Origin of the sequence: Empedobacter sp. UBA7611 (genome assembly GCF_002484365.1) — a bacterium.
Lineage (GTDB): Bacteria > Bacteroidota > Bacteroidia > Flavobacteriales > Weeksellaceae > Empedobacter > Empedobacter falsenii_B.
In genome coordinates, this window is sequence record NZ_DLJR01000021.1 from 34,701 (window position 1) to 89,189 (window position 54,489).

58 protein-coding genes, 1 tRNA gene and 1 other RNA gene are annotated in these 54,489 nt (G+C 31.9%); 32 read left to right on the forward strand and 28 right to left on the reverse strand.

The genetic code is table 11. The annotated features are described in order from the left end of the window. Both gcvT and B3R94_RS02605 read right to left on the reverse strand, forming a co-directional pair. On the reverse strand, positions 1-656 hold a 656-nt coding region (gene gcvT / locus B3R94_RS02600; protein ID WP_414647252.1), incomplete at its 3' end, for a glycine cleavage system aminomethyltransferase GcvT. Between the two features lie 78 nt (positions 657-734). Further along, positions 735-1,097 (reverse strand): hypothetical protein, encoded by a 363-nt coding sequence (locus tag B3R94_RS02605; RefSeq protein ID WP_219033679.1) that lies wholly within the window; start codon positions 1,095-1,097, stop codon positions 735-737. A 43-nt stretch (positions 1,098-1,140) separates the two neighbouring features. On the opposite strand from B3R94_RS02605, the gene B3R94_RS02610 reads away from it, so the two are divergent. Further along, on the forward strand, positions 1,141-1,815 hold the full coding sequence (locus tag B3R94_RS02610; protein WP_257467987.1) for a YiiX/YebB-like N1pC/P60 family cysteine hydrolase: 675 nt from the start codon (positions 1,141-1,143) through the stop codon (positions 1,813-1,815). A 75-nt stretch (positions 1,816-1,890) separates the two neighbouring features. Beyond that, entirely contained in the window at positions 1,891-2,073 is a 183-nt protein-coding gene (locus tag B3R94_RS02615; protein WP_115001584.1) for a hypothetical protein, read from the forward strand. On the opposite strand, the gene B3R94_RS02620 is transcribed toward B3R94_RS02615, so the two are convergent. The 4 genes from B3R94_RS02620 to B3R94_RS02635 are packed head-to-tail and all read right to left on the reverse strand — an operon-like array spanning position 2,070 to position 4,198. Next, positions 2,070-2,522, reverse strand: coding sequence for a peroxiredoxin (locus tag B3R94_RS02620; protein ID WP_115001585.1), 453 nt, complete (start codon positions 2,520-2,522; stop codon positions 2,070-2,072). The genes B3R94_RS02615 and B3R94_RS02620 overlap by 4 nt on opposite strands. After that, positions 2,519-2,929: a 6-pyruvoyl trahydropterin synthase family protein gene (locus tag B3R94_RS02625; RefSeq protein WP_280051050.1), complete on the reverse strand. Its 411-nt coding sequence runs from the start codon at positions 2,927-2,929 to the stop codon at positions 2,519-2,521. Before B3R94_RS02625 ends, B3R94_RS02620 begins: the two co-directional genes overlap by 4 nt. A 12-nt stretch (positions 2,930-2,941) precedes the next feature. Continuing rightward, complete coding sequence (gene idi / locus B3R94_RS02630) at positions 2,942-3,457, reverse strand: isopentenyl-diphosphate Delta-isomerase (protein ID WP_280049858.1); 516 nt, start codon at positions 3,455-3,457, stop codon at positions 2,942-2,944. Between the two features lie 27 nt (positions 3,458-3,484). Further along, positions 3,485-4,198: a biotin--[acetyl-CoA-carboxylase] ligase gene (locus B3R94_RS02635; RefSeq protein WP_280049857.1), complete on the reverse strand. Its 714-nt coding sequence runs from the start codon at positions 4,196-4,198 to the stop codon at positions 3,485-3,487. Between the two features lie 93 nt (positions 4,199-4,291). Here B3R94_RS02635 and rsfS point away from each other — a divergent pair, with 93 nt between their 5' ends. The 6 genes from rsfS to B3R94_RS02665 all read left to right on the forward strand — a co-directional run bounded on the left by rsfS (position 4,292) and on the right by B3R94_RS02665 (position 9,277). Beyond that, the gene (gene rsfS / locus B3R94_RS02640) at positions 4,292-4,660 is read left to right on the forward strand and encodes a ribosome silencing factor (RefSeq protein WP_038331822.1); all 369 of its coding nucleotides are present in this window, start codon (positions 4,292-4,294) and stop codon (positions 4,658-4,660) included. Between the two features lie 22 nt (positions 4,661-4,682). After that, complete coding sequence (gene ftsH, locus B3R94_RS02645) at positions 4,683-6,695, forward strand: ATP-dependent zinc metalloprotease FtsH (protein ID WP_125350510.1); 2,013 nt, start codon at positions 4,683-4,685, stop codon at positions 6,693-6,695. A 131-nt stretch (positions 6,696-6,826) separates the two neighbouring features. Further along, positions 6,827-7,432 carry a hypothetical protein gene (locus B3R94_RS02650; protein WP_280049855.1) on the forward strand — a complete coding sequence of 202 codons (606 nt, stop codon included), beginning with the start codon at positions 6,827-6,829 and terminating at the stop codon, positions 7,430-7,432. Between the two features lie 2 nt (positions 7,433-7,434). Beyond that, on the forward strand, positions 7,435-8,283 hold the full coding sequence (locus B3R94_RS02655) for a phosphatidate cytidylyltransferase (RefSeq protein ID WP_125350512.1): 849 nt from the start codon (positions 7,435-7,437) through the stop codon (positions 8,281-8,283). Then, the gene (locus B3R94_RS02660; RefSeq protein ID WP_125350513.1) at positions 8,280-8,930 is read left to right on the forward strand and encodes a phosphatidylserine decarboxylase family protein; all 651 of its coding nucleotides are present in this window, start codon (positions 8,280-8,282) and stop codon (positions 8,928-8,930) included. Before B3R94_RS02655 ends, B3R94_RS02660 begins: the two co-directional genes overlap by 4 nt. Before the next feature lie 83 nt (positions 8,931-9,013). Then, positions 9,014-9,277, forward strand: coding sequence for a hypothetical protein (locus tag B3R94_RS02665; protein WP_115001599.1), 264 nt, complete (start codon positions 9,014-9,016; stop codon positions 9,275-9,277). Positions 9,278-9,296: 19 nt separating this feature from the next. Here the strand turns inward: B3R94_RS02665 and B3R94_RS02670 are convergent, their stop codons facing one another. Further along, the gene (locus B3R94_RS02670) at positions 9,297-10,367 is read right to left on the reverse strand and encodes a glycosyltransferase family 2 protein (protein ID WP_181816328.1); all 1,071 of its coding nucleotides are present in this window, start codon (positions 10,365-10,367) and stop codon (positions 9,297-9,299) included. A gap of 1 nt (position 10,368) precedes the next feature. Continuing rightward, on the reverse strand, positions 10,369-10,983 hold the full coding sequence (recR, locus tag B3R94_RS02675) for a recombination mediator RecR (RefSeq protein ID WP_291098470.1): 615 nt from the start codon (positions 10,981-10,983) through the stop codon (positions 10,369-10,371). Positions 10,984-11,090: 107 nt separating this feature from the next. Here recR and B3R94_RS02680 point away from each other — a divergent pair, with 107 nt between their 5' ends. From B3R94_RS02680 to B3R94_RS02690, 3 genes are read left to right on the forward strand one after another with little or no spacing between them, the layout of a single operon-like run. Then, positions 11,091-12,629 (forward strand): sodium:solute symporter, encoded by a 1,539-nt coding sequence (locus B3R94_RS02680; RefSeq protein WP_291098473.1) that lies wholly within the window; start codon positions 11,091-11,093, stop codon positions 12,627-12,629. 25 nt (positions 12,630-12,654) lie between these two features. Continuing rightward, positions 12,655-13,437: a pyrroline-5-carboxylate reductase gene (proC, locus tag B3R94_RS02685; RefSeq protein ID WP_280051056.1), complete on the forward strand. Its 783-nt coding sequence runs from the start codon at positions 12,655-12,657 to the stop codon at positions 13,435-13,437. Between the two features lie 2 nt (positions 13,438-13,439). Continuing rightward, positions 13,440-13,685, forward strand: coding sequence for a hypothetical protein (locus B3R94_RS02690; RefSeq protein ID WP_280049853.1), 246 nt, complete (start codon positions 13,440-13,442; stop codon positions 13,683-13,685). A gap of 31 nt (positions 13,686-13,716) precedes the next feature. On the opposite strand, the gene B3R94_RS02695 is transcribed toward B3R94_RS02690, so the two are convergent. Beyond that, the gene (locus B3R94_RS02695) at positions 13,717-14,043 is read right to left on the reverse strand and encodes a hypothetical protein (RefSeq protein ID WP_280049852.1); all 327 of its coding nucleotides are present in this window, start codon (positions 14,041-14,043) and stop codon (positions 13,717-13,719) included. Then, positions 14,033-14,245: a hypothetical protein gene (locus tag B3R94_RS02700; RefSeq protein ID WP_280049851.1), complete on the reverse strand. Its 213-nt coding sequence runs from the start codon at positions 14,243-14,245 to the stop codon at positions 14,033-14,035. The genes B3R94_RS02695 and B3R94_RS02700 overlap by 11 nt, the downstream gene beginning before the upstream one ends. Before the next feature lie 170 nt (positions 14,246-14,415). On the opposite strand from B3R94_RS02700, the gene B3R94_RS02705 reads away from it, so the two are divergent. The 5 genes from B3R94_RS02705 to B3R94_RS02725 all read left to right on the forward strand — a co-directional run bounded on the left by B3R94_RS02705 (position 14,416) and on the right by B3R94_RS02725 (position 19,389). Continuing rightward, positions 14,416-15,261 (forward strand): transketolase, encoded by an 846-nt coding sequence (locus B3R94_RS02705; RefSeq protein WP_125350518.1) that lies wholly within the window; start codon positions 14,416-14,418, stop codon positions 15,259-15,261. A 126-nt stretch (positions 15,262-15,387) separates the two neighbouring features. Continuing rightward, a complete protein-coding gene (locus B3R94_RS02710) occupies positions 15,388-16,761 on the forward strand; it encodes a hypothetical protein (RefSeq protein WP_291098476.1) in 1,374 nt (457 codons plus the stop codon). Between the two features lie 22 nt (positions 16,762-16,783). After that, positions 16,784-17,488 (forward strand): hypothetical protein, encoded by a 705-nt coding sequence (locus B3R94_RS02715; RefSeq protein ID WP_291098479.1) that lies wholly within the window; start codon positions 16,784-16,786, stop codon positions 17,486-17,488. Then, a complete protein-coding gene (locus tag B3R94_RS02720) occupies positions 17,488-18,429 on the forward strand; it encodes a transketolase family protein (protein WP_291098551.1) in 942 nt (313 codons plus the stop codon). The genes B3R94_RS02715 and B3R94_RS02720 overlap by 1 nt, the downstream gene beginning before the upstream one ends. A gap of 186 nt (positions 18,430-18,615) precedes the next feature. Then, entirely contained in the window at positions 18,616-19,389 is a 774-nt protein-coding gene (locus tag B3R94_RS02725) for a LuxR C-terminal-related transcriptional regulator (RefSeq protein WP_291098482.1), read from the forward strand. Here the strand turns inward: B3R94_RS02725 and rnpB are convergent. From rnpB to B3R94_RS02740, 3 genes are all read right to left on the reverse strand, one after another. After that, positions 19,389-19,698: RNase P RNA component class A (rnpB, locus tag B3R94_RS02730), an RNA gene on the reverse strand. The genes B3R94_RS02725 and rnpB overlap by 1 nt on opposite strands. 83 nt (positions 19,699-19,781) lie before the next feature. Then, positions 19,782-22,307, reverse strand: a complete 2,526-nt coding sequence (locus tag B3R94_RS02735) for an ATP-dependent Clp protease ATP-binding subunit (protein ID WP_280049848.1) — start codon at positions 22,305-22,307, stop codon at positions 19,782-19,784. A gap of 119 nt (positions 22,308-22,426) precedes the next feature. Next, positions 22,427-23,077, reverse strand: coding sequence for an NRDE family protein (locus B3R94_RS02740; RefSeq protein ID WP_152606108.1), 651 nt, complete (start codon positions 23,075-23,077; stop codon positions 22,427-22,429). A gap of 50 nt (positions 23,078-23,127) precedes the next feature. On the opposite strand from B3R94_RS02740, the gene B3R94_RS02745 reads away from it, so the two are divergent. The 4 genes from B3R94_RS02745 (at position 23,128) to B3R94_RS02760 (ending at position 26,036) form a co-directional block, all read left to right on the forward strand. Beyond that, the gene (locus B3R94_RS02745) at positions 23,128-23,625 is read left to right on the forward strand and encodes a hypothetical protein (RefSeq protein ID WP_291098487.1); all 498 of its coding nucleotides are present in this window, start codon (positions 23,128-23,130) and stop codon (positions 23,623-23,625) included. Then, positions 23,622-24,206 carry a hypothetical protein gene (locus B3R94_RS02750; protein ID WP_038333105.1) on the forward strand — a complete coding sequence of 195 codons (585 nt, stop codon included), beginning with the start codon at positions 23,622-23,624 and terminating at the stop codon, positions 24,204-24,206. The genes B3R94_RS02745 and B3R94_RS02750 overlap by 4 nt, the downstream gene beginning before the upstream one ends. Then, positions 24,203-25,183 (forward strand): hypothetical protein, encoded by a 981-nt coding sequence (locus tag B3R94_RS02755; RefSeq protein ID WP_125350526.1) that lies wholly within the window; start codon positions 24,203-24,205, stop codon positions 25,181-25,183. The genes B3R94_RS02750 and B3R94_RS02755 overlap by 4 nt, the downstream gene beginning before the upstream one ends. 73 nt (positions 25,184-25,256) lie before the next feature. Then, positions 25,257-26,036 carry a rhomboid family intramembrane serine protease gene (locus tag B3R94_RS02760; RefSeq protein ID WP_260392035.1) on the forward strand — a complete coding sequence of 260 codons (780 nt, stop codon included), beginning with the start codon at positions 25,257-25,259 and terminating at the stop codon, positions 26,034-26,036. Between the two features lie 32 nt (positions 26,037-26,068). On the opposite strand, the gene B3R94_RS02765 is transcribed toward B3R94_RS02760, so the two are convergent. Further along, a complete protein-coding gene (locus B3R94_RS02765) occupies positions 26,069-26,389 on the reverse strand; it encodes a YbaB/EbfC family nucleoid-associated protein (protein WP_038333099.1) in 321 nt (106 codons plus the stop codon). A gap of 23 nt (positions 26,390-26,412) precedes the next feature. Next, positions 26,413-27,399 carry a GTPase ObgE gene (gene obgE / locus B3R94_RS02770; protein WP_115001628.1) on the reverse strand — a complete coding sequence of 329 codons (987 nt, stop codon included), beginning with the start codon at positions 27,397-27,399 and terminating at the stop codon, positions 26,413-26,415. A gap of 396 nt (positions 27,400-27,795) precedes the next feature. Here obgE and B3R94_RS02775 point away from each other — a divergent pair, with 396 nt between their 5' ends. After that, the gene (locus B3R94_RS02775) at positions 27,796-28,389 is read left to right on the forward strand and encodes a hypothetical protein (protein WP_219033695.1); all 594 of its coding nucleotides are present in this window, start codon (positions 27,796-27,798) and stop codon (positions 28,387-28,389) included. A gap of 45 nt (positions 28,390-28,434) precedes the next feature. Then, complete coding sequence (locus tag B3R94_RS02780) at positions 28,435-29,469, forward strand: quinone-dependent dihydroorotate dehydrogenase (RefSeq protein WP_291098491.1); 1,035 nt, start codon at positions 28,435-28,437, stop codon at positions 29,467-29,469. 202 nt (positions 29,470-29,671) lie between these two features. On the opposite strand, the gene B3R94_RS02785 is transcribed toward B3R94_RS02780, so the two are convergent. From B3R94_RS02785 to kdsA, 4 genes are all read right to left on the reverse strand, one after another. Beyond that, on the reverse strand, positions 29,672-30,250 hold the full coding sequence (locus tag B3R94_RS02785) for an adenylate kinase (RefSeq protein WP_125350758.1): 579 nt from the start codon (positions 30,248-30,250) through the stop codon (positions 29,672-29,674). A gap of 6 nt (positions 30,251-30,256) precedes the next feature. Then, positions 30,257-30,793 carry a hypoxanthine phosphoribosyltransferase gene (gene hpt / locus B3R94_RS02790; RefSeq protein ID WP_038333090.1) on the reverse strand — a complete coding sequence of 179 codons (537 nt, stop codon included), beginning with the start codon at positions 30,791-30,793 and terminating at the stop codon, positions 30,257-30,259. A 60-nt stretch (positions 30,794-30,853) separates the two neighbouring features. After that, on the reverse strand, positions 30,854-32,215 hold the full coding sequence (hemN, locus tag B3R94_RS02795) for an oxygen-independent coproporphyrinogen III oxidase (RefSeq protein ID WP_115001634.1): 1,362 nt from the start codon (positions 32,213-32,215) through the stop codon (positions 30,854-30,856). Between the two features lie 73 nt (positions 32,216-32,288). Beyond that, positions 32,289-33,098 carry a 3-deoxy-8-phosphooctulonate synthase gene (gene kdsA, locus B3R94_RS02800; protein ID WP_115001635.1) on the reverse strand — a complete coding sequence of 270 codons (810 nt, stop codon included), beginning with the start codon at positions 33,096-33,098 and terminating at the stop codon, positions 32,289-32,291. A gap of 76 nt (positions 33,099-33,174) precedes the next feature. Between kdsA and B3R94_RS02805 the strand changes: the two genes are divergently transcribed. After that, a complete protein-coding gene (locus tag B3R94_RS02805) occupies positions 33,175-33,408 on the forward strand; it encodes a uroporphyrinogen decarboxylase (RefSeq protein ID WP_115001637.1) in 234 nt (77 codons plus the stop codon). Between the two features lie 18 nt (positions 33,409-33,426). Beyond that, positions 33,427-34,545 (forward strand): glycosyltransferase, encoded by a 1,119-nt coding sequence (locus B3R94_RS02810; protein WP_291098493.1) that lies wholly within the window; start codon positions 33,427-33,429, stop codon positions 34,543-34,545. Between the two features lie 13 nt (positions 34,546-34,558). On the opposite strand, the gene B3R94_RS02815 is transcribed toward B3R94_RS02810, so the two are convergent. The 4 genes from B3R94_RS02815 to rpmH form a co-directional block, all read right to left on the reverse strand. Then, the gene (locus B3R94_RS02815; RefSeq protein WP_291098496.1) at positions 34,559-35,380 is read right to left on the reverse strand and encodes a 2OG-Fe(II) oxygenase; all 822 of its coding nucleotides are present in this window, start codon (positions 35,378-35,380) and stop codon (positions 34,559-34,561) included. A 10-nt stretch (positions 35,381-35,390) separates the two neighbouring features. After that, positions 35,391-36,473: a glycosyltransferase gene (locus tag B3R94_RS02820; protein ID WP_291098499.1), complete on the reverse strand. Its 1,083-nt coding sequence runs from the start codon at positions 36,471-36,473 to the stop codon at positions 35,391-35,393. A 113-nt stretch (positions 36,474-36,586) separates the two neighbouring features. Continuing rightward, a complete protein-coding gene (locus B3R94_RS02825; protein ID WP_038333079.1) occupies positions 36,587-37,279 on the reverse strand; it encodes a cell division ATP-binding protein FtsE in 693 nt (230 codons plus the stop codon). An 83-nt stretch (positions 37,280-37,362) separates the two neighbouring features. After that, complete coding sequence (gene rpmH, locus B3R94_RS02830; protein ID WP_019974979.1) at positions 37,363-37,521, reverse strand: 50S ribosomal protein L34; 159 nt, start codon at positions 37,519-37,521, stop codon at positions 37,363-37,365. A gap of 364 nt (positions 37,522-37,885) precedes the next feature. Between rpmH and gyrA the strand changes: the two genes are divergently transcribed. Then, on the forward strand, positions 37,886-40,459 hold the full coding sequence (gene gyrA, locus B3R94_RS02835; RefSeq protein ID WP_291098501.1) for a DNA gyrase subunit A: 2,574 nt from the start codon (positions 37,886-37,888) through the stop codon (positions 40,457-40,459). A 3-nt stretch (positions 40,460-40,462) separates the two neighbouring features. Continuing rightward, positions 40,463-41,659 carry a tetratricopeptide repeat protein gene (locus tag B3R94_RS02840; protein ID WP_291098504.1) on the forward strand — a complete coding sequence of 399 codons (1,197 nt, stop codon included), beginning with the start codon at positions 40,463-40,465 and terminating at the stop codon, positions 41,657-41,659. A 186-nt stretch (positions 41,660-41,845) separates the two neighbouring features. On the opposite strand, the gene surE is transcribed toward B3R94_RS02840, so the two are convergent. Beyond that, positions 41,846-42,610, reverse strand: a complete 765-nt coding sequence (gene surE / locus B3R94_RS02845) for a 5'/3'-nucleotidase SurE (RefSeq protein WP_038333074.1) — start codon at positions 42,608-42,610, stop codon at positions 41,846-41,848. Positions 42,611-42,803: 193 nt separating this feature from the next. On the opposite strand from surE, the gene B3R94_RS02850 reads away from it, so the two are divergent. Both B3R94_RS02850 and B3R94_RS02855 read left to right on the forward strand, forming a co-directional pair. After that, positions 42,804-44,876, forward strand: a complete 2,073-nt coding sequence (locus B3R94_RS02850) for a carboxy terminal-processing peptidase (protein ID WP_291098508.1) — start codon at positions 42,804-42,806, stop codon at positions 44,874-44,876. After that, positions 44,876-45,988 (forward strand): ABC transporter permease, encoded by a 1,113-nt coding sequence (locus B3R94_RS02855; RefSeq protein ID WP_291098511.1) that lies wholly within the window; start codon positions 44,876-44,878, stop codon positions 45,986-45,988. The genes B3R94_RS02850 and B3R94_RS02855 overlap by 1 nt, the downstream gene beginning before the upstream one ends. A 470-nt stretch (positions 45,989-46,458) precedes the next feature. On the opposite strand, the gene B3R94_RS02860 is transcribed toward B3R94_RS02855, so the two are convergent. From B3R94_RS02860 to B3R94_RS02875, 4 genes are all read right to left on the reverse strand, one after another. Next, on the reverse strand, positions 46,459-46,872 hold the full coding sequence (locus B3R94_RS02860) for a GxxExxY protein (RefSeq protein WP_291067583.1): 414 nt from the start codon (positions 46,870-46,872) through the stop codon (positions 46,459-46,461). Between the two features lie 180 nt (positions 46,873-47,052). After that, positions 47,053-47,436: an HU family DNA-binding protein gene (locus tag B3R94_RS02865; protein ID WP_280045253.1), complete on the reverse strand. Its 384-nt coding sequence runs from the start codon at positions 47,434-47,436 to the stop codon at positions 47,053-47,055. Positions 47,437-47,581: 145 nt separating this feature from the next. Next, a complete protein-coding gene (locus B3R94_RS02870) occupies positions 47,582-48,850 on the reverse strand; it encodes a serine hydrolase domain-containing protein (protein WP_291098514.1) in 1,269 nt (422 codons plus the stop codon). Between the two features lie 88 nt (positions 48,851-48,938). Next, positions 48,939-49,682: a TrmH family RNA methyltransferase gene (locus B3R94_RS02875; RefSeq protein ID WP_115001648.1), complete on the reverse strand. Its 744-nt coding sequence runs from the start codon at positions 49,680-49,682 to the stop codon at positions 48,939-48,941. A 4-nt stretch (positions 49,683-49,686) separates the two neighbouring features. Here B3R94_RS02875 and B3R94_RS02880 point away from each other — a divergent pair, with 4 nt between their 5' ends. The 4 genes from B3R94_RS02880 (at position 49,687) to B3R94_RS02895 (ending at position 54,447) form a co-directional block, all read left to right on the forward strand. Next, the gene (locus tag B3R94_RS02880; protein WP_291098517.1) at positions 49,687-52,290 is read left to right on the forward strand and encodes a BamA/TamA family outer membrane protein; all 2,604 of its coding nucleotides are present in this window, start codon (positions 49,687-49,689) and stop codon (positions 52,288-52,290) included. A 37-nt stretch (positions 52,291-52,327) separates the two neighbouring features. Then, positions 52,328-53,395 carry a class II fructose-bisphosphate aldolase gene (fbaA, locus tag B3R94_RS02885; RefSeq protein ID WP_038333058.1) on the forward strand — a complete coding sequence of 356 codons (1,068 nt, stop codon included), beginning with the start codon at positions 52,328-52,330 and terminating at the stop codon, positions 53,393-53,395. A gap of 42 nt (positions 53,396-53,437) precedes the next feature. Then, the gene (gene accD / locus B3R94_RS02890) at positions 53,438-54,286 is read left to right on the forward strand and encodes an acetyl-CoA carboxylase, carboxyltransferase subunit beta (RefSeq protein ID WP_125350474.1); all 849 of its coding nucleotides are present in this window, start codon (positions 53,438-53,440) and stop codon (positions 54,284-54,286) included. An 88-nt stretch (positions 54,287-54,374) separates the two neighbouring features. Further along, positions 54,375-54,447, forward strand: a tRNA-Gly gene (locus B3R94_RS02895). Positions 54,448-54,489 lie beyond the last annotated feature (42 nt).

The window sequence follows — 54,489 nt, forward strand, 5'->3', positions numbered from 1 at the left end:
ATATCGAAAGATTTTCCAGCTTCCATTACTTTGTCCCACATTTCGTTTGCTTGCTCATTCGCGAAATAAATCTCGAAACCTCCTGAACCAGTGTAACCAGTTGCAGAAATAATCACATTTTCCATACCTGCAAACGTACCAATTGCGAAATGATAAAACGGAATTTCAGCTAAATTAACATCTGTCAACGACTGCATTGCTTCAATTGCTTTTGGACCTTGAATTGCTAACAAAGACATCTCATCAGATTTATTTGTTAACTCTGCACCAAACGTATTGTGTTTGTTCATCCATTCCCAATCTTTATCGATATTAGATGCATTTACAACTGCCATCCATTCATCATCAGAAATTTTATAAATGATTAAATCATCTACAATTCCTCCTTTTTCGTTTGGCATTGCATTATATTGAGCTTGACCAATGGCAACTTTCGTTACATCATTCGTCAATAAGTGTTGTAATAAGTCTGTTGCTTTTTCTCCTTTTACAAAAAATTGTCCCATGTGAGAAACGTCAAAAACACCAACTTTTTCTCGAACAGCAAAGTGTTCTTGGTTAACACCTGCGTATTGCACTGGCATTTCATATCCAGCAAAAGGAACCATTTTCGCACCTAAATCTTTGTGCTTTTGGTTTAATGCAGTTACTTTCATTGTTTGTTTGCTTTGATAAGTTTATAATTCTCCCAAAAATAAGGAATTAATTGTTAGGAAAATTTCTTTAATAGAAGATTATCTAATTTTATGAATAATTTTTAAATTCCCTTCCGTCGCTTTATACGGCTCGAAACGCATAACCGATTTTCCTTTACCAAATTTGTTCATAAACTTTTCGTTTATTTTTCCTGATAATTTCAATGGTTGACAACCTTCGCAAGGAATAATCAAAATGGTATCGTTTGTTTTACCTTTTACTTTTACAATTTCGTACGAATAATCTGTATCCAAACGAGAATTAATAACATTTTCAATTGGTTTATTAAAGCTCTCAATAAAGAAAACGCGTCGATCTTTGTTGCTTCCAATAATAATTGCAGCACCAACTAAAATCAATAAAACGACAATTGATATGGTCAAAATTTTTTTAAAATCCATCTTTTTGGTTAATTCGTAGATTAAAAGTAATAATTCATTCCGAATGAAAAAAATATTCGTTTTATTTCCTATCTTTTTACTTCTATTTACATTGACAATGAATAGTTGTACAAAAGCAAAAATATTAAAAGAAAAACATTCAATTTCATTACAAAATATCCAAAATGGAGATTTGATTTTTGTTGGTGCGCAAACAGAAGAACTTTCGGGCGCGATAAATAGAGTGACAAAAATAAATGACGAAACCAATTTTGATCATGTTGGTTTAATCGAAAAAACTGATGATTCTATTTTTGTTCTACATGCTGCTCCAATGGGCGGATCGCAACGAGAGGAAATTCATCATTTTTACATTTCTCAAACCGAAAAGAATAATAAAATTGTCATTTATCGTCTCAAAAATGAATATCAATATACAATTCCTCATGCAATTGAAAAAGCTAAAACAATGCTCGGAAAACCTTATAATTGGTTATACATTTTGAATGATGACGAATTATATTGTTCAGATTTTGTGGAAAGAGCTTTTCGTGATGATACTATTTTTGAATTGATTCCCATGAATTTCAAAAACAAAGAAACTGGAATTATTGATGATTTTTGGATAGATTTCTATCGTAAAAAAGGAAAAAAAGTTCCGCAAGACGAACCAGGAACAAATCCAAATCAATTGGCAACTTCTAAGAAATTAATTAAGGTTGGTGAGGTGAAGTTTTAAAATGAAACTCTGAAACAAATTCAGAATGATTCATAGAATCTTTATAACAAATAAATTAATTCCTACTTTTACCACATGAAACAAAATATCATTTATAGTATCATTTTCTTTTTCGTGTTATTTGGACTAAAATATTTGTTCGATAAAAGCGATGTGCAAACAATGTTGGTTTATTCGGCAATTGGAACGGTTATCTTTTTTATTTATCGCGTTTTTGTAAGAAAAATGTTGTACAAACAAAAAGACCAAGAAAACTAATTTTCTTGGTCTTTTTTTATTGCTTGCATCGCTTCCTCGATGTGCGTTTCGGCAACATTTGAAACAATGTGTTTGATTAATTTTCCTTGTTTATTGAATACAAAAGTTTCTCTCGGGGTGATTAAACCAAATTTCTTTTTAATTCCCAACAACTTCGACAACTTTGCGCCTTTATCAGAAAGCAACGGAAAGTTTAGTTGATGTTTTGTATAAAACTTTTCGTGAGAAGATGTTGATTGTCCATTTATTCCAACAATCACAGCATCTAAAGCATTAAAATCTGTATTTACATCACGAAATTGACAGACTTCTTTTGTACACATTGGCGTAAAATTCATTGGATAAAAGAATAAAACAAAATATTTTTTGTACAAAAACTCGTCCGAATTAAACCAATTTCCTTTATTATCCTCCAACGAAAAAGTTGGAATGTGATCACCTAATTTCATTCGCCTGCGTATTCTACGAAATTACGTGGAGTTTCGTATAAGGTTACTTTCAATTCTAAATCAGTCGCTAATTTTGCTCTAATTTTATTCCAAATCAAAATCACAATATTTTCGGCAGTTGGATTGATAGTTTTAAATTCTTCAATATCAACATTTAGATTTTTATGATCCAAATACTCTTCAACTTCAACCGCGACAATTTTTCGTAATTCGTCCAAATTCATCACAAAACCTGTTTCTGGATCAACTTCACCTTTCACCGCCACAATAATTTCATAATTGTGTCCGTGATAATTTGGGTAAGAACATTTTCCGAAAACTTCAAAATTCTGTTCATCGCTCCAATTCTTGTTAAACAATCGGTGCGCAGCGTTAAAATGTGCTTTTCTGTTGACAGTAACTTTCATCTGTATAAATTTTTATTCTTCGATATACGAAACGTAATGTTCAAAAATTATTTTGAACCAAGCTGTATAATTCTGAGGATTTTTTTCCATATCTTTTTTCAAATCATCCAATTCTACCCAACGATAAGCCATCACTTCATCAGAATTTAGCTTTGGTTCGTTATCAAATGTTCCGATAAAAACATGGTCTAATTCATGCTCAATCAAATCATTTTCTAAATGCGCTTTGTAAATGAAATTAAATTTATATTCTAATTCGCAATCAAATCCCATTTCTTCTTCCAAACGTCTGTGCGCCGCTTGTTCGTATGTTTCGTTATCGCGCGGATGACTACAACATGTATTCGTCCACAACGTTGGCGAATGGTATTTGCTCGCAGCTCGTTGCTGAATCATCAATTCTCCTTTGGAATTGAATACAAAAACAGAAAATGCACGATGCAACAAACCAGCTACATGAGCCTGTTGCTTCTCCATCAATCCTAATTTTTGATCGTCCTGATCAACTAAAACTACAAATTCTTCCATAAAACAAAAATAACCATTTATGTAGGATTAAAAAAGAAGTTCGATTTCTTTGTGCTTAAATTCTCGCAATGCTTGATTGATTTCGATCAGTAAATTTCCCGCTTCATTTACATCTCTAATAATTCCGTCCACTTCTACTCCATCTAATTTAAATTGTGAGATTTCATCTTTTCTAAAAAGATTATCTAAATAAGTTTGATGAATTTGTTCGAAATTTTTCTGTTCTAAAATTGGATATTCATTTTCGAAATGATGCATTAAATCTGCCAAAATTTCCTCGATGTCATATTCTTTGTCAGTTACTTTATAAATAGATGTTGCTTTTGGTAAGTGATTAAAATCAGCTTGATTGACATTAATTCCAATTCCAATTACAGAATTCATTATTCCATTAGAACGATGATTCTCAATTAAAATTCCGCAAACCTTTTTATCATTTAAAATAATATCATTTGGCCATTTTACGTTAGATTTTGGATGAAATTGTTTTAAAAATAGACAAATAACATTCGAAATCCATTCGTTAAAATAAATTAATTCTTGAAAACTATAATCTGTTTTCAACAAAAAACTAAAGGTTAAATTTTCTCCAGCGACAACTTTCCACTCATTTCCTGCGTAACCTTTTCCTTTTGTTTGATTTTTAGCATGTATGACAGTCCAACTATTGGCATCTTTTTTGGACAAATCCACCAAGAACTCATTCGTATTAGGCAAAGAATCAAAACTAATTAAATACATTTTTTTTACTATTTTTATAGAGTGGTTAAAGTTATTTTAAAAAGTTTAAACTTTAATAAGGATTCACTAAATTTGCGAATTACAAAATAAAAGATGATAGATACTCAATATACAAAAGACTTGCTAGATAGCATTGTTGACGGAATTACAAATGTTAAAGGAGAAGAAATTACAATTCTAGATTTACGCGAAATTGAAAATGCATTTTGTCAATACTTCGTTATTTGTACCGGAAACTCGAATACACAAGTTAGTGCTTTAGCAGGTTCGATTGAAAGAACTGTAAAAACAGAAATGTCAGAAAGACCTTTTCATGTAGAAGGAACACAAAACAATCAATGGGTTTTGTTGGACTACACAAATGTTATTGTCCATATTTTCCAAAAAGAATACAGAGAATATTACGATATCGAAAGTCTTTGGGGTGATGCTGTAGAGACGCGTATCGAAATGGAATATTAATCATAACTGAAACCAAAAAAAATTGAAAAAAAATAATTTTAAACCTTCGGGGTTTAATCCTACATGGATATATGCCATTATTGGATTATTGCTGATTGCCTTTCTATTATTTTCTGATAATATTGGAGGTGCCGGCGGAACTACTAAAAACATAGACCGTACGACTTTCCTTTCTTATGTAGAAAAAGGTTACGTAAAAGAAGCCAATCTAGAAAAAGAATCAGGACGTGTAAGTGTATATTTAACGGACGCAGCTCTGAATACTGAAGAATTTAAAAAGTTTAAAAAATCAAACGAAACTTTAAATCCTTTTGCTACAGGTGCTCCAAACTTTATTTTCAATGTTGCTGATGCAGGAAATTTTGAAAAAGATTTTTATGCTAACGTAGAAAAGAGTCCGAATAAAACTGCCGTACTTAACACACAAATTTCAAATGGTTTTGGAAGTTTGTTTATGAATCTTTTCATTTCATTGATTTTCTTCGGATTAATTTACTTCTTACTATTCAGACGAATGGGTGGAGGCGGATCTGCTGGAGGTGGCGGAGGAATTTTCTCTGTCGGAAAATCGAAAGCGAAATTATTTGAAGGTGATGATCATATCAAAACAACTTTCAAAGATGTTGCAGGTTTAGAAGGTGCAAAAGAAGAAATCGAAGAAATCGTTGAATTCTTGAAACATCCAGAAAAATTCACAAAATTAGGTGGACGTATCCCAAAAGGAGCCTTATTAGTAGGACCTCCAGGTACAGGTAAAACCTTATTAGCAAAAGCTGTTGCTGGAGAAGCAAAAGTTCCTTTCTTCTCATTATCAGGATCAGATTTCGTAGAAATGTTTGTGGGGGTTGGTGCATCTCGTGTACGTGACTTATTCAAAAATGCAAAAGAAAAATCTCCTTCAATTATCTTTATTGATGAGATTGATGCAATTGGTCGCGCACGTGGAAAATCAAACTTTACAGGCTCTAATGATGAACGCGAAAATACATTAAACCAATTATTAACAGAGATGGATGGTTTCGGAACAGAATCTAACGTAATTGTGATTGCTGCAACAAACCGTGCTGATGTATTGGATAAAGCATTGATGCGTCCAGGTCGTTTTGACCGTATTATTCATGTTGATTTACCTGAATTAAACGAACGTAAAGAAATCTTCGCGGTTCACTTACGTCCATTAAAATTAGGTGAAGATGTTGAAATCGAATTTTTAGCAAAACAAACTCCAGGTTTCTCTGGTGCAGATATATTCAATGTTTGTAACGAAGCGGCTTTAGTTGCTGCTCGTAAAAACAAAGACGTCGTAGAAAAACAAGACTTTTTAGACGCTGTTGACCGTATTATTGGTGGGTTAGAGAAGAAAAGTAAAGTGATTAAACCTTCTGAGAAAAAACGTATCGCTTATCACGAAGCTGGTCACGCTACAATTGGTTGGTTAACAGAACACGCTGCTCCATTGGTTAAAGTAACTATCGTTCCTCGTGGACGTTCGTTAGGTGCCGCTTGGTATTTGCCAGAAGAAAGACAAATTACAACGACAGAACAATTGTTAGACGAAATGTGTATGACAATGGGTGGTCGTGCTGCTGAGGAAGTTGTTTTCAATAATATTTCTACTGGTGCATTAAGTGATTTGGAAAAAGTTACAAAACAAGCTTCTGCAATGGTTAGTATTTACGGATTGAACAAAGAAGTTGGTAATGTTTCTTATTACGATTCATCTGGACAAAATGAGTATGGCTTCAGCAAGCCTTATTCAGAACAAACTGCTCAGGTAATTGATAAAGAGGTAAAAACAATGATCGAAGCTCAATATGATAGAGCAAAAGATATTTTACGTGAACATCGCGATCAATTAGATGTTTTAGCTCAAAAATTAATTGAAAAAGAGGTGATCTTTAGAGAAGATTTGGAAGAAATTTTCGGTCCAAGAAAATTTGTAAACGAATTAGATCAAATCGAAGAAAAACAAGAAGAAGCTACAGAAGCTGGTTCAGAGCAAGTTGTTCAACCAGAATCTGGAAACGATATTTAATCAAAAAACATATAATTTTTCAAAAAAATCGCCTTAATAAGGCGATTTTTTTTTTACTTCTTATTATATTGTTAAAAATTATTACCTTTAGACTGAAATTGTATTAAACCGTACAAAAATCATAAGTTCCCATGTGGAAAGCAATTAAAAACCTACTTAAAAAAGCAACAGAGAAATCTGAGAATAAAGACGATGATAATCATATTGATTTATTTCATCCAAATTATTCTGAGGATAATATTTCTATGGATGAAGTTTTTGCGACAAACTTCAACGCTGGTGGTGGTCACTTTTTATTCTGCGATAACAATCAAGAAGCTTTTCAGAACTTAAAAGAAATTATCAATTACGAAAATGTGACCGAATTAATTTGTCCTGATCCGAATTTACAACAGGTTCTTAATTCAGTCAATATTCCTTTTGTCGAAAATCCATGCGATTCTCGTTATACGCTTAGTTTCCTTAGTTGCGAATTTCTGATTGCTTTTGATGGTAGTATTATGTTATCTGCACATCAAACTTGTGGAAGAAATATAGATGATTTTCCATCAAATTTTATTATCTATGCACGCCCATCGCAATTAGTAGAAAATGTGAGCGTGGCATTACAGAAATTACGAACATTAAAAAAAGACAACCTTCCATCTAAAATAACTTCTATTCGAGGGAAAAACATGCACAAATTTCCTAATATACAGAATGCGAAGAATATTTATTTGTTATTGGTTGAAGAATAGCTATGAAAAATTTAGCAATTAGAGCATTTTCGGGACTTATTTATGCACTTGTAATATTTTTCGGAACAACAATACATCCAAAAGGTTTAATCGTTTTAATGATGGTTTTTGGACTTTTTTGTTTGTACGAATTCTTTAAAATCACCAATCTTACCAATAAACTTTATCAATTAGGTTCACTTTTAGCTGCTTTAGTTGTATTTGGATATTATGGGAAAGAGTTTTTACAAGCCTTTGAAACTACAAATCACTACTATTTTTATTTACGAAGTTTATATTTCATTATACCTGTTTTATTTATTTTTAGTATTTATGTTATTTTCAAATCAACAAATGAGTTATTGAATGATTTTGGTAAAGCTACTTTAGGTTTAACCTACGTCATCGCTCCTTTCGCTATTGCACTTACTCTACCAAGTTTTGATTATAGTTTAGGTGAAAAAGTAATGCACTACGAAGTATTTTTTGTTTTCTTATTACTTTGGTGCAGCGATACATTTGCTTATTTAACAGGAAACTTAATCGGAAAACACAAATTAGCACCAAAAATTTCTGGAGCTAAAACGTGGGAAGGCTTTTTTGGTGGAATTATTTTCACTTTATTAACTGGATTTTTTATTCAGAAATATTTTGGAGAAAACTTACATGGTAATTGGATGATTATAGGTTTAATCGTTGCTGCATTAGGACCTTTAGGTGACTTAACAGAATCTAAATTGAAACGTTTTTTCAATGTAAAAGACAGCAGCAATTTAATTCCGGGTCATGGTGGTTTTTTAGATCGATTAGATAGTTTTATATTTGTCACACCATTTGTTTATTTATATTATTTATTAGTATATACTTTATGAAACTTCACAGAGAAGGAACTGCAATTTTGATAGGTTGCTTAATTTTATTTGCAATCGCTACAGGAGTATTACATTACTTTTTTCCTGTTTATGGTCTTTTATTCGCTTTACCATTATGGATTCTTTATGGATTTGTCGTTTGGTTTTTTAGAAATCCAATTCGTGAATCAGATTCATCTGAAAATTGTGTTATTGCGCCGGTAGATGGAAAAGTAGTTGTATTAGAAGAAGTATATGAAAGTGAATTTTTGAATCAAAAATGTATTCAATTATCTATTTTCATGACGCCACTTAATGTACACGTAACACGTTATCCTGTGAATGGTAAGGTTATTTATTCTAAATATCATCCAGGGAAATTTTTGGTAGCATTTCATCCTAAATCATCAGAGTTAAACGAAAGAACAACTGTTGTTGTAGAAAATACAGATCATACAAAAGTTCTTTTTAGACAAATTGCTGGTGCTGTTGCGAGAAGAATTGTTTGCTACAGTAAAGAGAATGATACAGCTGTTGCTGGTAAAGAATATGGTTTTATCAAATTCGGATCTCGTGTAGATATCTTTTTACCACTTGATACTGAAATCAATGTAAAGGTTGGAGATAAAACAAAAGGTGGAATTCAGAAAATTGCACAATTGAAATAAATCAGTTAGTTGAACTCAATGTTTTTAACTAATTTTGTCAAAACAATTATAACAATATATTCATACAATAAATTTTGTACGTCATGAAAAAATTAATTCTTTTAGTAGCTGTTGCTGCATTTGCTACATCTTGTAACTCTAAAGCAGGTGTAAACCATGGTGTACTTCCTGTAGTTCACGAACCAGCTACTGCTGAAGAAATGCACCACAAGTCTGAAGCTGCTCACGAAGGTCATGCAAAACATGAAGAAGCTGTTGAAGAAAAACATGAGGAAGTAAAAGATTCTACAAAAACTGTAGAAACTCCGAAAGTTGAGAAAAAAGATACTGTAAAAGCTGGTCATTAAGATTCAGCTTTTTTTGTTTTTATAGATTTATAATCAGTTTATCATCACCTATTAAATAATTTTTATTTTTAGGGCGAATATAAAATGAACGTGAAGAAGAGTTGTTTTCAGAAATGATTGATAATATCTCTTGATAAGTAAAAAAACTTGCATCAATTGCAATTTCATTATTTGATAAAGATTTGAAATCTGATTTCTTATCAATCCAAAATAAATTTTCTGCTTTTACTTCTATTTTAGAAGTATTATTAGGTGAATGTAAAGAAAATTTAAATAATTGAATTAAATATTTAATCAAAATTCCCGAACGTAAAAGTTGATAATGCAACCAATTTTTTTGATAATATTTTGCTAAGAAAATCATCATGGCTTCAAAAAAATGTTTATAATATTTTTTATCTTTTTTCGTACTTTCTCCCTTGTAATGTAAAACCGTTATATCTCCTTTATAATAATTTTTATAACCAGCCAATTCTGCACTAAAAGACAAATCTATATCTTCTCCATACATAAAATAACGTGGATCAAATCCTCCAATTTCCTGATAGATTTTCTTCGTGGTGAACATAAAAGCACCAACTAAAATTTCGCAAGGAGCAATTTCAAATTCATCAACTTCTAATTTGTAATAATTATTTTTCTTTGAATGATTAAATCGACTATACAACTTAGAAAATGAATTTTTAGCTGTCGGAATATTACGTTTTGATTCTGGATGAAAATTTCCGTTTGTATCTATCATTCGTACTCCCACAAAACCTATTTTTTCTTTTGACTGATGAAATTCAATCAAAGATTCGAATAAATTCTCTGGAATAATTGTATCTGGATTAAGAATCAGAATATATTCTCCCAAAGCATTCTCAACCCCAATATTATTCGCTTTTGCAAAACCAAGATTTTCATTCTGAAGTAAAAAATTTACAGTAGGAAAAGTTTTTTTTAGGAATATAAAATCAATTTCCGATGAGTCATTATCAATTACAATTATTTCTCCATCTACATTTTTTAAAGCTTCCTGACACGAATCAAGACAAAGCTCTAAATGTTTTGGCGCATTATAACTAACAATAATTATCGATAATTTCATTTTAAAATTTATTTTCTGAATATGGGATTCGATGTTGTATAGAACGAACCAACGTCGCTTCGTCTGCATATTCTAACTCATCTCCTACACCAAGACCTCGTGCAATGGTCGAAAAAATAATTTCGGCATTCTTTAATTGTCGATACAAGTAAAAAACAGTTGTATCTCCTTCCATTGTAGAACTTAAAGCAAAGATTATTTCCTTTACATTTTCATTTTGAACACGATCTACCAAAGTTTGAATATTCAATTGACCAGGTCCAATGCCTTCCATTGGAGAAATCTTTCCTCCTAAAACGTGATATTGTCCTTTAAATTGTCCTGTGTTTTCAATTGCCATCACATCGCGTACATCTTCTACCACACAAATTATAGTTTCTTCTCGCAATGGATTATTGCAAATATCACAAATCTCATCATCAGAAATCGTATGACAATGTTGACAATATTTAACATCATCCACCAAATGAGAAAGCGCTTCGGATAAAGCCGTCGTTTGAGATTTGGGACTATTTAACATATGTAAAACAAGTCGCAAAGCTGTTCTCTTTCCTATTCCTGGCAAATTTGACATTTCTTCTACAGCTCGCTCTAAAACCTTGCTTGGGTAATTCATTCGTTCAAAAAATTATAGACAACAAATTTACAATTTTATCTTCGGAAAATTAATCTATCATCATTCACTCAAAAATATTAAATTTGGGCTTATTTACTAAATAAATTATGAACTCAACAATTTTACTACTTTGTGTTATCGTATACTTTGTAGGACTTTTAGTGATCTCTTACTTCACCAGTCGAAATTCTGACAATCAATCTTTTTTTAACGGAAACAAAAAAAGTAAATGGTGGTTAGTGGCTTTCGGAATGATTGGGACAAGTCTTAGTGGTGTTACGTTTATTTCGGTTCCGGGAACGGTCGGAAAATTAACTGGTTCCGAATATATTTACGGAGGATTCGAGTATTATATGATGGTAATCGGATTTTTTCTTGGTTATTTTATCGTCGCTGGCGTATTACTTCCGCTCTATTACCGAATGAATCTGACCTCGATTTACACCTATTTAGGAAAGCGTTTCAATGTTGAAGCACATAAAATGGGATCGGTTTTCTTTATTATTTCACGTGGAATTGGCGCAACAGCACGTTTATATTTAGTTGTAAATGTGTTACAAATATTTTTATTAGACAATTTAGGCGTACCATTTTGGGCTACAACATTTGTGTTATTATTAATGATTTTATTGTACACGTTTGAAGGTGGAGTAAAAACAATTGTTGTAACCGACACTTTACAAACATCATTTATGATCATTAGTTTGATTGCTTGTATTTGGTTTATCCTTTCTCATCTTAACTTATCTGTTGGTGAAGCTTACGATATGATGCAAGCCAAAAATTATACGCATTTCATTAATCTTGATCCAAATTCGAAAACTTATTTCTTAAAAACAATTTTGGGCGGAATGTTTATCACAATTGCAATGACTGGTCTTGACCAAGAAATGATGCAAAAAAATATTTCGGTTGATAATCTTCAAAACTCGAAAAAGAATATGTTGACGTTTGCTGGAACATTATTGATTGTTAATTTAGCATTCCTATTTTTGGGTGGATTGCTTTATTTATACGCAATGAGTGAAGGTGGTTTTTATACTGCTGACGGTTTCTTTATGGAACAAGGCGGACAAAATATTATGGGTGATGATATGTTTCCTGCGCTTTCGCTTTTAGGACATCATTTCCCAATGATTATTTCTGTAATTTTTATTATCGGATTAATTTCTGCTTTATTTCCTTCTGCTGACGGAGCTTTAACAGCAGTTACAAGTTCATATTGTGTCGATTTATTAAACATCAACGAAGACAAAGAAAAATCAGAAAAAGAAAAGAAAAAGATTCGTATTCGTGTTCACTTAATTTTCACGGTAGTTTTCTTTATCTTGATTATGGTTTTCAAAGCGATTAACAACAAATCTATTGTTTATCTTGTGATGGAAATTGCAGGTTATACATACGGACCTTTATTAGGATTGTTTGCTTTCGGAATTTTAACGAAACGTAACATTTACAGAAAATATTCAATTATTACAGTTGCTATTTTAGCACCTATTTTTACGTATATCATCAACGAATTAGTGATTAATTTTACTGATTACAAAATTGGTGTTGAATTAATCATTTTGAATGGTTTATTAACCTTTATCGGTTTGTGGTTAGTAAGTTCTAATCGTCAAAAAGAAACAATTATTCATTCATAATCAGAACAATTAACACTCTACAACTATGAAAAAAATCGCCATTATTGGAGCAGGAAATTTAGGAATTTCTATAACAGAGGGTTTAATTAAGAATAAAGCATTCGATCCAAATCAAATTATCGCTACAAGAAATAATTTGAATCAAATTGAACATCTTAAAAAGCTTGGTGTAACGATTACAAATGATAATCATTTTGCTGTAAAAGATGCTGATTATATTCTGTTGTGTGTAAAACCGTACAAAGTGGAAGAAGTTTTGACACAATTAAAAGATGATTTTACGACCAACAAAATATTAATTTCAGTTGCAACAGGAATTTCATTGCAAACGTATCAAAACATTTTACCGCAAGGAATGTCAATTTTTAGAGCAATGCCTAATACGGCTGCTTCTGTAGAAGAATCGATTACTTGTATTTGTGGAAATTCGAAAGATGAAAACATTCTTGATGAAATCAAAACGATTTTCAATCCAATTGGCGAAACAGTTGTTATAAATGAGGAATTGATGAATGCAGCAACTGTAATTGGCGCTTGCGGAATTGCTTATGTTTTACGATTTATAAGAGCAATGATTCAGGGTGGTATTGAAATTGGATTTGACACACAAACTGCAACAAAAATTGTAACACAAACTGTAAAAGGAGCTGCTGAATTATTAATAGAAAACGGTTTGCACCCAGAACAAGAAATTGATAAAGTGACGACACCAAAAGGTTGTACGATTGCTGGATTAAATGAAATGGAACATCAAGGATTTAGTTCAGCTTTAATAAAAGGAATTAAAACTTCTTTTGATAAAATATAAGTATGGAAAAGAAATTAAAATTAATCTGGGATTTTTATGGTCCCGATGCTATACCAACTGCAAAACATCATGCAATTCACCTGAAACAATACGCAGAAAAAGAAAAGTTACAAAGTACATTTTCTGAATTTGTAGAGGTTGAGCCAGAATATGCAGTTGCTTATTTGGTGGTAGTAGAATCTGAAATGATACAAGTTCGTGACGCTTTGATACCTCACCGTGGCGAATGGCATATGGAAGAAGAATAAATAAAAAAGACGAAGTTAAACTTCGTCTTTTTTATTTTAAATTTTCAAGTAATTTTCTCAATTCTTTATCTGTAACAGAAATCTGCTCGCTTTTATCATAGATTGAAAGTAGATAAACCTTTTCTTCTTCAATAACTACATGCGTAATAATTCTCGCTCCACCACTTTTTCCTTTTCCTTTAGATTTTATTGCAATTCTAATTTTGAAACAATTATTACTCAACAACGTTCCTTGTTCAGGATTTAACTCCAAATTATTTATAAAATCACGAAAATCATCTTTCAAAGAAGGATATTTTTTGATTAATCTTTTCAAAGATTTAACAAAACTTGGAACAGCAACTACATTATAATTCATCCAATAAATCTTTCGCAGAAATACCTTTCAGTTTTTTTTCTTTAATCAATTTATATTCCTCAACAGCTTCTTCCAAATTCAAATAAACTTCTTCTTTTTTTGTCTTAATCATTTTCAACTTCATTGCTTTCACAAAAGCTTTCAGTGCCTTTGCTTCTTCAGAAGTTTCAGTTTCAATAATAAAAATATCTTTTGTTGACATGAATTAAAGTTTGATTTACAACAAATTTAATATTAATACTTTGATTATTAAACTAAACCATAAAAAATTACAACTAAAAAATCTCCTCCCCAATTGTAGTGATTTATGTTCTACGATTTTTTTGCCCTACAAAAAAGGATTATTTTTGTTCAAATTTTTATAAACAAACAATGACACTTCAAGAACTTCAAACACAAGTACAACAAACAAGGAGAGATATTTTGAGAATGGTACATGCCGTAAATAGTGGACACCCAGGTGGATCATTAGGTTGTGCAGAATATTTTGCTGCATTATACGGTAAAATCATGACTTACTCTACTGACTTCTCTATGGACGGAAAAGGAGAAGATTTATTCTTCTTATCAAACGGTCACATTTCACCAGTTTTCTACAGCACATTGGCTCGTTCGGGATTTTTCCCAGTTAGCGAATTAGCTACATTCAGAAAATTAGACTCTCGTTTACAAGGTCACCCAACAACACACGAAGGTTTACCTGGAATTCGTATCGCTTCTGGTTCTTTAGGACAAGGTTTATCTGTTGCTTTAGGTGCTGCGCAAGCAAAAAAATTAAACAACGACGATAAATTAGTTTACACATTACACGGTGATGGTGAATTACAAGAAGGTCAAGTTTGGGAAGCTTTTATGTATGCTGCTGGTAAAAAAGTGGATAATGTAATTGCAACGATTGACTACAATGGTCGTCAAATTGATGGTGATACAGACCACGTTTTACCTTTAGGTGATTTGAAAGCTAAATTAGAAGCTTTTGGATGGATTGTTTTAGAAGAAAAAGATGGAAATAACTTAGAAAAAGTAATTGCTATTTTAGAAGAAGCTAAAACATTAACAGGAAACGGAAAACCAGTTTCAATTTTATTACACACAGAAATGGGTAATGGAGTTGATTACATGATGGGAAGTCACTCTTGGCACGGAAAAGCGCCTAACGACGAGCAATTAGCATCTGCATTAGAGCAAAATCCAGAAACTGAATTGACAGATTATTAATAATTTCAATACAACCACAATACTATGAAAACGTTATTTTATTCTATACTTACGCTTTGTTCTTTGACAGCCTTTGGGCAGGAAAAAACATATTCTTTTGACAAAAAAATCTCTTATAAGGTTAGCATGCCTGATCAAATTCAAGGTTATTTAACAGGAGAAGAGGAAATGTTTTTTATTAATTATCTCTCTAAAGAAGCAATTTTAGGAACCTTTGAAGGAAATAATTATCTCTATCAAACTGATGTAACAAATAGTTTCAATCACGAATCTTTTTTAACATTGAATAATAGACTTTATAATGTCTTTGCGAACTCTTTAGAAAATGATTTAAAGATTAAAATACCATATTATTATGAAGGTATTGACGAAAAGAACTTGTTACCTTATGATGATGAATTTTTTCCTGAAGTTCTTTCAATAAAAAGCATGAACTCTACACAAACTATTAATGGATATAAGTGTAATGATTATGAAATAGAATCGAAAGCTTTTGAAGAAGTAAAAAAGTCTACAATTTGTATTGATGAAAAAAATGCAATTAATAACGTTGCGATTATGTTTCCTCAAACAAAATTGAAAGGGCTTTTAATTAGATATGACGCAGGAGATTTTAATGGATTAACAATTCAAAATATTGCAAATTCTAACGTAAAAGTAACTTTTGATGAGAAAAAAGAAATCGAAAGTTTTACTAACGAATTGGCAAAAAAGAAACAAGAATACGAGAACATGATGTCGTCTGTAGATACAGCTTATGCAGCGGAAGCGGCTTATTCACCAGACAATCGTTACGAGGATCCTATTGTTAATTATTACAATTATCAAACATCAGAAAGTGATAACGTAAATAGTCTTTTTGGGACTGTTGCTTCATTAAATTATAGTTTGATTTATAATGATAGCGATTATGATGGAAATCCTGATATCGAGCGTTCTAAAGCTTTGGCAGCTGCTCAAGGTTCTACAAATCAATTGGTAAAACAATTCAAAAAGAATAAATTAGCAAACAAAAGCGAAGTAAAAGAATTAAATAACCTTTTCAAAACGTATTTCGATGATGCTAAAAAGTTTAAATTAACAGAAGTTTCAACAGATTATGATGAAGCGGCTGTAGCAGTAGATTCTGTTGCTGCTATGCCTTATGATCTTGCAGATTATTATGACCCGTATACTTCTACTTACAAAACGACAGATATTAGCAAAATCGATTTGGCAATCGACAATCCAGACGTTCAAGATTTCATGAAAGTTGCACCAGAACATTGCAAAAACTTGAAAGCTAAAATTCCAACTTTTACAGATAAAGATTTAGGAAATTTGGTTTACAATTACGCAGGACAAGTGTGCGATTTATACATTTATCAAAGTGGAAGTGTTGCTCTTTCGGGAACAATTGATGCGATGAGAAAAAGTATTTTAGAAATCAATAATAAATATGATAAACTGAAAAAAGAAGACAAGGATAAGTTAACTACTTTCTTGAATTCTTTGGATTAATATTGATCAAAATACATCGATAATGAAAAAACCAATCAGTTTAATATTAACGCTTTTTACAAGTTTAACTTTTGCTCAAATGCAATCGTATAAATTCGAAAACGTTATTCAATATCGTATCAAAAGTGATTTCTATTCAGATTTTCTGGATATTTTATCAACCAAAGATTATAAAGCGCATTTAATGATTACGCGAACACTGATGGGAAATTTCGCTTCATTAAAAATAAACGATAATATGTATTCTGTTTACAGCGAAGAAGAAAATCCGAAGGTTTTTAAAATAGATTTCGAAGGCACTAAAGATTTATTAGGAACTTCTTTTTTAGCGACTGATAATCCAAGTTTAACGAATTCCGCAATCGGAAATAGTTATGTTGCGAATAGAACTGGTCAAAAAGAAACGATTCTGAATAAACAATGTGAAGTATATAACATTTTCAGAAAAGATAATGACAACGATAATGGTACAGAAATTTGTATCGATACAAATTCTAACATCAACACCGTTCCGTTTATCAATTCTGAACTAAATTTGAAAGGCTTGATTTATCGAGTTGGACAAAATATTGTGTTAGAAAATGTTGAAACCTTAGAAAAATGGATCAAAAAGAGCACTGAAGAGGAAGAAGAAATTAATGTTTCGCCAAATGATTTTATTTATCAATTTGATGAAAAAACAGAAGTAGAAAAATACAAAAACGAATACAAAAAACAAAAACAATGATAGACTTAACATACACAGAAAAAAAAGATACACGTAGTGGATTCGGAGACGGATTGACAGAGTTAGGAAGAACAAATCCTAACGTTGTTGCATTGTGTGCTGACTTGATTGGTTCATTGAAAATGGATCAATTTATCAAAGAAAATCCAGAGCGTTTTTTCCAAATTGGTATTGCAGAAGCAAACATGATGGGAATTGCTGCAGGTTTGACAATTGGAGGTAAAATTCCTTTCACAGGAACGTTTGCTGAGTTTTCTACAGCTCGTGTGTACGATCAAATTCGTCAATCTATCGCTTACTCTAACAAAAATGTAAAAATCGCTGCATCGCACGCTGGTTTAACATTAGGAGAAGATGGTGCAACTCACCAAACATTAGAAGATATTGGTTTGATGAAAATGTTACCAGGAATGGTGGTTATCAATCCTTGTGATTACAATCAAACTAAAGCGGCTACAATTGCTGCAGCTGAATACGAAGGTCCTGTTTACTTACGTTTCGGACGTCCTGCTGTTCCAGTTTTCACGCCAGCTGACCAAAAATTTGAAATTGGTAAAGGTATCTTAATGAACGAAGGTTCTGATGTAACAATTGTTGCGACAGGTCATTTAGTTTGGGAATCTTTAGTTGCTGCTGCTGAGTTAGAAAAAGAAGGAATTTCTTGTGAGGTAATCAACATACACACTATCAAACCTTTAGATGAAGAAATCATCATCAATTCTGTAAAGAAAACAGGAAAAATTGTAACAGCTGAAGAACACAATATTTTAGGTGGTTTAGGAGAATCTGTTGCAAGAGTTTTAGCACAAAAATTACCAACAAAACAAGCTTTTGTTGCGGTTAATGATAAATTTGGTGAATCTGGAACACCTTCAGATTTAATGAAAAAATATGGAATCGATTCTACTGCTGTAATCGAGAAAGTAAAATCTTTACTTTAATTCCATTATAATATTAAAAAGGAGCTAAAAAATTTAGCTCCTTTTTTTATAGGTTAAATATAAAATAGGTTGGTTGAAAAAAGCAAAACTGCTTTAATCCTATATATATTTTGCAAAATTAGTTTATATTACTAACTTAAAAAATACTCATTTAATGGTATTTTATTAACTTTTACTTGTAAGCATATGAAAAAAGCAAATCAAAAATCTATTACTGAATATGCAAGTATTGTAAAAAAACTATGGAGTGAAAATACAGATCGTAGAACCTTAAACGAAAAAAATGAGAGTTTTCAATCAATTAATGATTATTTACAAACTTTAAGAAGTCTTGCACTTGGTGAATCTTTTATGTATTTCATCAATCCTAATTCTGCAACATTCGAATATGTTTCTCCTCAATGCGAAGATATTTTGGGTTATCTTCCTGACGAATATACAGCTGAACTATGTGTTCAAATGGTACATCCCGATGATTTGCAACATGTGATTGATATTCAGCAACGAATTGCAAATTTTAGTATGGAAATTGTCCCTGAAGAAAGAATGAATTATAAATTTACTTATGATTTTCGTGTGATAGATAAAAAAGGTGAAATTCATCAAATTCATTTGCAACATTTCTTTTACGAATTAAGTAAAAATTTTTTACCAAATCGAGTTTTTTGTTTAGCGACTGACATCACACAAATAAAGGTTGGAGGAAAGCCTATTATGCATATTTACAACATCAAAGATGGATTGAACAATCTTCTTAATTCAAAAACAAATTCATCTTTACAACTTACAAAAAAAGAAACGGAGATTATCGAATTTCTGATCAAAGGCTACACAAGTCAGGATATTGCTGATGCAATTGGCTTAAGTAAACATACTATTGACACGCATCGAAGAAATATTTTGAAGAAAAACGATTGTTCTAATACATCAGAATTATTTAGTCTTTACTTCAAAAAATAGAAAAAAGCAAGCCGATAAGCCGGGTTCTGTCACCTTAATAAATCAAGATGCTTTGTCATTTATCTAGTATTTTAGTTACCTAAAATATCAATCTGCCTACCCCCCAGCAACGAACGAGTAGCTCTTAACTGCTGGTATACATGGCATTGCTCCGCATAGAGTTTACCTGGTTTCACTACAGCCGAACTGTACATACTTTCTGTTGCACTTGTCCTCGCCTCTCGACGGACGGGCGTTACCCGCTATGCTTACTCTTTGGAGCCCGGACTTTCCTCTTCACATACATGAAGCGACAAAGTGGCTTGCTGAGCGCAAATGTACGGCAAAAGTTACCGAAATAAAAAAGGCTTGAACATTTTTGTTCAAGCCTTTCTATTATAGAAACTTAGAAATTATTCTGATTTTTCTTCTTTCGTTTTTCCTTTTACAGAAATTTTAACGCCATCTTTTGCTTCATTTAAGTCAAGGATTAATTCATCTCCTTCACTAATTACAGCGTTGATGATTTCTTCTGCCATTGGATCTTCGATGTATTTCTGAATAGCACGTTTCAACGGACGAGCTCCATAATCTTTATCAAATCCTTTGTCTGCGATAAAATTCTTCGCTTCCTCTGTTAATTCAATATGATAATTTAAAGCTGTTAAACGCTCTATTAAACTTGCCAATTCAATATCGATAATTTTCATGATATCTTCTTTTGTTAATGAATTAAAGAAGATAATATCATCAATACGATTCAAAAATTCTGGCGCGAAAGCACGTTTTAAAGCTGTTTCAATTGTTGATTTTGCGCGTTCATCGGCAGAATCTTTCTTAGATGAAGTTCCAAATCCGACACCATCTCCAAACTCTTTCAATTGTCTTGTACCAATGTTAGACGTTAAAATGATAATCGTATTACGGAAATCAACTTTACGACCTAAACTATCAGTTACATGACCATCATCCAAAATTTGTAATAAAATATTGAATACATCTGGATGCGCTTTCTCAATCTCATCTAACAAAATTACCGCATATGGTTTACGACGAACTGCTTCAGTCAATTGTCCACCTTCTTCGTAACCAACGTAGCCCGGAGGTGCTCCAACTAAGCGAGAAACGGCAAATTTCTCCATGTATTCTGACATATCGATACGAATTAATGCATCGTTAGAATCAAAGATTTCTTTCGCCAAAACTTTCGCTAATTGTGTTTTACCAACACCCGTAGTTCCTAAGAAAATGAATGAACCAATTGGTTTATTTGGATCTTTCAAACCTGCACGATTACGTTGAATTGCTTTCACAACTTTCGTTACCGCTTCATCTTGACCAATTACTTTTCCTTTCATTAACTCATTCATCTGAGCCAATTTTTTCAATTCTTTTTCAGCTACACGATGTACAGGAACGCCAGACATCAACGAAACAACTTCCGCTACATTTTCTTCTGTAACTGTTTCACGATTCTCTTTCGATTCTTGTACCCATTTTGCTTGCTCACGTTTCAAATCACTTTCTATTTGTTTCTCTGAATCACGTAAACGAGCAGCTTCTTCGTATTTTTGAGATTTTACAACTTTCGTTTTCTCTTCGCGAACTTCTTCTAATTTTGCTTCAAGATCTAAAATTTCTTGAGGAACTTTTATATTCTTGATATGCACGCGAGAACCCGCTTCATCTAAAGCATCAATCGCTTTATCTGGCAAGAAACGATCTGTAATATAACGTGTTGTCAAATTTACACAAGCTTGCAACGCTTCATCTGTATAATTTACATTATGATGCGCTTCATACTTATCTTTGATATTATGTAAAATCTGTAATGTTTCTTCTGGAGTTGTTGGTTCAACCATCACATTTTGAAAACGACGAACTAATGCACCATCTTTTTCAATATATTGACGATATTCGTCCAACGTTGTTGCTCCAATACATTGTAATTCACCACGCGCCAAAGCAGGTTTGAACATGTTAGAAGCGTCTAAAGAACCTGTAGCTCCTCCTGCTCCAACAATTGTATGTAACTCATCAATGAAAAGAATAATGTCATCATTTTTCTCTAATTCATTCATAATAGCTTTCATACGTTCTTCAAATTGTCCACGATATTTAGTTCCAGCAACTAATGACGCTAAATCTAATGTTACCACACGTTTGTTAAACAAAACGCGCGAAACTTTACGTTGTACAATTCTTAAAGCTAAACCTTCTGCAATTGCAGATTTACCAACACCTGGTTCTCCAATTAACAATGGATTGTTCTTTTTACGACGAGAAAGAATTTGAGAAACACGCTCTATTTCTTTTTCACGTCCAACTACAGGATCTAATTTTCCTTCTTGCGCAATCGCTGTTAAATCTCGTCCAAAATTATCTAAAACTGGCGTTTTACTTTTTGAAGTTGATTTACTTGTAGACGCACGCTCAAAATCGTTATCAGAATCACCTCCATCAAAAGATGGATTTTCTGCACGAGGAGATTGAATTTCCTCATCTTGAAATTGAAATTTGAATTCTTCCTTTACTGTATTGTAATCAATATCCAACTTATTCATCAATTTTGTAATCGGATCGTTTTCATTACGAAGGATACACAATAATAAGTGAATTGTATTTACAGTCGGACTTTTAAACAATTTCGCTTCTAAGAACGTTGTTTTCAACGCTCTTTCAGCTTGTTTTGTCAAACTCAAATTTTTTATATTATTACCAGGAGTTTCTTTTGCTGGGTTTAGGTTTTCTATTTTTTGACGCATTTCATCTAAATCGACATTCAATGCTTCTAAGACAGAAATGGCTTTCCCTTCACCGTCGCGAATAATCCCCAACAGAAGGTGTTCCGTTCCTATTTGGTCGTGGCCTAATCTCAACGCTTCTTCCTTACTGTAAGAAATAACGTCTTTTACTTGTTGTGAGAAATTATCGTTCATTTTACTATTTAAGCTGTCTTTAACAAATATAATTATTCTGATAGACTATAGCATAAATTATGCCTATGTCCGAAATGATTTGATGATTCCTTAAAATAACGAATTATTGTCTATTAATTTCAAAATAGCTGACAATATTTCATATCAATTCTTAAAGAATTCATAATAATTTGAGAGATAGATGTCGTTGCTAAAAAATCGTACAAATCGCCTTTATTCATTTTCAAATCATCGTGAAGTTCTAAAATTTCTTCGGAATTTAACTCATTATTTTGGTTAAAAATTTCATCAATTTCATTTCTTCTTTCAGGACTATACAATGTCGACGAACACCATGTCACAATTTTTTCTTGCGAAACATCTTTTACGCTCAGTTTATTTTCATTCCAAAACAAAAGGTAAGCATTTTTAGTTGTTCTTTCAAAAACAAAAATTGTAAAAGGTGCGATTTCTGACAAATTTTCCGAATTAATAAACTCATTTACAGAATTATATTTCAATAAATCTAACAAGATAATTCCTCTACTTTCTCTGTATTTCTCTTTGAAATGCGTTGGTTTTTCTATTCCTCCATTCAAAATACACGCAACATATTGCTCCGAATAAAAAATCCAAGTCCCATTCGCACGCTCATCTACAGGCGAAAAATAGGTTTTATCAAAACGCTTTTGCTCCACAATCTCTTTAGAAGAAGAACGATTAATTTCCTCATCTCGGTTGTGTGTCAACACAAATTCATCCTCATTTCTGTAAAAACTGATTATACACATCTCATTTTTCAATTTAGTTCAAATGTAAAAATTTATCTTTGCAAAGAATTATGAGTATTCAGAAAACTATAGCGCATTCTTTTGATGAAATGAAATCGATTCTTTTGCAATTTGACGATATGTCTTTTCAAAAGGAATTAGAAATCATTTCTGATGCTTCTGTTGGTCAACATTTTCGACATATTATCGAGTTTTATTCGTGCTTTTTACATGCTCAAAAAAACAATTGTATTTGTTATGATGACAGAGAACGAAATCGTGCTTTAGAAAATTCGGTTGTTGAAAGTTTGAATACGCTGAATCATCTAAAATCAGAAATAGAACGTTTAGATTTAGAAAAAACAATTCAGCTAAAACAGAATTACTACGGAGAAAACTTCACAATTAATACCACAAATTATCGTGAATTAATGTATTGTTTTGATCACAGCGTTCATCATTTTGCATTGATTAAAATTGCGATCGAAACTCATTTTCCAACGATTAAGATTCCACAAAATTTTGGAATTGCATCTTCTACAATTGCTTTTCAAAATCAAGAAAAATGACAGAAAAGCAAATAAATTATCTTAATAAGATTAATTCAATTTTTGTTGGACAAAAAATAAAAAATGTCCATTACGAAGTCATTCTTTACGAAGATCAAGAATATTGGGAATTTTCAAATGAAATTCATTCCGTTGACATGAATATTATTCTTGAATTAGATAATGATAAATTTTTCAAAGTCCTTTGGGATAATGAATTTGAATGTTATGGAATTGGAGTTTATGAAATTAATGAATTAAAACCAGCTGATAGTTTTAAGTTAATTAAAGTTTCAGATAATATAAATTGGAAAAGTAAAATTGGAAAAAAAATAACATCAATCAATGTATTTTGGGAAGAATTAGAAAGTCAAAATTTAAAAAAAGTATTAAATTATTTAATTCCTTTTGGTAAAAAAACTAAAACTAATTTACCTACAACTTGGAACATAACGATTGAAACCGAAAGTATATGGATTTCAAGTTTAGAAATTTATTCTAATGATAAAATTTTTCATTTTACAGATCATTTAACGATTATGTTCAATGAAAAAGATTTAATTACATATTCTGTTTTACCAAATCCATCCGAAAAATTATGAACCCAAAAATAACAAAATGGACACGATACGAATTTTGGCCATTCTGGTTATTTTATGCGCCATTGACACCTTGGTACATTTATAAAATCTTTCAAACAGGCGCTCCAGCTTACTTTTGCTCGGCAAATCCTACAATGAAATGGGGCGGATTTATTGATTATTCTAAAATTGATTTACTCAATCAAATTGATAAAAATTATAAGCCAAAAACCATTTTTTTTGATGAATTTACAACACAAGAAATTCCGTTTAATTTTCCCTTTATTGCAAAACCAAATCTTGGTGAACGTGGAATTGGTGTAGAATTAATCAGAAATGAAATTGATTGGAAAAATTATTTAGAGCAAAATAATCGAGATTTAATTTTACAAGAATATATTCAATCAAACTTTGAGTTTGGTGTTTTCTATGTTAGATTACCAAAAGAAAAAAATGGTAAAATACTGTCGATAACAGCAAAAGATTTTTTGACGTTTACGGGTGATGGAAAATCAACTTTGAAAGAATTAATCGAACAAAATTTAAGAGCTTTTTACCGAAAAGATTATTTGTTTAAACGTTTACAAAACGAACTAAATTCAGTTCTTCAAAAAGATGAAAAATTATTGGTTGAACCAATAGGAAATCATAGTCGAGGAACAACTTTTTTAGATGGATCTTCTCTAAAAACGTCTAAATTAGAAGAAACTATAGATCAAATCGCACAAAAAATTGATGGTTTTTATTATGGTCGTATCGATTTGAAAGCAAAAAGTTTAGAAGATTTTCAGAACGGAAATTTTGTCATACTTGAAATTAATGGTGCAAATTCTGAAGCAACTCATATTTATGATCCGAATTTTAATTTGATAAAAGCTTATAAGGAAGTGATTAAGCATTTGAATTACCAACATAAAATTGCTGTTCAAAATCATCAATTAGGCGTGAAATGGACAGATTGGAAATTGCTTGCGAGAGAATTAATAAAACGCTATTAAACTTAATTTGACCAAAATTGGCAGATTTTCTGGAAAGGAATAAAGATTGAATGATGTTTTCAAAACCAATTTTATGAGTTATCCTTTTCCGAAGAAAACTATTATAATTCCTCTGCTACTGCTTATACCAATGTGGATTATCTTTTTGTTCCAACAAAACGGATACAATTTAAACGGTTGTTACGGCGTTATTCCGAGAACTTTCGTAGGATTGAAAGGAATTCTGCTCTCACCTTTATTTCATTCGGGTTGGAAACACATTATCAGTAATACCTTTCCGTTAGCATTTCTTAGCTTTATCGCACTATTGATGTACGATAGATTAGCTTATTATGTTATTTTTTTTGGTTGGATTTTATCAGGAATTATTCTTTGGATGATTGGAAATCCTCCTTTTTTAGATGATAATGTAAGTTGCCATATCGGAGCAAGTTCTATCGTTTATTTATTGGCTTCGTTCATATTTTTCAGTGGAATTATTAGAAAAGAACGCGGTTTAATGGCGATTTCATTAATCATTATTTTATTATACGGCGGAATGATTTGGGGAATGGTTCCTCAAGAAATTTTACCACAATTAAAAACAGATACAAGTAGTAATTCTATTTCTTGGGAAGGACATTTAAGTGGATTTATTTCGGGTGCATTTTTTGCTTATTTGTTTAGAAATATTGGTCCACAAAAAGAAGTTCCGAAATGGGATCAAGAAAATTATTATGATCCACAAGCCGAGCGTTTATGGGATATTTACCAAGAACAAGAACGTTTGAAAGCAGAATATCTTGAATCTTTGGATGAGAAAGATGATAAAAATATTGAACCAAATTATCAAACAAAAACCCCTGAAAATTAATTTTCAGGGGTTTTTATTTTTTCAAATTCTTCTTAGAAAGGCATTCCAGGAATGTTTGGTAAATTTTCTTGAGCTGTTTTTTTCGCTCTGTCAATTGCTTCTGTTTTTACTTGTTCCAACGCTTTGTTTAACGTCATCACTAACAAATCTTCAATTTCTTCTTTTTCCATTCCTTCAGCAAGTTCAATATCTTTTACTGTTGCCAATTTAGACATTGTAATTTTTACTTTTCCATCGTTAGAAGTCGTTGTAAATATTTCTCCATCTAATTCATTTTTCAAATCAGAAAATTTATCTTTAAATGAATTGATTTTTCCCATCATTCCCATGATGTCTCCAAAATTTCCAAACATTTGTCTTTATCTTTAATAATTAGTTATTCGTGTAGTTTTTTCCACAATAAATCTTTCAATTCTGTGATTCCTTTTCCAGAAACAGACGAAATAAATATCGTATCAATATCAGTTGGTAATTGTGCTTTAATCTCAGCTTCCAATTCATCATCTAACATATCTGACTTAGAAATAGCTAAAATTCGTTCTTTATCTAACAATTCAGGATTGAATTTTTTCAATTCATTCAACAGAATTTCATATTCTTTTTTATAATCTTCTGTATCGGCAGGAATTAAAAATAATAAGTTAGAATTACGCTCAATATGACGCAAGAAACGATGTCCAAGACCTTTTCCTTCTGCCGCACCTTCGATAATTCCAGGAATATCTGCCATAATAAATGACTGATGATTACGGTATTCTACAATTCCCAAGTTAGGTGTTAACGTTGTAAATGCGTAATCTGCAATTTTTGGTTTAGCAGCCGAAACAGCTGATAATAAAGTAGATTTTCCTGCATTTGGAAAACCAACTAAACCAACATCTGCCAAAATTTTCAACTCCAATGTAACTTGACGCTCGTCACCATCCAAACCTGGCTGTGCATAACGAGGCGTTTGACGCGTTGCAGAACGGAAATGCCAGTTTCCTAGCCCCCCTTTTCCTCCTTGCGCAATAATTAATTCTTGCCCATTTTCTGTTACTTCGCCAATAATATTTCCTTCGTCATCTTTGGCAATTGTTCCGATCGGAACTTCCAAAATAATATCTTCACCGTCAGCACCAGTAGAACGAGATTTACCTCCACGTCCACCGTTTTGCGCACGGAAATGTCTTTTGAATCGAAATTCTAACAAGGTCCAAAGATTTGAGTTTCCAAGAAGCGTGATATTTCCTCCACGTCCACCATCTCCACCATCTGGTCCACCTTTGTCAATATATTTTTCGCGATGCAAACTTGCTGAACCCGCACCTCCATGTCCGGCTCTACAATTTATTTTTACGTAGTCAACAAAATTTGATTGCATAATTTTTCTCTTTTAATTAGTCTGCAAAAGTACAATTTCTAATTTGTTTATTAAAATCTTGTATTATCTATTTTGAATGAATAATTTATAATGACTCAGATTTTTATTTATATTTATTCAATTAATTAACACACTATCATGAATACTAAAAAAATTTGTCCGAATATACTGATGACTAACTTCTGAAAAAGCAAAAACAAACCAAAACAATGGTAATTACTTTTGGATGTTTGATGTTTTTGATTTCTATCTTCTTGGTATATTCAGCAATAAAATCAAAAAATTATGCATTAATTGCCGTTGCTTGCAGAACTTCAACTACTTTGATGCCTTTGGTCATAAGGCTTTCTATGATTAACAAAGAAATAAAATCGCGCCAAAAATAGATTCAATAGTATGAATAACGAACATTTACAACGATTACTTCCTTTTGGTTATATTTATTTAGTCTTCATGGGAATTATTAAAGAATCTATTTTTTATTATCAATTGGATATTAATATTCTGAAATTTTCGAGCATTATGGATATCTTAATTAGTCCAATAGCCGAAATCACCGCACATCCTTTCTTACTAATCTTTTTTATTCTTCTTATTTTTCTACTTTATAGTTTTAAACAGTATTCATTGAAATATCCAGAGAAAAAATTCATTAAGAAATATTACAAGATTAAAGAAACTGATAACCTCACGAATGAAGAATTCACTAAGAAAATTAATCAAAATTTAATTGGATTCTTTTTTGTTATGCTGATTTGTTTCTTTTTAGGATTTGGAGTTGGTGGTGGTAATTTTTTATCAAAACGAATAAAAAATGGAGATTTAAAATTCGAAAAATATGGACAGACCTTAACTTTCAATTCTGGTGAGAAAAAAGAAATTTATTTAGTCAATACGAATAGTCTTTATTATTTTTATGTTGTGAAAGGTCAAAAAACTGTTGAAATTTCTCCAATTAGCACAATACAATCAATCACGAAAAATAAGTAATCAAAACATATTTTTATAATGAATAGGATTGATTAATTTTGCAGCATGTACAAACAATTCAAAAACATTTTATTTCAATTACAGCCCGAAGATGCACATCATTTCGTTACGCGAAATCTAAAAAATTATGCTGCATTTCCTGGAGTTGGAAAATTATTAGATAAATTTTATCAATACAATCAACCAAGTTTAGAACGAGAAGTTTTTGGAATTAAATTCAAAAATCCAATTGGTTTAGCTGCAGGTTTTGATAAAAATGCTGAATATATTGAAGAATTGAACCACTTCGGATTCGGTTTTATCGAAATTGGAACCGTTACACCAAAACCTCAACCAGGGAATGATGCGCCGCGTATGTTTCGTTTGGTAGAAGATGAAGCGATTATCAACCGAATGGGATTTAATAACAAAGGTGTTGATTTTGCTGTTTCGAAAATTAGAGAATTAAAAAATCGTGAAAACTATATTATTGGTGGAAATATTGGTAAAAATAAATTGACGCCAAACGAAGATGCTGTTGATGATTATATCAAATGTTTCAATGCATTGTTTGATTATGTTGATTATTTTGTAGTCAATGTAAGTTCTCCAAACACACCTGGATTACGCGATTTACAAGAAAAAGAACCTTTATTGTACATTCTTAATTATTTGCAACAATACAATAATCAAAACGAAAAACCGAAACCAATTTTACTTAAAATCGCACCAGATTTAACAGATTCTCAATTGGACGATATTATAGATATTGTATTAGAATCTAAAATTGCTGGAGTGATTGCTACAAATACAACCATTTCAAGAGAAGGATTAAAATCTGATCCAGAAATTGTAAAAGAAACTGGTGGAGTTTCGGGAAAACCACTTAAAAATCGTTCAACAGAAGTGATTCGTTATCTTTCTGAAAAATCGAACAAAGCATTTCCTATCATTGGAGTTGGCGGAATTCATACAGCCGAAGATGCTAAAGAAAAACTGGAAGCTGGTGCAAGTTTGTTACAAGTTTATACAGGTTTTATTTATGAAGGTCCTGCTGTTGTAAAAAACATTTGTAAAGGCTTGGTTGAAGGAAAAAAGTAAAGTCATTCTGAACTCGTTTCAGAATCACATGATATAAATTGATGAGAAGCTGAAATAAATTCAACTTGACATAATTGTCATTCCGAGCTTGTCGAGGAATCTCAGATTCTTCATTTCGCAAAAGATACATTCAGAATGACATTATACTAAAAATGCAACTTTAATTAAAAGGAGCATTTTTAATATAATGTAAAAGTTGTTCTTATAAAACTTCTTTAATTGCTGCGTTCAATTTTTCGGTAATATCTTCAATAGAACCTACTCCATCAATCTCAACCCATTTTCCTTGCGCTTTGTAGTGTTCTGCTACAATTGCAGTTTTCTCGTAATATTCTGTAATACGATCGCGGATAATTTTTTCGTCCACATCATCAGCACGACCAGAAGTTTTTCCGCGTTCTAATAAACGTTGAACCAAAATTTCGTCATCCACAACTAATGCTAATGTAATCGAAACTTCGCTTTCGTATTTATCTGCTAAGATTTTATCTAAAGCCTCTGCCTGAGATGTTGTACGTGGATATCCATCAAAAATGTATCCTTGCGCATTTGGATTGTTATCTAAATGATCAACCAACATATTTGTTGTTACCTCATCTGGAACTAATTGTCCCTTGTCCATGTAAGATTTCACAAGAGCGCCTAATTCTGTTTCATTTTTAAGGTTGAAACGAAATAAGTCTCCAGTAGAAATTTGAGGAGTTTGGTACTTTTCTTCTAAAAATTTAGCTTGTGTTCCTTTACCACTGCCAGGAGGTCCGAACAATACAATGTTTAGCATTTTGTTTTAATGTTTTATTTGATAAATATCTGGTAAATTTCTTCCTAATCCGTCAAAATCTAATCCATAACCTACTACAAATTTATCAGGAATAGAGATTCCTACTAAATCTACCTTTAAATCTTTTTTGTAAGCATCTGGCTTAAATAATAAAGTTGCTACTTTTAATGATTTTACCTTTTTCTCTTTCAAGATTCGGTGCAACTCTACTAACGTATTACCTGTATCTACAATATCTTCTAAAATAATTACGTGACGTCCTTCAACATTCATCGGAATATCCATCTCAATAGTAATTTTCCCTGTTGATTCTGTTCCTTCGTAAGATTTTAATTTCAAGAATGAAATCTCACATTCTCCTTGATATTGTTTTAAGAAATCGCTGAAGAACATTACAACTCCGTTTAATACACCAACAAAAATCGGTCTTTCGTCTTTGTATTCTTCGTAAACTTCGTTTGCCATATTTTTGATGGCGTGTTCTATTTCTTCAAAAGCGATGTACGGAATAAATTTTTTACCGTGAATTTCTATTTCTTTCATTGTTTGAGATATTCAAATATATACTTTTTTTGATAAAGTTTAAAACATTTATCTATTTTATTAGATTGTCATTGAGAAAATGCGTGTTTCTGGCTCGTTATCTATCATTCTCTTATCGAATGTCATACACACATTTCGAACGTATGGACGTCCTTCTTCTTTTACGATCAAACCATTTTCTACAAATTCAATCAAATTATCGTCAACCATATCTTGTAACATAGTTTTGATACGATCTACATCATCAAATTTCATGTTATCATCAGCCCAAGAAGTTTCTAAATTACACATTAAATTTAGAATATGACGACGCATAATCAAATCTTCTTCTGATAATATATGTCCTTTGAAAACGGATAATTCTCCGTTATTGATTGATTTTTCGTACTCTTCTACTGTCTTCTCGTTTTGTGCAAAACTATACCAAGAATCACTGATAGAAGAAACTCCTAAACCAACCATTAATTGTGTTTTCGAAGAAGAATATCCCATAAAATTACGATGTAATGTATGGTTTTTCATCGATTGATACATCGAGTCTTGTTCTAAGGCAAAATGATCCATTCCAACTTCGAAATAGTTCATTTCCTCGAACATTTTCTTTCCTTCTTCATATAATGCACGTTTCAATTCTGGTGAAGGCAAATCATCGTCCTGAAAACCACGTTGTCCAACACCTTTTATCCACGGCACATGCGCATAACTGTAAAACGAAATACGATCTGGATTTAATTCTTTTGTCAAATTAATAGTTTCCATCATTCCTTCCATTGTTTGATGTGGAAGACCAAAAATCAAATCGTGAGAAATCGATGTAAAACCAATTTCGCGCGCTTCTTCGGTTGCTCTTTTCACATTCTCGAAAGGTTGAACACGATTGATCGCTTCCTGAACTTTCAGATCATAATCTTGTACACCATACGAAATACGTCTAAAACCTAAATCGTATAAAGCCTGTAAATGTTCTCTTGTTGTGTTATTTGGATGACCTTCTAAACTAAATTCGTGTCCTTCAGCTACATCCGCATATTCAAAAATACCATCAATTAATTTCTTCAAATTTTCTGGAGAAAAAAACGTTGGTGTTCCTCCTCCTAAATGAATTTCTTTAATTTTTGGTCGAGATGAAAATAAATCCACATATAATCTCCATTCTTTCAAAACTGTATCAATATACGGAACTTCTACCGAATGTTGTTTCGTAATACGTTTGTTACATGCACAAAACGTACACAACGACTCGCAATAAGGTAAATGAATATAAATTGATATTCCTTCTTCTACATTACTTTCATCGAAAGATCGTTGAAAAGTTTCAATCCAACCTTGTTTAGTAAAATCATCATTGTCCCAAAACGGAACAGTTGGATAACTTGTGTAACGAGGTCCTGGAATATTATATTTCTGAATTAAATTATCCATTATCTAAAAAAATTAAAAATACTTAATCAACTTGACTAAGTATTATTTAATAAATTTTCTTTAAAAATTATTTTTATAGAATTGCCTGACGAACTCTAACTAATTTAGTTAATAAGTCTTCTAACAAATCTAATTGTAACATGTTTGCACCGTCACTTTTTGCATTTTTAGGATCTGGATGCGTTTCGATAAAAATACCATCAGCACCAACAGCAATTCCAGCTTTAGCAATCGTTTCGATTAATTCTGGCTTTCCTCCTGTTACACCTGAAGCCTGATTTGGTTGTTGTAAAGAATGTGTGATATCTAAAATAACTGGTGCATAATTTTGCATCACAGGAATTCCACGATAATCTACCACTAAATCTCCGTAACCTAACATTGTTCCACGCTCGATAATTGCTACATTATTATTACCAGAATCTGTTACTTTTTCTACAGGAAATTTCATTGCTTCTGGCGAAAGAAATTGACCTTTTTTCAACGTAACATGTTTTCCAGTTTGTGCAGCTGCAACCACTAAATCGGTTTGACGAACCAAGAAAGCAGGAATTTGTAGCACATCTACATAAGCCGCCGCCATTTCTGCATGAAAAGGTTCGTGAATATCTGTAGTTGTTGGAACATCAAAAGTTTCTCCAACTTTTTGAATAATTTTCAATGCTTTTTCATCTCCAATCCCTGTAAAACTATCAATACGAGAACGATTTGCTTTTTTGAAAGATCCTTTAAAAACATAAGGAATCTCTAATTTATCAGTAATTGTTACTACTTTTTCAGCAATTCTCAAAGCCATATCTTCACTTTCGATGGCACATGGACCAGCAAGTAAAAAGAAGTTTGGCGAATCTTTGTGTTTTATCTTTGATAAAGTTTCTATCATTGTGCAAATTTACACAAAGTTATCGACTTATTTTTCATAATTTTGCCTATACTTTATCATTCTTATTTATCGTTTTATGGATTTTTTATCTAACATTGGTATAGCTGATATTTTTGGCTATCTTGCTTCAGTCTTTATTGTACTAGCATTCTTTTTTTCGAAGATTACAATTATCCGCATTATCAATGCAATTGGTTGTGTATGTTTTGTAATTTATGCTGCTATGATCGAGGCTTGGCCAGTCCTTATTCCAAATGCGATTTTATTTTTAGTTCAGGCGTATTATATCATCTTCAAACCTGGAAAATAATCTTCAAAAACCATAAAATTGAAAATCCTATCTGCTGTACTAAATAATATTGAAACGGATCAAAGATTAGATAAAGTTTGCCATTCTTTGTTAAAATTTGGATACGATGTAGAATTGATTGGCGCGACTATAAACGGTAGACCGAAATTGAATAAACCGTACAAGACATTTTTGATGGAACAAAAGAATCAATCAACAATGAAAAAGTATGCTGAATTCAATTACAAATTATTTTTCACTTTACTTAAAAAAGCGGATAAACAAACTATTTTACTAGCGAATGATTTAGATAGCTTACTTCCTTTTTATTTGGTAAGTAAAATCAAAAAAATTCCTTTAGTTTTTGATAGTCACGAAATTTATTCAGAATTGCCATCATTACACAATCGTCCTAAAACAAAAAAAGTTTGGAAAACTTTAGAACGTTCTCTTGTTCCAAAAATCAAGTATTTTTATACCGTAAGTGATGGATATGCCAATTGGTTTCGCAAGGAATATGGTGCTAATCCGGCTGTGATTAGAAATGTTCCCAACCGAACAAAACTTAACGATAAACAAGATTTAATTTTCTTTCGCTTACCCGAAAATCCAACAAACGATAAAATATTATTGTATCAAGGCGCAATTAACATGAGTCGAGGAATTGACAGAATGATTAAAACGTTTAAACACATCGATAATTGTCAATTTTGGATTGCTGGCGAAGGGCCTAAAAAAGCAGAATACGAACAATTAGTAAAAGATTTGAACTTGACTAATCGCATTCATTTTTTAGGAAATATTCCCCCAAAAACTTTAAAAACTATAACACCTTTAGCTGATGTAGGAATGAGTATGGAAGAAGATTTAGGATTAAGCTATCGCTACGCTCTACCGAATAAATTATTTGACTTTATTCAAGCTAGAGTACCAATTTTAGCAACAAATTTACCTGAAATCAAAAAAATGGTCGAAGAATATAAAGTTGGAAAAGTGATTGACAATCACGAACCAAAACATTTGGCTGAAAAACTACAAGAAATCTTAAACGAAGGAAAAAGAAGTTACCAAGAAAACCTTGCAAATGCTGCAAATGAACTTTGTTGGGAAAATGAAGAATTAAAATTGAAGGAGATTTTTGAAAAAATAAAAAAGTAGATTAAATTTTAATCTACTTTTCTTCTTTTTTATAAATATGTGGATTTTCCACTACTCCTTTTTTAAATACTTTTCTAACGCCCATTCTTAGAGCATTATCAACTTGTAAAACTTGATCCAAAACCTTTTGCTCTGGACGACCTCTAAACGAAGTCACATGAAAGGAATCTGTCTCTCTTAAAGGTTCTTTAGAAAAATAATAATTTGAAACACATTTTCTAAAACCTTTAAACTTTATTGGAGAAACCGAATGCAAAGAATCATTATGCGTTGCCATTACTGCTAATCGATTGAATTTACTAAAAATTGTAATCTGATCATTTTTCAATCCATTTGGCCAAATTTCCAAATTTCCACCATATTCTTCTTTCCAATCTGGCGTTACATAATACAACAAATTCAACACACGCCACAATTCTCTTTTCGCATCATGAGAATTATCCAAATGAGGCTGCAAAAACTGACGATTTCCCATCATAGATAAACCACCAGCATACAAAGACGAATCTGGAATAGGTTGTTTTATTTCACAAATTTCAGCAATCAAATTTACGATTCTTTCATCTTGAAAAGCATAAATAATTTCTTCTAAAATAGGATGATATTGATTCATTTGAACAGCAATATATTTATCTTCTTTCAAACTTTTTTTCAACACCATTTCTTTTTCTTGTGGAAAAATTTGATTTATATCCAAAGCTAATTCTTCTGGCAATAAATCATCAACCCAAAAATAACCGATCTTATCTTTGCTACTATTGTATTGTTGACTTATTTCTTCCTTTTGATCAATTAATCGTTGTAAAATTATATCTGCAAATTGATTTCTATTCATAATCATAAAGTTAATTAAAAATTTGTTTCAAAATAATTTCTGCATTCAATTTATCATTCAAATCATATTCAAGCGTATCAACATATTCTTTTGACGCTAAAAAAGGTTGATTTTTTAAATGATTAATAGCTTTTATCAGCTCTGATTTATTCGAAACTTGAACACAAAGTCCACTAATTTTCTCGTCATCTATCACATTTTCATTTATTATCGAAAAACGACTATTGAATAATGCATTTATCACTTTTAGTTTTGTTCCAGATTCCTGAAAAGACCACGCTATATTGAGATGTGCTTTTTCGAAAAGATTTTTCAAATGATCAAAATCTTTCAATTTAACAAATTGTATACGAGGATAATTTTTAATTTTTTCTTTTACCCAATTCTCTCTAGAACCTGAAGCAATAACGAAAGGATAATCAATTCCTTTAAACACTTCTATCAAAAAATCGACTACTTTACAATTGTCCGAAGCTCTCAAATCACCATGATATAAAGCAAATTCTCCTTTTTCACTTAGTGATTGAAAAGTTTCATTTCCATGAAAAACAGGCACAAATTTTCCTTTATTATATTTTTCTTGAATATAATTTTGTTCAAATTTAGAGAGTGTAAAAACTTCATCAAACTGATGGATGATATTTTCGTATTGAATATATTTTTTTGCCTCAATATAAAACAATGCTTTTTTTACCAGATTCTTCTCGCTTTCAGCTAATCCAGAAAAATAATTTTGTTCAATATTATGTAATCGCAAATATTTAGAATAACCTTCAAGGTTATATTTATTCAAAATAAATGTTGTTTTTAGACTTTCAAAAAATATAGGTGCTTTCAACGATTTAATTCGTTCATACAATAATTTGCTATCCCTCGATTTTACTGAAATAGGATATTTCTGAAAAATATAATAAGGCATCTGATGTATTGGATAAAAATAAACTTCTTTAGCATATTTCCTTAAAACATCGCTTTCTGTTTCGTTAAACCCAAACAAATGTAAATGAATTTCAATCCCAAGTTGATGAAATGCTTTCAATTTATAAAAAACATCTATAACACCTCCATAATTGGGAGGAAATGGAACATCCATACTTATAAAATGAAGTTTATTACCTTGATACATTAGTTAGTTAATTATTTAACAAAAAAAAGAGTCTACAACTAAGTAAACTCTTTCTTTAAAATTATATTGTGTAATTTATCTTATTCTGATATCGCTTCCGCAACTTCAAATAATCTTCCGTCTTCACAACGCACTTTACGCGCAGGATAGCGACGAATAATTTCATAATCGTGTGTAGCCATCAAAACTGCACAATTATTTTCTTTCGATACCGACAACAATAAATCCATAATATCATTTGACGTTTCTGGATCTAGGTTTCCTGTAGGCTCATCTGCTAAAATTAATTCAGGATGATTTAATAAAGCACGAGCTATAGAAACACGCTGTTGTTCTCCTCCAGAAAGACGGAAAGGCATCATTTTCTTTTTTGACAACATCCCTACCGAATCTAAAACCTCATCAATACGTTTATCGATTGTAGCCTTATCTTTCCAACCTGTTGCTTTCAAAACGAACGTCAAATTTTGCTCAACTGTACGATCTGTTAACAATTGGAAATCTTGGAAAACAATTCCTAAATGTCTTCTAAGATCAGGAATCTTACTTGTTTTCAATGATTTCAAATCCATTCCAACCACAGAACCTTGTCCCGATTGAAGCGGCAAATCACCATAAAGCACTTTCAACAAACTACTTTTTCCACTTCCTGTTTTTCCAATAAGGTAGACAAATTCTCCTTCATTAAGTGTAAAATTAACGTCAGATAATACTAAATGATTTCTTTGATATATAGATGATTGACTTAACTCAATTACATTTTTAGCTTCCATACTTTTCTACAGTCTTTAAAACAAATGTAAAAAAAAAGCTTGAAAGAACGACCTTCAAGCTTATTTTTTATGAATTGTAGCGATTATCTTTTAGCTCTTACTTCACTAACAGTTAATGCTTTTCTTCCTTTCTTTCTACGAGCAGCTAATACTTTGCGCCCGTTTTTAGAAGCCATACGCTCACGGAATCCGTGTTTGTTTCTTTTTTTTCTGTTACTTGGTTGAAATGTTCTCTTACTCATCTTTACTAAGTTTCTAATCCATTACTCGAATGGGTTGCAAATATACAGTTATTATTATTAATTCAAAAATCAAATTGATAGAAAATTACAAAAAAGCTGAATTAATAGTAAACCGCGTTCCGTTCTACACTTTGTAATTTTCGAAGTGCAAATATAAAAACATTTTTTTGTTAAGCAAGAGAAAATTAAAACAATAACAATTAAAACTTATCAACAATATCATTTACGAGGATAAAACAAAGCTATTTTTAGAAGGATTAGAAAAGTTTCCTTAAAACTTTCATAAAACATCAAATATCTTGTTTTTATCAATCTTTTTTTAGCTTAAAATTCGTATATTAGCCACCTTATATAACAAAACAATATGACTGAAGGAGAAAGACTAATCCCAATTAACATTGAGGATGAAATGAAATCCGCTTACATCGATTATTCGATGTCGGTAATCGTATCTCGTGCGCTTCCGGATGTGCGTGATGGCTTAAAACCTGTACACCGTAGAGTATTATTCGGAATGTATGAATTAGGTGTTTTTTCTAATCGTTCTTACAAAAAGTCGGCACGTATTGTAGGGGAAGTTTTAGGTAAATTTCACCCACACGGCGACAGTTCTGTTTACGACACAATGGTACGTATGGCGCAACCTTGGTCTTTGCGTTACTTATTAGTTGACGGACAAGGTAACTACGGTTCTGTAGATGGTGATCCACCTGCTGCAATGCGTTATACTGAAGCAAGACTTCAAAAAATTTCAGACGAATTATTAGCTGATTTAGATAAAGAGACAGTTGACTTTCAACTAAACTTTGACGATACTATCCAAGAACCTACTGTATTACCTACTCGTGTTCCAAACTTATTGGTAAATGGTGCATCTGGTATTGCGGTTGGTATGGCAACAAATATGGCGCCACATAACTTAACAGAAGTTATTGACGGAACAATTGCTTACATCGACAATCGTGAGATTACAATTGACGAATTAACACAATACATCAAAGCACCAGACTTCCCAACAGGAGGTACAATCTATGGTTATGATGGTGTAAAACAAGCTTTCGAAACTGGACGTGGACGTGTTGTTTTACGTGCAAAAACTAATTTCGAAGAAGTACATGGTCGCGATTGTATTATTGCTACAGAAATTCCTTACCAAGTTAACAAAGCAGACATGATTGCAAAAACTGCTGAGTTAGTAAAAGATGGTAAATTAGATGGTATTTCTGAGATTCGTGACGAATCTGACCGTAAAGGTATGCGTATCGTTTATGTCCTTAAAATGGATGCGGTTCCTAACGTTGTTTTAAATAAACTATATAAATTTACTCAATTACAATCATCTTTCAGTGTAAATAATATTGCCTTGGTAAAAGGTAGACCAGAGCAATTGAATTTGAAAGACATGATTTATCATTTCGTAGAACATCGTCACGAAGTGATTGTTCGTCGTACGGAATACGAATTGAGAAAAGCGCAAGAAAGAGCTCATATCTTAGAAGGTTACATGAAAGTAATCGGAACACAAGATGATCTTGATCGTGCAATTAAAATCATTCGCGAATCTGCAACACCAGACGAAGCGCGCACAGGATTAATGGAAGCTTTCGAGTTATCAGAAATTCAAGCACGTGCAATCTTAGATTTACGTTTACGTACATTGACTGGTCTTGAGATTGATAAAATTCGTGAAGAGTACGAAGAAATCATGAAAATGATTAACCATTTGAAAGATATTTTAGCAAACGAAGATTTACGTATGCAAATTATCAAAGATGAGTTATTAGAAATTCGTAAAAAATATGGTGACGAACGTCGTACAGATATCGATTACGCAGGTGGAGACTTAAATATCGAAGATTTAATTCCTGATGAGCAAGTTGTTTTAACGATTTCTCACATGGGTTACATCAAACGTACACCACTTTCTGAATACCGCAAACAATCTCGTGGAGGAGTTGGTAATAGAGCCGCTACAACACGTGACGAAGATTTCTTAGAGTATATGGTTTCGGCATCTAACCACCAATACATGTTATTCTTTACAGAAAAAGGAAAATGTTATTGGATGCGTGTGTACGAAATTCCAGAAGGTTCTAAAACATCTAAAGGTCGTGCAATTCAGAATTTGATTAACATCGAGCCAGATGATAAAGTAAAAGCATATATCCTTACACATGATTTAATGAACGAAGAATACGTAAATAATAATTACGTAATCATGGTAACTAAAAATGGTATCATCAAGAAAACATCTTTAGAATCTTATTCTCGTCCACGTGTTAATGGTATCAACGCAATTACTGTTCGCGAAGGTGACACATTATTAGAAGCTTTATTAACAGATGGTAAATCTCAAATTATGATCGCTTCTAAATATGGTAAAGCTATCCGTTTCGAAGATGAGAAAGTTCGTCCAATGGGTCGTACTGCTTCTGGTGTTCGCGGAATCAACTTAGGAGATCAACCAGATAATGAGGTTATCGGGATGATTGTTGTGACTGATGTAGAAAAAGAAACTGTATTAGTTGTTTCTGAACAAGGTTACGGAAAACGTTCTTCTATCGAAGATTATCGTGAAACGAATCGTGGCGGTAAAGGTGTAACAACTCTTAATATTACTGATAAAACTGGAAAATTAATCGCGATTGAAGCTGTTACAGACGAAGATGATTTAATGATTATTAATAAATCTGGAGTTGCAATTAGAACTGGTTTAGATGAAATTCGTGTAATGGGTCGTGCAACGCAAGGTGTTCGATTGATTAACTTGAAAAAGAACGACGAAATTGCAGCAATTGCAAAAGTACAGGTTGAAGAAGAATTGGAAGACGAAGTAGAACTTGATGAAGAAGGAAATCCAATTGTTGTAGAAAACACAAACGAAAACAACGAAACTCAAGCAGAAGAAACGCCTGCTGAGGATCCAAATAATGAATAATCAATGAAAAAATTATTATTTAGTTTAGGATTAGTTTTAGCAATGTCAACATCATTCGCTCAAACTAACACAGAAGAATTAACGACAGAACCTACAGTTTTAGCTGAAAAATATAATAAATCAGCAAAAGAAAACTTAGCAAAAGGTGACGTTACAAAAGCAAGTCAAGATTTAGCAAAATTATCTAAATACGAAAACGGTAAAGTTTGGCAAGTCAAAAATAAAGACTCTAAAAAAGACGAATTTTACTATTCTCAAGCCGATTTAGATAAAGCTACAGCTAGTGGTAATTACGCAAAAGCGAAAGAAGTTGCTTTACAACCAAAATATGGTTTCTTGTTGCAATCTGAAGTTTCTAATTTAGCAAACAAAGAATTAGACGCTGCAAACAAAGCAATGGACGCTAAACAATACACAGAAGCTGGAACAAAATTCTTAAATGTTTATAACCTAGTTGAAGCTTTAGGTACAAAAGAAGATATCTATAAATATCAAGCAGCAATCTGTTTTTACAACGCAGCTGATTATGATAAATCGTTAACGATTTTGAAAGAATTAGCAGCAAAAGGATTCACTGGTAAATCAGCTAATCAAACAAAAGATTACAACCGTGATATGTATGTTTTGGCACTTAATGGATTGTACAATGCAAAAAAATACGATGCTATCGTAGAAGAAGCAACTACAAAATATCCAAAAGATGCTGACATCAACAACATCGCAACTGGAATTTACCAAGTTTCTGGAAACGCTGATAAAATGACAAAACGTATCGAAGAAGCGATTAAAATCAATCCAAACGATGCGCAAAATTATTATAACTTAGGTGTTTTATATTTAGATGACGCTTCTAAAGCAGCAGAATCTAAAAACTTGTTTAAAAAAGCGATTGAATTAAATCCTAAACATTTCGAGTCTTATAACAATTTAGTTTTAGCTATTTTGCAACCAGATAAAGAAATTGTTGAAACAATGAACAACAATTTAGGAACATCTAAAAAAGAGAAAGAAGTTTATAACGCAAACGAAGCAAAACGTAAAGCTTTGTTTACAGAAGCAGCTCCTTATCTTGAAAAGATGTACGAAATTCAACCAGAAAATCGTCAAGTTATTCGTAACTTAATTCAAGCTTACAAAACTTTAGGAAACGATCAAAAAGAAAATTTCTATCGTGACGCTGAGAAAAAATTAGTAAAATAATTATTTCAATATAACACAAAAAAGGACTTCAATTGAAGTCCTTTTTTTTATGCTTTGTCAAGCTTAATTTATTTCAGCTTCTCATCAACTTAATAATATGTGATTCTGAAACGAGTTCAGAATCACAACGAACTTAGAACTTAGAACTTAGAACTTAGAACTTAGAACTTAGAACTTAGAACAAATCTACAAATCCCAATTTCTTAAATCTGGTAAAAAATGATGAGCTGTCAAATCATAACGAACTGGCACAACCGAAACATAACCTTCTTCTAAAGCACGTTCGTCTGTATCTTCACCTTTATCAAGATTTTTAAACTCTCCACTCATCCAATAATATGTTCTTCCACGAGGATCTTCACGTTTATCAAATTTTTCTTCCCATTTAGCATCAGCTTGACGACAAACTTTTATTCCTTTTATTTCATGTTCTTTCAACTTCGGAATGTTCACGTTCAACACCACACCTTTTGGTAATTTATGTTTTAAAACTTGATCAATAATTGTTTTAATAAATTCTTCTCCAGCTTTAAAATCTGCATTATAAGCAAAATCACACAACGAAAAACCAATCGCAGGAATTCCTTCAATTCCAGCTTCTACAGCAGCAGACATTGTTCCCGAATAAATCACATTCACCGACGAATTTGATCCGTGATTAATTCCCGAAATACACAAATCTGGTTTACGAGGTAAAATTTGCGAAACAGCCAATTTCACACAATCCACTGGCGTTCCAGAACACGCATACTCTTTTACATCTTCATCAACTTCTATTTCATCGCAAAACAATGTCGAATTTATTGTCACCGCATGCCCCATTCCACTTTGCGGACTATCTGGCGCAACAACATAAACTTCTCCAAATCCTTTTGCAATCTCTATCAACGCTCTTATTCCAGGCGCAGTTACTCCATCATCATTTGTAACTAAAATTAGCGGTCTTTCCATATTTTATTCTTACTTTTATTCATCATTTTTACAAATGTAAAAAACTTCCTTCTAATTTCTTTTTTGTTTTATATTTGAAGGAGTCTTAAATTATTAATTTATATAATACCAACGCAATATGTTAATTAAAAAAACGTATGTATTACTATCGTTTTTATCAATGAGTTTGCTTGCTTTTTGCTTTTGCAAACCCATGTTAGACACAGATGAAGAAAGAGAAAAGTTAATCGTAAAAAATACACGAAACACCCTAACTTACCTACATTACAAACCTGCTACTGTAGATGATAAATTTTCGGAAAATGTTTTCAATAAATATTTAGAATACATTGATCCAAGCAAACGTTTTTTATTGCAATCTGATTATGATCTATTCAAAAAAGATTATCACAATTTAGATGATTATTACAAATCAGAAAACTTAGGTTTCTACAATTCTACTGTTGACACAATCTACAAACGTATTGCTGACGCTGAAAAATATTCGATGGATGCCTTGTCAAAACCTTTTGATTTCAATCAAAAAGAGAATTTCAATATCGATTATAAAACATCAAAATTCGCGAAAGATAAAAACGAATCGAAAGATTTATGGCGCAAATATTTGAAATATAACGTGATGTTAGAAATCATTTCAATGCAAGACGAATTAAAAGGTCAAAAGAAAGATACATTAGACAACTCTTCTTCTATAAAACCTATAAAAGATCCTTTGGCAGATGAGAAAAAGAAAATCACAAAAGATACGCCTTTTGCAGAAGTAGAAAAGATGGCGCGTGAAGAAGTTAAAGACTTGATTTCTGACTATTTCCGTCGTATAAAACAAACAAAACGCGAGAACTATTTTTCTATTTACATGAACTCGTTCACAGAACAATACGATCCGCACACAACATACTTTTCTCCAACAAGTAAAGAGGATTTCGAGTTCGAAATGTCTGGACAAATGGAAGGAATTGGAGCCAAAATACAAGACAAAAGAGGTTACGCTACAATTGCTGAATTAATTGTAGGCGGACCAGCTTGGAAGAGTAATAAATTAGAAGTTGGCGACAAGATCATTAAAGTTGCACAAGGGAAAAATGGTGAAGCTAAAAACATCGTTGGGATGATTTTGAGCGATGCTATTCGCCTAATTAAAGGGAAGAAAGGAACAGAAGTTGTCTTAACTATTCAGAAAAAAGACGGTTCTCAACAAACAATCTCTTTGATTCGTGAAGTGATTGAATCAGAGGAAGTGTTTGCTCGCTCATCTGTTATTACGGACGAGAAAGGAGATAAATACGGAATCATCTATTTACCTGAATTCTACACTCCAATGGGAAAAGAAGGCGGACGTTATCCTTCGGATGATATCAAGAAAGAAATTGATATATTGAAGAAAGAAAACATCAAAGGTCTTGTTTTCGATGTTAGAAATAATGGAGGAGGTTCTCTTGAAGAGGTAGTTAAAATCTCTGGATTATTCATCAATCAAGGACCAATTGTTCAGGTGAGACGTTCGGACGGAATGCTTAAAATTCACGAAGACAAAGATAATTCTATCGCATACGACGGACCTTTAGTAGTAATGGTTAACGAGCTTTCTGCATCTGCATCAGAGATTTTTGCTGCAGCAATGCAAGACTATGATCGCGCTGTTATCGTGGGTTCTCCGCAAACCTTTGGTAAAGGTACTGTACAAACAATCTTGCCTTTAGATCGTCAGTCGGGAAGTGATGAGTTAGGAGCTATTAAGTTAACAATACAAAAATTCTACCGAGTAAACGGAGGGTCTACACAATTGAAAGGAGTTCAGTCGGACATTGCATTAGTTGATCAATTCACTTACGAAGATATCAGCGAAGCTTCTCGTTCAGAAGCCTTGAACTGGGATCAAATCAAACCATTAGTTATTGCAAAATGGCCTTCTGCTTTCGATTTAGCGAAGATTAAAGCGAACAGTAAAACTCGTTTGGCAAACAATGCACACTTAGCATTAATGAACGAAAGTTTCAAGTTCATCAAATCAATGGAAGACGTAAAAGAGATTCCTTTGAACTTAGAAGATTACAAAACGTACCGTAAAACTCGCGAAGATAAAATCAAGAAATTTGAAGCTTTAGACAAGTATAAAAACAATTTTAAATTTACAATGAATCAAAACGATTTGGCAACTACAAAAACAGATACTGTTCTAAAAGCTAAACGTAACAATTGGTTCAAAGGAATGCAAAAAGACTTTTACTTAAACGAAGCTGTTAACGTTTTAAGAGACATTAAATAATGGAACAAGAAAACGGTTCATTTTCTCAAATCATATTCAATAAATTAAGAAAGAACACCCTTGGTGTTCTTTCTTTTAGTGTAATAGTATTAGCTGCAATCATTTCTGTTTTTGCTTATGTCTTTGCGTCCGACAAAACGGAAAATGCAAACAGACAAGACCTAACCATTGCATATTCACCTATAGGTTATCAGCAAAAAACAATCGAAATCCCTTTACCTAATTATTCAGGAAAAACGAACTTTTCTGATTTAATATTCGGGAAAGAGATCGATACCGAACAAATAAGTATTACATCTTACAAAAGAGATAGACAAAGCATTACCTATGTTCCATATATAGGAAACGGACTAAGTGGTGAAGCAGTAAAGATAGATTTGTCAACTTGGACAAAGCATAACATCAAAACGCAAGATATAGAGAAGGATTTTATCTACATAAAAAACTATTTACTTGGAACAGATTCGTACGGAAGAGACTTTTATTCAAGGTTAATTATCGGGACAAGAATTTCTTTTCTTATCGGGTTTATCGCTGTTTTCATTTCATTAGTTGTCGGAATCTCCTTGGGCGCTCTTGCAGGCTATTACAAGGGACGAACAGATAACATAATAATGTGGTTGATAAACGTTGTGTGGTCTATCCCAACATTACTATTGGTTATTGCAATTACCTTAGCTATCGGAAAAGGTTTTTGGCAGATATTTATCGCAGTTGGACTAACGATGTGGGTAGAAGTTGCACGTGTAGTTCGTGGACAATTCCTATCGTACAGAGAAAAAGAATTCGTAGAAGCAGCAAAAGCTTTAGGATTTTCGGACACAAGAATTATCTTCAACCAAATATTACCTAATGTCATTGCTCCTATTATCGTTATATCTGCTGCCAATTTTGCTTCGGCAATTTTAGTAGAAAGTGGTCTTAGTTTCCTTGGAATTGGTGCACAACCTCCTACTCCGTCTTGGGGAAACATCATCAAAGAACATTATAATCATATTATTTTAGGGAAACAACATTTGGCAATTCTACCGGGATTAGCTATTATGTTATTGGTTCTTGGGTTTAATATCTTTGGGAATGTATTGCGAGATATTATGGATATTAAGCAGTAAGAAACTTATAAAGTTTTATATTTTCTTTTTTTTAATAATTTAAAACACAAGTTATATCTTTATCTATGTCTCTATGTGATTAATATTTTATCTCTTTTAACCACATAGAGACATAGGTTAAATATTGATAAAGATTTGAATAGACTTTTAGTTTTCACAATAACTATACTTAAGTTAACAACTGAAAGTATATAAACAAATCACAATTAATCAATTTCTATGTTTCTATGTAGTTAAGATTTTACCAAAAGAAAATTTAAAATATTTCTTTTTTATCTACATAGATACATAGGTTTAATTCTTAGAAATATTAGAATGGACTTATAGTTTTCACAGTAACTTTACTTAAGTTAATAACTGAAAGTTTATAAATAAATCACAATTAATCAATTTCTATGTTTCTATGTGGTTAATATTTTACCAAAACAAAATTTAAAACCTATCTGTTTTTACAATATAAATACATCGGTTTAATAATTTGGAAGATGAGTAAAAAACTCATTAACATACGTTTTTTGTCCTTCATTAAATATGTTAAAACAATTAAAGTTGATTAATATTCCTTTTGGACATTTCAGTAGTTTCATATAAGTTAATAATTGAGCTTCATAAGCAGGAACAATATCTTGCACAGCTTTTAACTCAACAACTATACTATTTTCTACATAGAGGTCACAACGAAAATCAAGATCAAGTAGTTTTTCTTTATAGACAACTGGAATCTTCATTACTGTGAGAAAATTTATTTTCCTATGATTTAACTCTTCTTTTAAGCATTGATGATAAACACTTTCTAATAATCCTCTACCCATTATTTTATGAACTTCTATAGCAGAACCTATTATTTCATAAGTTAATTCATCTAAATATTTTTTAGTTTTCATAGTCTATGTTTCTATGTTGTTAATGATTATTCAATTGAGATATAAATAAACTTTTTATAAAACCTCCTTATCTTTTATATAAAACCTAAGGAGGTTTTAAACAAAACGTCAAGTGATTTTAATGAAAACCACTTGACGTTTTTTATTTACTTCAATTAGAAGTTAGAAAAATTATCTCAACTATTTCTTTTTCTCATACTTTAAAGTAGCTAAAGTATCTCGTAAATCTAGACCAGGTCTAAAAAGTATTTTAGCACTTTTTATAGAAGAAGAATTTACTTTGTTCATTGCATCCATTCCTTCGCTACTTATACTTATTTGAAAAGAACCAAAATCTCCTAAGCGAACAATCTTTCCATCAGACAAATGTTTCGATAACATTTTAGCCAAATCAATCAATGTTGCATATACATCACTCTCACTAATAGATGAGGTTTGCGCAATTTCTTTACTCAAATTTCGAAGTGATACTTCACCATCTGCAATAGAATTTGCGTAGAACTTTTTAGGCGCCATAGGATCTCCTGGGTAAGCCTTCTGAATAACGTTGTATTTTACAGCCATAATTAAAAGTATTTACATATTAATAGTTAATTATCTCTAAGTTAATACTTTATATTTAATTAACAAAATAAAACTATTGATTATCAATAAAATACATTATATCATAAAAATAAAAAAGGCTTTCTTATATAAGAAAGCCTTGCTATTATCTTGAAACTTTGGTCGAAAGTTTTGCTGTTGTTTTTGGTACAATTGGTTTTTGATGCAATCTCATCGAATCTTTATTTGGTGCTTTTAGCGGATAAGTTCCTGTAAGTCCAGCCAATTTAAATGCACTATATATATTCTTATTCTGCTTGTTTCCTAATGCAATTACCGTAAATTGATTGTTAACATCGTGTACAAAAACGGTGTTATTCCCGTGCCACCAACCATTGTGATACAATAATTTTTTACCATTGTCATATTCTAACAAGCGCATTCCAAGCCCATAATTTTTGAAACCTTTCTGCTCGTAACTATATCCTTTGAAAGCTTCTTTCTTGATCTTCTTCGGTAAGAAATCGTCTGAATACATGGCAACATCTAACTTATACAGATCTCTTGGCGTTGAGTAGATATTTTTGTCTCCATACGTGCGGTCAAAATCATCCCAAGCCCACTCGTAACCATTGTATTTATAGGAACGTGCTACTGTATCTTTATCGCGATCATACTCAAAAACAAAGGTATGATTCATCTCAAGAGGGTCAAAAACCATGTATTTCATTGCTTTCGGATAAGGCATTTTCATAATCTTTTCAATGACAAGAGCAAGAAAAGCGAAGTTGGTATTCGAGTAATAAAACCCTTTGTCTGCGGGACGAATTTGTTTAACGTCAAATTCTCTAAAGATATCTAACACATCTTGATTAGAAATTGGTTTCTCGCGATCCATCATTACCTTCTTGTTATTCCACAAAACATTGGCATAATTTGGCAAACCACTGCGGTGATTTAGCAAATTACGAACCGTGATATCATCGTAAGGAAAACCTTCTAATATTGTATTTACTTTTTGATCTAATTTGATTTTACCTTTTTCTACAAGCTTAAGAACCGCCATTGAGGTAAAAACTTTCGAGATAGATGCGATGTGAATAGGTGTTTCTGCAGTGATTGGACGCTTATGTCTTTCGTCTGCCATCCCTTGATATTGCTCTAAAAGTACTTGCCCATTCTTCACAACCAACAAACCTCCGCTCACTTTTCCGTCAACCCAAAAGTCTTTGTAATAAGTGTTTAGTTTATTTCTGTAATCATTAAGTTCTGCTTGTGTGTACTTCATTGGCTTGAAATCTGCTTTCCAATCCAACGAATCATAGCGCAAAGCATGCGGATCCTTCTTTCTAAGTTCTTCTTTTTGTTCGTTTTTCTTGCTACAGCTTCCCATAAACAGCATTGCAGAAGCAAGAACAACCGCTACATATTTCATGTGTTTTTTCTTAATCTTATTGTTTGTTTCTACTAAAGTATATATTTATTTGTGGAATAGTTACCCGTTTAGAAACATTAAGTTTTTTTTATGATTTGTGCGAAAGTTGAGACTTAAACTCGCCTAAGATGACACTTGTTGCAACGGCAACGTTAAGACTTTCGGTAGAACCATTTTTCCCAAAGAACGGAATACTTAGTTTATTTGTCGTTAACTTCTCGATTTCTGGAGAAATTCCATTCGCTTCGTTCCCCATTACCAAGATACCTTCTTGTGGAAGTGTTTGTTCATAAATAGATTCTCCTTCCATAAAAGTCCCGAAAATGTTTCCTTTATAGTCAGACAAGTATTTCTCCAAATCGATATAATGAACTTTCACTCGTGTAAAAGAGCCCATTGTCGACATCACAACTTTTGGGTTGTACATATCAACAGATTCTTTGGTACACAAAATATCCTCTACACCAAACCAATCAGCCAAGCGGATAATTGTTCCTAAATTACCTGGATCTCGAATATCATCCAAAGCAATACTTAAACCATTCAACTTGATGTTTTCGTTATAATTAGGTAATTCACAAAGTGCTAAACCTACATTCGGAGTAGTTAAGAAACTGATCTTTTTCAAGTCTTTTTCTTCAATAAAAGTCTTTTTGATATGTGTAGCTTCTGGCCAAAAGTCTTCAGTTATAAATAATTCTTTAATATTTATAGAACTTTTTATAACTTCCCCAATATTTTTAACACCTTCTACGACAAACAAATTATATTTTTGTCTATATTTTTTAGAACCCAGAGAAGTTATTATCTTAATAACGTTATTTGATAACATATTTATGCAAAAAAAAATTACAACAAATATAACACTTATCTCTTGTTTAGGTTTACTTTTTTATAGCTGTAGTACAACTAAAAAAGTACCTGAAGGAGAATATTTGTTTGTAAAGAACAAATTTATCTACGATAAAGAGGATCCCGATATTAAGAAGAAAAAAACTATAATCAACAAAGATTTAAGTGATTATGTGAAACAAAAGCCAGCTGGTAAGTTCCTTGGTTTTTTCCCTCTTTGGCAATGGGTTTACAATTGGTCTCCTGCGAAATTTGATGAAACTTTTCAGGAATATTATAGACAAGATGCTTCGGTTCGTAACCAGAAATTATTGGATAGTTTACTAACGAAGAATAACCTGAGCGAATATGTTGGGCACAGTTTATGGAAAGAACGTCTTTATTATAGTCAAGGTGAAGCACCAGTTTTGTTGGATGAACAACAATCAGAATTTTCAGCAAAGAACTTAAATAGATTATTTCATGATAAAGGTTATTTCGATTCGAAAGTAGCAGTTTCCTATGATAAAGATTCTGTTGCAAAAAAAGCAGAAACAATTTATGATATTAAGTTAGGTGAACCTTCTTATATCGAAACATATGATCTAAAAATATCTGATCAAAAAATAGAAGAATATCTTAATTCTCCTATTGGAAAACAAACTGTTTTACATGCTGGAGATCAATATAATTTTGACAAATTTGAGGAAGAACGCGATCGTATCATTGATTTGTTAAAGAATAGAGGTTACTATGATTTTAACGATTCGGGCGAAGATTTATATTTTGAAGCCGATACATTAAAAAGTAACAAACGCCTTGATGTAACGATGTTTATTGATAAATATATTCAAGATTCGTTGAAAACGGATAGCATTACACCTTTTACACAATATCGTTTTGGGAAGATAAATATTTATGCAGATTCTCGCAGTTTTGTTGATGATGAAAGTAAATTAATCAAAGAAGAATATAAAGATTATAACGTTTTATATACAAAAGAGCCAGAATATCGACCAAGATATTTTACAGATGCATTTGTAATTCGTCCTGGTCAACTGTATCGTCAACGACAAGAAATTCAGACAAAACGTAATATTTTCAAGAAAGAAAATATTAACTTACATGGATTCAGAATTAATAAACAAGATTCTATCCTAAATGTAGACGTTTTCTTTACACCAAAAAAGAAATATGACTTGAATCTCTTTGTCGAAAGTTATGCTTCTCGCTACATGAACTTTGCAATTTCTCCCGGGATGACTTTAACTTCGAGAAATTTATTTGGAGGAGGAGAAAATTTAGAAACAACTTTGAAAGGAACTTTAGGTTCTGTCAACAAAGATTTCTCAATGAATAAAGCATTCTTAAATGCTTACGAAATCGCTATCGAAACAAAGTTGAAATTTCCTTATTTATTGACACCAATTAATCTTGATAATATTTTACCAAAACGTTTTACTGCCGAATCTGCTATTCGAATGAATGCAAGTACGCAGAAAAATGTAGGTTTAGACAAAACGACTTATGGTTTTGGTTTTGATATGGATATTTCGAGTTCGGAGTTTCAACACAAAGTTTCTTTGTTTAACACAGAATTTATTAGTAACCGAAAAAAAGATCGCTATTATGAAGTGTTTACAAAAGATAATAATACAAAAAACGAAGTAAAAGATTTATACTACGCATACAATCCTAATGCACCAATTTATCTAACGGACGATGAATTAACAGACGCAATCGAGGCTGACAAAGGATTCCAAAGTTCATTAACTGGAGAAAACGCAAAGTTGTATGTTGATTTTGAGAATATGTTATATAGAAAAGCTAATATTTCCCAAAATGTATTAATCAACTCTTTTATCTATCAATTTACATTTAATCAAGAAAATTCATTTCGACCAAAAAGTAATCCTTGGTTTATTCAAGCGAGAATTGAATTAGCCGGAAATGTATTAAGAGGTTTAGACAAAGCTTTTGGCTTTAATAAAGCTGAACCTGATCGAGACGGAAATCAAGCAGGTTTGATCTTTGGAATTCCTTATTCTCAATTCGTAAAATTTGATGTGGATGTTAGACGAAAATTCAAATTAAATTCAAATTCTAGCGTAGCGGGACGTTTCTTATTCGGAATCATTCAACCATATGGAAACTCAGATGTTGCACCCTTCGTAAGAAGTTATTCGGCTGGAGGAGCAAATGATGTTCGTGGTTGGGCACCGTTAACTTTAGGTCCTGGAAGTAAACCACGTATCGATTCTAAAAATCAAAGTTTAGAATTTGAAAGCATGAAATTGTTATTCAATGCTGAATATCGCTTCAATCTTTTTGGAAGTTTGGAAGGTGCATATTTTCTTGATGCTGGTAATATTTGGGGTGTTAATAAAAATCGTCCAGAAACATTATTTAAGTTCAAAGATTTTTACAAAGAATTCGGAATTGGTTCTGGATTAGGTTTCCGTTATCACATTGGTACGTTTGCAATTGTAAGATTTGATTTAGGTTACAAAATTTATGACCCTTCTTACGAATTGGGTGATCGCTGGCAATTTGACAATTTTAATTTGCTTAAACCAAGAATCCACTTCGGAATTAATTATCCTTTCTAAAAAAACATCTATATTTGTTTCACAAAATACTAACATAATGAGCAGAAAATTTCCTGCCGGTGTTGCTACCGGTTCATTAGTTCAAGACATTATCAATGATGCAAAAGCAAATCAATACGCTTTACCAGCGTGTAATGTCATCGGTTCAGATACTATTAACGCTGCAATGGAAGCTGCAGTTGAAGTAAACTCTCCAGTTATTATTCAATTTTCTAACGGAGGTGCTGCTTTTAATGCCGGAAAAGGATTAAAAGGAGAAAATCAACTTTCTGCTATCAAAGGTGCTATTGCGGGAGCAAAACATATTCACACTTTAGCTGAGTCTTACGGAGCTACTGTAATTTTACATACAGACCACTGTGCAAAAAAATTATTGCCTTGGATTGATGGAATTATGGACGCTAACGAAGAACATTTTAATAAATTCGGAAAGACTTTATTTAGTTCTCACATGTTAGATTTGTCTGAAGAGCCTTTAGAAGAAAACGTAGAAACGTGCAAAAGATACTTAGAAAGAATGTCTAAAGTTGGAATGACTTTGGAGATGGAATTAGGTATTACAGGTGGTGAAGAAGATGGTGTTGACAATTCTAATGTTGACAATTCATTATTATACACTCAACCAGAAGAAGTTGCTTACGTTTACGAAAACTTAAAATCTATTTCTGATAATTTCTGGATTGCAGCAGCATTTGGTAATGTACACGGTGTTTACAAACCAGGAAATGTTGTCTTGACTCCTAAAATTTTAGATAACTCGCAAAAATACATCAACGAAAAGTATGGTGTAGACAACGCTGTTAACTTCGTATTCCACGGAGGTTCTGGTTCTACTTTAGAAGAAATTAGAGAAGCAATTAGCTACGGAGTTATCAAAATGAATATTGATACAGATTTACAATATGCATTTATGGAAGGAATTCGTAAATATTTTGACGAAAACGCAGCTTATTTACAAGGACAAATTGGAAACCCAGAAGGTCCAGAATCTCCTAACAAGAAATATTATGATCCACGCGTGTGGTTAAGAGCTGGAGAGGTTTCTTTCAAAGATAGATTAATCCAAGCTTTCCACGATTTAAATAATGTTAATACTTTAGGATAATCTTTTCTTTAAGATTATTTCTATCAAATAAAAACAGAGAATATGCCTTGGTTTATTAGAAGCAAGAAAAATATTACAACGCCTACAGAGTCTAAAAAAGACGTTAAGAAAGGCTTATGGTATAAAACGCCATCAGGAAAAATTATTGAAACTGAAGAACTGAAAGCAAATGCGTATGTAAGTCCAGAGGATGATCATCACGTACAAATTGGTTCTCAAGAATACTTTGATATCTTATTTGATGATAGTAAATTCACAGAATTAGATGTAAAAGTAGAAAGTAAAGACCCATTAAATTGGACAGATACAAAACCTTATAAAGATCGTTTAAAAGAAATTAAAAAGAAAACGGGAATGACAGATTCTATTCGCAATGCGACTGGAAAAATTCATGGACGTGACATTACAATTTCTTGTATGGATTTCAAATTTATTGGAGGTTCTTTAGGATCTGTAATGGGAGAAAAAATTGCTCGTGCAATTGATTATTCTATCAAACACAAAACACCTTATATTATCATTACACAATCTGGTGGTGCGCGTATGATGGAAGCTGCAATTTCGTTGATGCAATTAGCAAAAGTAGAAGCTAAATTAATTCAATTAGCAGATAACAACATTCCTTATATTACAATCTTAACAAATCCATCTTTTGGAGGAATTACAGCTTCTTTCGGATCAATTGGTGACATTATCATGGCAGAACCAGGAGCATTAATTGGATTCGCTGGACCACGTGTTATCAAAGAAACTATTGGTAGAGATTTACCAGAAGGATTCCAAACTTCTGAGTTTTTATTAGAAAAAGGCTTCGTTGATATGATCGTTCACCGTAAAAAGATGAAAGATAAAATAAAAGAAGTAGCTGATATGTTAATGCCTATCAACTAATTAAAATAAGTGCAAATATATTTTTAAAATTTTATTCAAATTTGATTTGGATTATTAGAAATTGATTTTATATATTTGCACTCCAATCGCGAGAATAGCTCAGCTGGTAGAGCGCAACCTTGCCAAGGTTGAGGTCGCGGGTTCGAGCCCCGTTTCCCGCTCTTTGAAATATAAAAATTCATAAAAATCAAATTTTGCCTTGG

What these genes read in the sequence shown, in the direction of transcription:
- B3R94_RS02605 (WP_219033679.1), bottom strand. Translation starts at nt 1,097, where the DNA reads ATGGATTTTAAAAAAATTTTGACCATATCAATTGTCGTTTTATTGATT.
- B3R94_RS02610 (WP_257467987.1), top strand. Translation starts at nt 1,141, where the DNA reads ATGAAAAAAATATTCGTTTTATTTCCTATCTTTTTACTTCTATTTACA.
- B3R94_RS02615 (WP_115001584.1), top strand. Translation starts at nt 1,891, where the DNA reads ATGAAACAAAATATCATTTATAGTATCATTTTCTTTTTCGTGTTATTT.
- B3R94_RS02620 (WP_115001585.1), bottom strand. Translation starts at nt 2,522, where the DNA reads ATGAAATTAGGTGATCACATTCCAACTTTTTCGTTGGAGGATAATAAA.
- B3R94_RS02625 (WP_280051050.1), bottom strand. Translation starts at nt 2,929, where the DNA reads ATGAAAGTTACTGTCAACAGAAAAGCACATTTTAACGCTGCGCACCGA.
- idi (WP_280049858.1), bottom strand. Translation starts at nt 3,457, where the DNA reads ATGGAAGAATTTGTAGTTTTAGTTGATCAGGACGATCAAAAATTAGGA.
- B3R94_RS02635 (WP_280049857.1), bottom strand. Translation starts at nt 4,198, where the DNA reads ATGTATTTAATTAGTTTTGATTCTTTGCCTAATACGAATGAGTTCTTG.
- rsfS (WP_038331822.1), top strand. Translation starts at nt 4,292, where the DNA reads ATGATAGATACTCAATATACAAAAGACTTGCTAGATAGCATTGTTGAC.
- B3R94_RS02650 (WP_280049855.1), top strand. Translation starts at nt 6,827, where the DNA reads ATGTGGAAAGCAATTAAAAACCTACTTAAAAAAGCAACAGAGAAATCT.
- B3R94_RS02655 (WP_125350512.1), top strand. Translation starts at nt 7,435, where the DNA reads ATGAAAAATTTAGCAATTAGAGCATTTTCGGGACTTATTTATGCACTT.
- B3R94_RS02660 (WP_125350513.1), top strand. Translation starts at nt 8,280, where the DNA reads ATGAAACTTCACAGAGAAGGAACTGCAATTTTGATAGGTTGCTTAATT.
- B3R94_RS02665 (WP_115001599.1), top strand. Translation starts at nt 9,014, where the DNA reads ATGAAAAAATTAATTCTTTTAGTAGCTGTTGCTGCATTTGCTACATCT.
- B3R94_RS02670 (WP_181816328.1), bottom strand. Translation starts at nt 10,367, where the DNA reads ATGAAATTATCGATAATTATTGTTAGTTATAATGCGCCAAAACATTTA.
- recR (WP_291098470.1), bottom strand. Translation starts at nt 10,983, where the DNA reads ATGAATTACCCAAGCAAGGTTTTAGAGCGAGCTGTAGAAGAAATGTCA.
- B3R94_RS02680 (WP_291098473.1), top strand. Translation starts at nt 11,091, where the DNA reads ATGAACTCAACAATTTTACTACTTTGTGTTATCGTATACTTTGTAGGA.
- proC (WP_280051056.1), top strand. Translation starts at nt 12,655, where the DNA reads ATGAAAAAAATCGCCATTATTGGAGCAGGAAATTTAGGAATTTCTATA.
- B3R94_RS02690 (WP_280049853.1), top strand. Translation starts at nt 13,440, where the DNA reads ATGGAAAAGAAATTAAAATTAATCTGGGATTTTTATGGTCCCGATGCT.
- B3R94_RS02695 (WP_280049852.1), bottom strand. Translation starts at nt 14,043, where the DNA reads ATGAATTATAATGTAGTTGCTGTTCCAAGTTTTGTTAAATCTTTGAAA.
- B3R94_RS02700 (WP_280049851.1), bottom strand. Translation starts at nt 14,245, where the DNA reads ATGTCAACAAAAGATATTTTTATTATTGAAACTGAAACTTCTGAAGAA.
- B3R94_RS02705 (WP_125350518.1), top strand. Translation starts at nt 14,416, where the DNA reads ATGACACTTCAAGAACTTCAAACACAAGTACAACAAACAAGGAGAGAT.
- B3R94_RS02710 (WP_291098476.1), top strand. Translation starts at nt 15,388, where the DNA reads ATGCCTGATCAAATTCAAGGTTATTTAACAGGAGAAGAGGAAATGTTT.
- B3R94_RS02715 (WP_291098479.1), top strand. Translation starts at nt 16,784, where the DNA reads ATGAAAAAACCAATCAGTTTAATATTAACGCTTTTTACAAGTTTAACT.
- B3R94_RS02725 (WP_291098482.1), top strand. Translation starts at nt 18,616, where the DNA reads ATGAAAAAAGCAAATCAAAAATCTATTACTGAATATGCAAGTATTGTA.
- B3R94_RS02735 (WP_280049848.1), bottom strand. Translation starts at nt 22,307, where the DNA reads ATGAACGATAATTTCTCACAACAAGTAAAAGACGTTATTTCTTACAGT.
- B3R94_RS02740 (WP_152606108.1), bottom strand. Translation starts at nt 23,077, where the DNA reads ATGTGTATAATCAGTTTTTACAGAAATGAGGATGAATTTGTGTTGACA.
- B3R94_RS02745 (WP_291098487.1), top strand. Translation starts at nt 23,128, where the DNA reads ATGAGTATTCAGAAAACTATAGCGCATTCTTTTGATGAAATGAAATCG.
- B3R94_RS02750 (WP_038333105.1), top strand. Translation starts at nt 23,622, where the DNA reads ATGACAGAAAAGCAAATAAATTATCTTAATAAGATTAATTCAATTTTT.
- B3R94_RS02755 (WP_125350526.1), top strand. Translation starts at nt 24,203, where the DNA reads ATGAACCCAAAAATAACAAAATGGACACGATACGAATTTTGGCCATTC.
- B3R94_RS02760 (WP_260392035.1), top strand. Translation starts at nt 25,257, where the DNA reads ATGAGTTATCCTTTTCCGAAGAAAACTATTATAATTCCTCTGCTACTG.
- B3R94_RS02765 (WP_038333099.1), bottom strand. Translation starts at nt 26,389, where the DNA reads ATGTTTGGAAATTTTGGAGACATCATGGGAATGATGGGAAAAATCAAT.
- obgE (WP_115001628.1), bottom strand. Translation starts at nt 27,399, where the DNA reads ATGCAATCAAATTTTGTTGACTACGTAAAAATAAATTGTAGAGCCGGA.
- B3R94_RS02775 (WP_219033695.1), top strand. Translation starts at nt 27,796, where the DNA reads ATGAATAACGAACATTTACAACGATTACTTCCTTTTGGTTATATTTAT.
- B3R94_RS02780 (WP_291098491.1), top strand. Translation starts at nt 28,435, where the DNA reads ATGTACAAACAATTCAAAAACATTTTATTTCAATTACAGCCCGAAGAT.
- B3R94_RS02785 (WP_125350758.1), bottom strand. Translation starts at nt 30,250, where the DNA reads ATGCTAAACATTGTATTGTTCGGACCTCCTGGCAGTGGTAAAGGAACA.
- hpt (WP_038333090.1), bottom strand. Translation starts at nt 30,793, where the DNA reads ATGAAAGAAATAGAAATTCACGGTAAAAAATTTATTCCGTACATCGCT.
- hemN (WP_115001634.1), bottom strand. Translation starts at nt 32,215, where the DNA reads ATGGATAATTTAATTCAGAAATATAATATTCCAGGACCTCGTTACACA.
- kdsA (WP_115001635.1), bottom strand. Translation starts at nt 33,098, where the DNA reads ATGATAGAAACTTTATCAAAGATAAAACACAAAGATTCGCCAAACTTC.
- B3R94_RS02805 (WP_115001637.1), top strand. Translation starts at nt 33,175, where the DNA reads ATGGATTTTTTATCTAACATTGGTATAGCTGATATTTTTGGCTATCTT.
- B3R94_RS02815 (WP_291098496.1), bottom strand. Translation starts at nt 35,380, where the DNA reads ATGAATAGAAATCAATTTGCAGATATAATTTTACAACGATTAATTGAT.
- B3R94_RS02820 (WP_291098499.1), bottom strand. Translation starts at nt 36,473, where the DNA reads ATGGATGTTCCATTTCCTCCCAATTATGGAGGTGTTATAGATGTTTTT.
- B3R94_RS02825 (WP_038333079.1), bottom strand. Translation starts at nt 37,279, where the DNA reads ATGGAAGCTAAAAATGTAATTGAGTTAAGTCAATCATCTATATATCAA.
- rpmH (WP_019974979.1), bottom strand. Translation starts at nt 37,521, where the DNA reads ATGAGTAAGAGAACATTTCAACCAAGTAACAGAAAAAAAAGAAACAAA.
- gyrA (WP_291098501.1), top strand. Translation starts at nt 37,886, where the DNA reads ATGACTGAAGGAGAAAGACTAATCCCAATTAACATTGAGGATGAAATG.
- B3R94_RS02840 (WP_291098504.1), top strand. Translation starts at nt 40,463, where the DNA reads ATGAAAAAATTATTATTTAGTTTAGGATTAGTTTTAGCAATGTCAACA.
- surE (WP_038333074.1), bottom strand. Translation starts at nt 42,610, where the DNA reads ATGGAAAGACCGCTAATTTTAGTTACAAATGATGATGGAGTAACTGCG.
- B3R94_RS02850 (WP_291098508.1), top strand. Translation starts at nt 42,804, where the DNA reads ATGTTAGACACAGATGAAGAAAGAGAAAAGTTAATCGTAAAAAATACA.
- B3R94_RS02855 (WP_291098511.1), top strand. Translation starts at nt 44,876, where the DNA reads ATGGAACAAGAAAACGGTTCATTTTCTCAAATCATATTCAATAAATTA.
- B3R94_RS02860 (WP_291067583.1), bottom strand. Translation starts at nt 46,872, where the DNA reads ATGAAAACTAAAAAATATTTAGATGAATTAACTTATGAAATAATAGGT.
- B3R94_RS02865 (WP_280045253.1), bottom strand. Translation starts at nt 47,436, where the DNA reads ATGGCTGTAAAATACAACGTTATTCAGAAGGCTTACCCAGGAGATCCT.
- B3R94_RS02870 (WP_291098514.1), bottom strand. Translation starts at nt 48,850, where the DNA reads ATGAAATATGTAGCGGTTGTTCTTGCTTCTGCAATGCTGTTTATGGGA.
- B3R94_RS02875 (WP_115001648.1), bottom strand. Translation starts at nt 49,682, where the DNA reads ATGTTATCAAATAACGTTATTAAGATAATAACTTCTCTGGGTTCTAAA.
- B3R94_RS02880 (WP_291098517.1), top strand. Translation starts at nt 49,687, where the DNA reads ATGCAAAAAAAAATTACAACAAATATAACACTTATCTCTTGTTTAGGT.
- fbaA (WP_038333058.1), top strand. Translation starts at nt 52,328, where the DNA reads ATGAGCAGAAAATTTCCTGCCGGTGTTGCTACCGGTTCATTAGTTCAA.
- accD (WP_125350474.1), top strand. Translation starts at nt 53,438, where the DNA reads ATGCCTTGGTTTATTAGAAGCAAGAAAAATATTACAACGCCTACAGAG.